The following is a 56,536-nucleotide window of genomic DNA, read 5'->3' as shown; positions in this document are numbered from 1 at the left end:
ACGTTTCTTCTTCATCGGCATATCCATGATCTTTAGTCCTCATGATATGCCCCGCCCACAAAATCCCGGATAGGCCCCTGCAATCGTAGCCCCCCCCCAACCGCACACCGACACCGCCAAGCGCGACTCAAGAACGAAAATCCACCGAACTACTCAAGCTTGATATCCGCCTTCCTGATCAACTCCCGCCACTTAACAACCTCGCCCTTCACAAACTCCCCAAATTCCCCAGCACTCCCAGGCTTAGGCTCAGCCCCGGCCGCCAACATAGCCTTCGCCGTCCCAGCGTCAGACAAGACCTTCACCAAATCGGCATTCAATTTGGAAACGATCTCCCCCGGCGTCCCCTTGGGCGCCATCAGCCCGCTCCAGGAATAAGCCTCGTACCCCGGCAGCCCCGACTCTGCAATCGTCGGCACGTCCGGCAGCATGCTTGACCGCGTCGGATTGCCGACCCCCAGCGCGCGCACCTTGCCTGTCTTCAGATGCGGCACGGCGGAAGGCCCGTCGGCGAACATCACTTGTACCTGGCCGCCCAGCAAGTCTTGCATCGCCGGTGCGCTGCCTCGGTACGGGATGTGTTGGATCTTGACGCCTGCCATCGCGTTGAACAGCTCGCCCGCCAGGTGCGTGCCGCCGCCCGTGCCCGATGAACTGAACGACAGTTTTCCCGGGTTGGCTTTCGCATAGGCGATCAGTTCGCTCACCGAATTCACCGGTAGCGATGGGTTCACCACCAGCACGATCGGGAAGACCGCCGCCATGCCGACCGGCACGAAATCGCGCGTGATGTCGTACGTCAAGTTGTCGCGCAGGCTTGGCAACACCGCATGGTGGATCGAAGCGAAGAAGAAGTTGTAGCCGTCGGGTTCGGCCTTGGCCGCGAATTGTGCGCCGACGATCCCGCCTGCGCCCGAACGGTTGTCCACGACCGTGGGCACCGACCACAGGTGACCCAGGGGTTGAGTCGTGAAGCGGGCTGTCGTGTCCACCGGGCCGCCGGCGGGAAACGGCACGATGAAAGTCACGGCGTGGCCGGGCCAGCTGGCGGCGTGGGCGAACTTGGGAAGCATGGCGGTGGCGCACGCGGCGCCCAGCCCCGCGATGACGCGGCGGCGTTGAAGATCTTGCAAGGCGGTCTCCTGAGGGTCGTTCTTGTCGGTGGCCTGGCCGCACGCTGCACCAGAACCACGCGGTGCCCTGCCGCCTGCCCGCCCCGTCTTCTGCGTTGCCGCGCGTCATGCACGGCCGGGGCTTTTTTATTATTTGCCTCCGCGCCGCTTTTGCCGCTACACATTTTCAAAAGCCCCTCTTTCGCCGGCATACCGCGTTCGGTCAGCGGACACTATCTTTGGCGTCTACTGGCCGCGCGTTGCACGTGTTCGATGAAGCACTCGGCGAAACTGGGCAGGTCGCGGCCGCGTTGGCGGCACAGCAGGCGGTCGCGCAGGGCCCAGGGGTCTTCCAGTTTCAGCACGTGCAGCGCATCGGGGCGGCTGTAGCGCGCGGCGCAGGCGCGGGGCACCACGGCGATGCCGGCGCCGGCTTCCACCATGCGGCACACGGCCTCGAAACTGCCGACGTGTACGCGCTGGCAGATGCGCTTGCCCAGGCCGCTGGCGATGTCTTCCAGGAAGGTCTGGATCGCGCTGTCGGGGTGGATGCCGACGAACTGGTAGGCGTCGACCAGGTCGGCGAAATGCGCCGATTTCTGGGCTGCCAGGGGGTGATCCAGCGCCGTGACCACCGTGAGTTCATCGCGGAACAGCGGGGTAACGTCCAGGCCCTCGACGTCGATGTTGCCCGCCACCAGCCCCAGGTCGCCAGCGCCCGCGCGGATCGCAATGACGATGTCGCCCGAGATCTTTTCCTCGAGTTCCACGTCCACGTCGGGGTTCTCCGCCAGGAAGGTGGACAGCGCATCGGCCAGGAAGGAATTGGTCGCGGTGGTGTTGGCCAACAGGCGCAGGCGCCCTTTCAGGCCGCTGGCGTAAGGCTGCAGATCGGCGTTCAGGCATTCGAGCTGGCGGAACACGGCGTTGGCGTGCTTGAGCAGCACCTCGCCCGCCGGCGTCAGCGCCACCCCGGTCGCCATGCGTACCAGCAGGCGTGCCTTGAAGGCTTCTTCCATGTGCTTGACCCGCGCGCTAGCTGCGGGTAGCGACAGAAACGTGCGTTCGGCCGCGCGCGTCAGATTCAGCGTTTCTCCCACGTTCAGGAAGAGCCGCAGGTCAGTCAGATCATGTCTCATGTTCCACCACGCAGAAGGGGGGCATTTCTAATTTTGAATTCTTCGAATGCCGTCACGAACATACCATGGGGCTACCCCGTAAACCATCGGGTTTGACGCGGAACGGTTTTCCATGCGGCGTGCGCGCCGCGGCACAGGAGTGGGCGCAATGAGCGGTATTGTTTCCGGCAAGGTAGTGGTGGTGACGGGCGCGGGCGGCGGTATCGGCCGCGGCGTTGCGCTGGCCATGGCGCAGGCGGGCGCCAAGGTGGTGGTCAACGATATCGGCGTGTCGCTCACCGGCGAAGGCGGCGGCGACGGCCCGGCGCACGCCGTGGTGCGCGAGATCGTCGCGGCAGGCGGACAGGCGGTGGCCAACACCGACAGCGTGGCGGCCTACGATAGTGCCAGCCGGATCGTGCAGACCGCCATCGACGCCTTCGGCCGCATCGATGCGGTGGTCAACAACGCCGGCAATCTGCGTGACCGCGTGTTCCACAAGATGAGCGAAGAAGAGTGGCGCCAGGTCATCGACGTGCACCTGAATGGCTCGTTCTTCATGAGCCGTGCGGCGGCGCCGTATTTTCGCGAACAGGAATCGGGCGCCTTCGTGCACATGACGTCCACCTCGGGACTGATCGGCAACTTCGGCCAGGCCAACTACGCAGCCGCCAAGCTGGGCATCGTGGCGTTGTCCAAGTCCATCGCGCTGGACATGGCGCGCTATCACGTGCGTTCGAACTGCATCGCGCCGTTTGCCTGGAGCCGCATGACCAGTTCCATTCCCGCCGAGACCGACGAGGAAAAGGCGCGCGTCGAGAAACTGAAGAAGATGGAAGCCGGCAAGGTCGCGCCCCTGGCCGTGTACCTGGCCAGCGACGCGGCCAGCGAAGTCACCGCGCAGATCTTCGCGGTGCGCGCCAACGAGATCATGCTGATGAGCCAGCCGCGCCCCGTGCGCAGCCTGCACCACAGTGATGGCTGGACGCCCGAAAGCATCGGCGAGATCGCCGTGCCCGCCATGCGCAAGCACTTCTACGCGTTGGAGCGTTCGCCCGACGTGATCGACTGGGACCCCATCTGAGACCGCCATGCCGCTGGACTACGCAACCGTGAAGCACTGGCGTTTCGATGACGTGCGCCAGCACTACGAAGACAAGGACACCATGCTGTATGCGCTGGGCATCGGCCTGGGGCAAGACCCCGAAGACAGCCGCCAGCTGCGCTACGTGTACGAGAAAGGCCTGCAATCCTTTCCGACCATGAGCGTGGTGCTGGGCTACCCCGGCTTCTGGATGAGCGATCCGCGCGCCGGCATCGACTGGGTGCGGCTGGTGCATGGCGAACAGCGCATGACGCTGCATGCGCCCCTGCCCACGGCCGGCACGGTCGTCGGCAAAAGCCGCATCACGCATGTGATCGACAAGGGCGCGGACAAGGGCGCCATCGTCGTCACCGAACGCACGCTGCATGACGAGGCCGGCACCCACCTGGCCACGCTGCAACAAAGCACGTTCTGCCGCGGCGACGGCGGCTTTGGCGAAGGCGATGCCAACCCCGAACCCTTGCCGGCCGCGCCGGTCGGCGAACCGGACCGGCGTTGCGAATTGCGCATTCCGCCTCAGGCCGCCTTGCTGTACCGGCTGAACGCGGACCGCAATCCGCTGCATGCCGATCCCGAGGTCGCGCACCAGGCCGGCTATGCGCGTCCGATCCTGCACGGCTTGTGCACCTACGGCGTGGCGGCGCACGCCATCGTCAAAACCTGGTGCGACTACGACGCCGCGCGCCTGACCCGGCTGGACGCGCGCTTCTCGGCGCCGGTCTACCCGGGCGAAACGCTGCAATGCGACATGTGGCGCCTGGCCGATGGCCAGATCCGCTTCATTGCCCGCGCGCTGGAACGCGGCACCGTCGTCCTGACCCATGGCGCCGCCGAGGTGCGGGCATGAGCCGCGCGCCCGCCCTGGACGGCATCCGCGTGCTGGACCTGTCGCGCATCCTGGCCGGTCCCTGGTGCACGCAGAACCTGGCCGATCTGGGGGCCGACGTCATCAAGATCGAACGGCCCCGCGTCGGCGACGACACCCGCGCCTGGGGGCCGCCGTTTCTCAAGGATGGCGACGGCGTCGACACCAACGAGTCCGCCTACTACCTGAGCGCCAACCGCAACAAGCGGTCGGTCGAAGCCGACATGGCCACGCCGGAAGGCGCCGCGCTGATTCGCGAGCTGGCGGCCGTCAGCGACATCCTGGTCGAGAATTTCAAGGTTGGCGGCCTGGCCAGGTATGGGCTGGACTATGCCAGCCTGCAGGCCATCAATCCGCGCCTGATCTACTGCTCGGTCACCGGCTTCGGCCAGGACGGCCCGTTCGCCCGCCGCCCCGGCTACGACTTCATGATCCAGGGCATGGGCGGACTGATGAGCATCACCGGCGAACGCGACGACCTGCCGGGCGGCGGTCCGCAAAAGGCCGGCGTGGCCGTGACCGACATCGTGACCGGCATGTACGCCACGGTGGCGATCCTGGCGGCGCTGCAAGAGCGTCACCGCAGCGGCCTGGGCCAGCACCTGGACATCGCGCTGCTGGACAGCCACGTGGCGCTGCTGGCCAACCAGAACTCGAACTACTTCAATTCCGGCGTGGCGCCCACGCGTGCCGGCAACGCGCACCAGAACGTGGTGCCCTACCAGGTGTTCGCGGCCAGCGACGGCCACCTGATCGTGGCCACGGGCAACGAATCGCAGTACCGCGCGTACTGCACGGCCATTGGCGCCGCCGAGCTGGGCGACGACCCGCGCTTTGCCACCAACCGGCTGCGCGTAACCCACCGGGACACGCTGGTGGCGCTGCTGGCCGAGATCATGCGGCAGGGCAAGCGCGATGACTGGATCGCCAAGCTGGAGGCCGTGGGCGTGCCCTGCGGGGCGATCAACGACATCGCCCAGGCCTTTGCGCATCCGCAGGTCGCGGCGCGGCAGTTGCGGCGTGACCTGCCGCATCCGTCGGGCGGCGTGGCGCCCATCACCGCCAGTCCGCTGCGGTTTTCGGCGTCGCCCGTGGTCTATCGGCGCGCGCCGCCGCTGCTGGGCCAGCACACCGAAGAAGTGCTGCGCGAGGTGCTGGGCAAGTCGCCTGAGGCGATTGCCGCATTCACGAAGGGAACTGCGGGCTAGGCGCGGGCCGGCCCGCGCGCAAGGCCAGGGATGGCGGCAATGCCTATCCCTGGCGGCGCGACGTCACGGATGCCACTGCGTGCGCACCGGGGCCGCCCGTTGCGCGCCGCCGCTCAAGGCATACGACAACTGGCTGGCCTTCTGGCTGACCAGCTTGGCAAAGCCTTGCAGCTTGGCGCGCGGCAGCCTGCCTGCCGGCCCCGACACGCTCAGGGCGCCCAGCAGGCGCCAGTTCGACCCGAACACCGGCGCCGAGACGCTGGCGATCTCGGCTTCACGCTCGCCGATCGAGATATAGAAGCCTTCGCGGCGGATGCGTTCGTACAGCGCGCCCGGCTCGCCCGAGAACGCCAGCAGCACGCGCCCCGGCGAGCCCTTTTCCAGCGGCAGCACCTCGCCCATGCGGATGTGGTGGCGGATCGCCTTGGGCCCTTCCACCCGCACCAGGCAGGTGCGGATATCGCCTTCGCGCACGAAGAACGACGAGCTCTCGCCCGTCTCGCGCGTCAACGCACGCAGGGTCGGCTCGATCTCGTTGTCCAGGTCGAACGAGGCCTGGTAGCGCGCGCCCAGCCAGCCCGTCGCGGGGCCCAGGCGCCAGGCGCCGTCTTCCTCGCGCTGCACCAGGTAGCGCGCCTGCGCCAGCGTGCGGGCGATGCGCAGCGTGGTGGTCTTGTGCATACCGGCGCGGCGGCTCAGCTCGGCCAGCGACAGGAACGCGTCGTCGACCTGGAAGGCTTCCAGCAGGCGCATCGCGCGCGCCACGGCAATAACGCCGTCGGCTTCGCGAACCTCGGGGACCACGGCGGGAACAGGTGTCTTCTTCATGGCGGGTGCGTTTCACGGCATGCGCCGCGTTTCATTCAGTGAAACAGCATTGTATGCAGCGAAACGGCTTTCTATAGTTCGACGGCCATCAAGCCCGCACACGACGGGCGGTGGCAAACGGCCCGCGGGGCCTGTGAACGCCAGAACATTTCGGAGACAAACCATGAACGTGCTTATGCGCGCGGCCGTCCTGACCGCCGGCCTGCTGTGGGGCGCCGCCAGCGTCGCCCAGACCTATCCCGACCGCCCGATCCGCCTGATCGTGCCCTTCCCGCCCGGCGGCGGCACCGACATCATCGCCCGCGAGTTGGGCGTGGCCCTGAACAAGACGTCGGGCTGGAGCCTGGTGGCGGAAAACCGGCCCGGCGCCGGGGGCAACCTGGGCGTGGAAACTGCCGCGCGCTCGGCGCCCGACGGCTACACCCTGGTGCTGGGCCAGACCAGCAACCTGGCCATCAACCCCACGCTGTACACCAAGCTGTCGTACGACCCGTCCAGGGACCTGGCGCCGGTTGCGCTGGTGGCCACCGCGCCGCTGGTGCTGGTGGTGGCCGCGAATTCCCCGTACCAGACGCTGGCCGACGTGGTGCGCGAGGCCAAGGCCCATCCTGGCGCGCTCAATTTCGCCTCGCCGGGCAACGGCACCGTCGCCCACCTGACCGCCGAACTGCTGCAGCAGTCGGCCGGCATCCAGCTGCAGCACATTCCGTACAAGGGCGCCAACCAGGCGCTCAATGACCTGTTCGGCGGCCAGGTGCAGCTGTTCATGTCGTCCATTCCCACCGCCCTGGGCCAGATCCGCACGGGCAAGCTGCGCGCGCTGGCGGTGACGTCGGGCAAGCGCGTGGCCGAGCTGCCGGACGTGCCCACTGTCAGCGAGGCCGGCTACATCGGCTTTGACGCCACCACCTGGTTCGGCCTGCTGGCCCCGGCCGGCACGCCCGAGCCGGTGATCCAGGCGCTGAACGCCGCGGCCAACAAGGCCATGGCCAGCGCCGAGTACCAGGAAAAGATCCGCGCCGAAGGCGGCGAAGTGCTGGGCGGCACGCCGCAGGCGCTTGCCCAGCGCCTGAGCCACGACCGCGAGCTGTGGGCCGCCATCGTCAAGAAATCCGGCGCAAAGATCGACTGAAGCCCGTCATCTGACCCCATCGATTGAACCCCGGTTCTCTTTTCATCCCGACATAGGAAGCAGCATCATGAACCCGACCTCCCTGCCCGCCATTCGCCGCGACATCCAGCGCGTGCGCCCCGAACTGGTCGAACGCGCCCGCGGATTCCAGGCCGCCATCCTGGCCGACGTGGGCGGACGCCGCGGCGCGCTGGGCGGCCGCATCGCGCCGCTATCGCCGCGCATGCACGTGGCCGGCCCGGCCTTCACCGTCGAGCTGCGGCCCGGCGACAACCTGATGTTCCATGCCGCGCTGGCGCTGGCACAGCCGGGCGACGTCATCGTCGTCGAAGGCAAGGGCGACCGCTCGGCCGCGCTGTGCGGCGCCATCATGGTGACGCAGGCGCGCGCCAGCGGCCTGGCCGGCTTCGTGGTCGATGCCGCCGTGCGCGATGCGGCCGAACTGGTCGAAGGCGACTTTCCGGTATTCGCCGTGGGCACCAACCCCAACGGCCCCACCAAGGGCCTGCCGGGCCGCGTGAATTGGCCGGTGACGCTGGCCGGCGTCACCGTGAATCCGGGCGACCTGGTCGTGGGCGATGCCGACGGCGTGGTGGTCGTGCCGCGCGAAAACGCCGAAGACATCCTGGCGCTGGCCCAGCAGAAAGTGGACGCCGAAGCGCGCCGCATCGCCGAGATCAAGGCCGGCCAACTGGGCGCGCCCTGGCTGCAGGACGCCTTGCGCGCGGCCGGTGCCCTGCGCGCGGGGGAAACGCTATGACATCCACCGTGTCCTCGACGGACGCAATGGCCGCATCCGCCCGCCCCATCATCCTCGTCACCGGCGCCGACCTGGCGGACGAGGCCGTGAAGACGCTGGACGGCTATGCGCTGGTCTACGCGGGTGCGCGGCCCACGGAACAGGACCTCGTGGCGCTGGTGCGCCAGCACGATCCGGTGGCGCTCGTCGTGCGCTACGGCCGCATCAGCGCCGCCGTCATCGACGCCGCGCGCTCGCTGCGCGTGATTTCCAAGCACGGCAGCGGCATCGACACCATCGACAGCGCGGCGGCCGCTGCGCGCGGCATTGCCGTCAAGGCGGCGGCCGGCGCCAATGCCGCCGCGGTGGCCGAACACGCCATCGCGCTGCTGCTGGCCTGCGCCAAGTCCATCGTGCCGCTGGACGCCCGCATGCACGCCGGCCACTGGGACAAGGCCACGCACAAGAGCATCGAACTGGCCGGCCGCACGCTGGGGCTGGTGGGCCTGGGCGCGATCGGCCGGCGCGTGGCGACGGTCGCGCACGCGCTGGACATGCGGGTGATCGGCCACGACCCTTACGCCGAGAACCTGCCGCCATGGATCGAACCGGTGGACTTGCCGCAACTGTGGGCCAAGGCCGACGCGATCTCGCTGCATTGCCCACTGACCGACGCCAATCGCGACCTCATCAGCGCGGCCACGCTGGCGCAGTGCCGCGACGGCCTGCTGCTGGTCAACACCGCGCGCGGCGGGCTGGTGAACGAAGAAGATCTGCTGGCCGCGGTGCGCAGCGGCAAGGTGGCCTGCGCCGGGCTGGACAGCTTCCAGCAGGAACCGCCGCCCGTGCCGCATCCGTTCCACGGCCAGCCCGGGCTGCTGTTGAGTCCGCATGTGGGCGGCGTCACGCGCGATGCCTATGTGAAGATGGGCGTGGGCGCGGCGCGCAATGTGCTGCAGGTGTTGCAGGCCGCCTGAGGCGCCAGGCGAGGTCACCGGCGGTCGGCCCGGGCGTGGCCAGGGCATCCGCCCCGGCCCGGTTCAGGCCGGCTCGTCCAGCATCCAGTGGCGCGTGGCGAACCAGCCGCGAAACACGCGTGCGCCCTGCTCACCCGCCTCGTGCTGCGGCAGGGTGGCGCCGCGCGCCGCCTGCTGCAAACCGCGCATGACGGGACGGAACAGCGCCTGGAACGCCGCCCCCTGCGCCGCCAGATGTGCCTGCATGGCGGCAATCGTCTCATCCCGCTCGGCCGGCGTGGCCAGCGACAGGAAGAACAGCGCCTGCCGCCAGGCCACGGCGGTATTGCGCAGCATGCGGATGCGCGCATGCCAGACATCGGTCTTCATCTGCTGGCGCGCGCAGAGCCATTCGAACGCGGCAAAGGCCAGTTGGCCGTGGCGCTCGCGCAAGGCCGGCCCCAAGCCGGCGCCGGTCACCAGCAGCGCCAGGTTGTGGGTAGTCAGGATCTGCTGCTGTTCGATCACCATGCCGTTCGCGCCGACCTGCCCGAACCCCGGCGGCACACCGGCGCGCGCGGCGCACAGGCGGACAAAGGCCGTTTCGCCGCGCGCGGGCGCCAACGCCAGGATGGCGGGCACCTCCAGCGCGTAGTAACGGGCGTACAGGCTGCCGTCCAGCAAGGCCGCCGCGCATCGCGCGGCCTGGACAAACTGGGGGCCGAACTCGCCCATGAAGATATCGGCGGCCAACTCCTCGCCCCACGGCAGGTCGCGGCCGGCCCGTTCGCTCAAGGCGCGCAGCTCTTGCAGCAGCTTGTTGGGCAGCGCGGCGTGCGGGAACGCGGTCAAGGCCAGGCCGGCGATCTCGGTCAACGCGGCGCCGGCCGCGTCGGCATCCTGTTGCGCCGGCTGGCGCGAGCTTTCGACGGCAGCAATCCACGGCAGATCGCCGAGCGCCGCCTGGCGCGCCAGATTCAGCAGCAACAGGGACCGTCGACGCCGGAATGCGCGATAGGTCGCTTCATACAGCGTACGCAGCGATGGATCGGCAAAGCCCGCGCCTTGCTGCGCGGCGGTGACCTGCGGCGTAAAGGTGGCCAGGAATTCGCTCGAGCGGATCAAACCTCGTTCGACCAATTGCGCCAGCGTACCGGTCCGGCAGCGCAGCACCCGCCGCGCCACGGGCCCCGGCACGGCCAGGCCTGCCGGCAGACCCGCGCCGCGCGCCTCGGTCTCGGCCAGCGGCGCCAGCACGGGCGCCAGGTCCTGCACGCCGGCCTGTTCAGGGTAGTCCCGCAAGCGGGCGGCGACAACGCGTGCCGCCGCTTCAAAGCCCGGTGCGGCGACGTCGCCGCGCTGCCGGGCCCGCAGGGCCTGCACCGCCTGGCCGTCCGGCTCGCCGTGCGCCGCCACGTAATCCTGCAACAGGCGGCGCACCCGCCCCACCTGCCTGCCCGTCAAGGTCTCGGCGGCCCGGACGCATTGCGCCAGCAGGTCGAACAATTCACGCTTGTGCCGGTGCCGCCGCGACAGGCCGCCCAGCGCTTGCCCAGAAGCCGCCTGCGCCGCCTCGACCTCGCCCACCAGGGCCGCCGCGCGTTCGCTCCAGCCCTCGGGGTAGCGCCGGCATGGCCAATCGTCCTGCACCGTTTCCAGAAACAGGGCCACCGCGCGGTCATGGCGCGGCAGCAGCTCGGTCACGGTCGTGCGCTGTGCTTGCAAGCGCGGTTGCGGCGCCAGCACGGCCAGCACCCCGGCAACCTCGCCCGCGGTCCTGACATGCAGGTCCGCAGCGGCCGGCTCATCGCCGGCCCAGGGCGCGGGATAGAAGCGCAGGCGGTCAAAGAACGGCGCCAGCGCCGCGACCAGGTCGCGCGCGGCTTGCGCCTGGCCGTGCCGCAACAGCCAGGCCACCGTCAGCAACGCCGCCTCTTCGGGCAGATCGATGTGATAGTCGCCATCGGCCAGGCGCGCCTGCAACTGGGCAATGCCGGCCTCGCCAAGAAAATAGGTATTCAGATCCCGCCGCTCGTGGCCCGCGCGGATGCCCGGCGTGCGGGCGGCCAGTTCGCGCTCGAAGTCCGCCAGCGGTCCGCCCGCCAGCAATTGGCCGGTGGCGAACCCGCCCGTGATGACTTCCAGCGTGACCCAGTCGGGAATGCCGGCCAGCGGCGTGCGCGATCCATAGTCGACCGTGCCGGCCAGCGTCTGTTCCAGCACCTGCCGCCAACGCGCAACCCGCTCGGCAGCGCGCTCGCGCACGGCGGGTTCGGCGTGGGTCTCGTGAGTCAGGAAGGCCTTGGCGAGCATGGCGGCCGCGTAGCCGCTGCCTACCCCGCCGGCATCCGGCGCGTCGTCGTGATGCATGGGGCACCTGGTGGGAAAAGGGATCCGGGAGCTGGAGTCGAACCAGCGCCTATCCAGACTGGAGCCGGATGTTCTACCGCTGAACTATCCCGGAACAGGGGCCAGTATAAACACAGCCCTGCCGCGCAAAAAAACGGCCGCTACGAGAGCGGCCGATTTTCTGGCTGACGAGACTTACGCCACCGCGACCGGAATCTTGCCGATCTTGGCCTGCCATTCCTTCGGACCGGTGTTGTGGACCGAGGTGCCCTGGGCGTCAACCGCCACGGTCACCGGCATGTCCTTCACGTCGAATTCGTAGATGGCTTCCATGCCCAGATCGGCAAAGCCCAGCACCTTGGCGCCGCGAATGGCCTTGGACACCAGGTAGGCCGCGCCGCCCACGGCCATCAGGTAGGCCGAGCCGTGCTTCTTGATCGCCTCGATGGCGACGGGGCCGCGTTCGGACTTGCCGATCATGGAGATCAGGCCGGTCTTCTCCAGCATCATGTCGGTGAACTTGTCCATGCGCGTCGCGGTGGTCGGGCCGGCGGGACCCACCACTTCGTCGCCCACCGGATCCACCGGGCCCACGTAATAGATGACGCGGTTGGTGAAATCCACCGGCAGCGGCTCGCCCTTTGCCAGCATGTCCTGGATGCGCTTGTGCGCGGCATCGCGGCCGGTCAGCATCTTGCCGGACAGCAGCAGGGTCTGGCCCGGCTTCCAGCTGGCGACTTCTTCGCGCGTCAGCGTGTTCAGGTCGACCTGCCTGGACTTGTTGTAGTCCGGCGCCCAGTGCACTTCCGGCCATTCGGACAGCGACGGCGGGTCCAGGCGGGCCGGGCCCGAGCCATCCAGCTCAAAGTGGGCGTGGCGGGTGGCCGCGCAGTTCGGGATCATGGCGACGGGCTTGGACGCGGCGTGCGTCGGGAAGGTGCTGATCTTGACGTCGAGCACGGTGGTCAGGCCGCCCAGGCCCTGGGCGCCGATGCCCAGCGCGTTGACCTTCTCGTACAGCTCGATGCGCAGCTCTTCCAGCTTGTTCTGCGGGCCGCGGGCCAGCAGTTCGTACATGTCGATGTCTTCCATCAGCGACTGCTTGGCCATCAGCATGGCCTTTTCAGCGGTGCCGCCGACGCCAATGCCCAGCATGCCCGGCGGGCACCAGCCGGCGCCCATGGTCGGGACCGTCTTGAGCACCCAGTCCACCAGCGAGTCGCTGGGGTTGAGCATGGCGAACTTGGATTTGTTTTCCGAACCGCCGCCCTTCGAAGCCAGCTGCACGTCGACCTTGTCACCCGGGACAAGCTCGACGTGCAGGATACAGGGCGTGTTGTCGCGGGTGTTCTTGCGGGCGAACAGCGGATCGTCCAGCACCGAGGCGCGCAGGGGATTGTCCGGGTTCAGGTAACCGCGGCGCACGCCTTCGTCGCACAGCTCCTGCAGCGTGCGCTTGGTGTCAAAACGCACTTCCATGCCGACCTTCAGGAACACGTTGACGATGCCGGTGTCCTGGCACAGCGGACGCTTGCCCTCGGCGCACATGCGCGAGTTGGTCAGGATCTGCGCCATCGCATCGCGCGCGGCCGGGCTTTCCTCGCGCTCGTAGGCGCGGGCCAGGTGGCGGATGTAGTCGACGGGATGGTAGTAGCTGATGAACTGGATGCCATCAGCGATAGACTGGATGAAGTCTTCTTCTTTGATGAGGACGGACATGGCGATATGCGGGTTACGAAGGGAACGTGAAAACGCGGCCGGCTAGCAAGCCAGCCACGCAATGAAAGAAGGATTTCTGCCGCCGGGCCGCCCCAAGGCAGAAAAGCCCCCTCGGGGGGCAGCTAGCTTGCAAAGCAAGCGCGGCGTGGGGGCAAGATTCATTTACCCTGCCAGACGGGCTTGCGCTTCTCGGCGAAAGCCGTGGCGCCTTCGTTCGCATCGGCCGACGCGAAAATATGGGCGATCAGCGGCCGCTGGCGGTTGAACATGTCGTCCTGGTTCCAGTCGCCCGACTGCGCCACGATGCTCTTGGCGGTCTGCACCGACAGCGGGCCGTTTTCGACGATGGCGCGCGCCAGTTCCAGCGCGCCGGCCAGGGCGCCGCCGGGTTCGGTCAGGCGGTTGACCAGGCCAAAGCTGTAGGCGCGCTCGGCGCTCAGCATGTCGCCCGTCAGGATCACTTCCATGGCGATGTGGTACGGCAGGCGGCGCGGCAGGCGCAGCATGCCGCCGGCGCCGGCCACCAGGCCGCGCTTGACCTCGGGCAGGCCGAACTTGGCGTTGCTGGCGGCCACGATCAGGTCGGACGCCAGGGCCATTTCGCAGCCACCGGCCAGGGCATAGCCTTCGACCGCGGCGATCAGGGGCTTCTTGGGCGGCGCTTCGTTCAGGCCGGCGAAACCGCGGCCTTCCACATAGGGGCGCTGGCCCGACTTGGCAAAGGCCTTCAGGTCCATGCCCGACGAGAACGTGCCGCCTGCGCCCGTCAGGATGCCGATGCGCACGTCGTCGCGGCTGTCCAGCTGGTCCAGCGCGGCGGCCATGGCCTGCGCGGTTTCCAGGTTGATGGCGTTCTTGGCTTCGGGGCGGTTGATCGTGATGATCTGGATGCCGTCGGCGACTTCCACCGAGATCAGGTCAGACATGCGGATGCTCCTTCCGGGGTGTTGGTGTGATGCGTTGGTTTTATATAAGACTGCGCGTCAACCCGGAATGATACGACCATTGGTTGGCCGCCGCAGGCGTGGGGCCGGCCGGTGTCCGCCAGGAGCACGCCGGCCGGGCGACCCATGCCATCCGTTCCCGGCGGGACGATCGGCGGCCTTGGCACGCCAGGAAACATGTAACGGTGGGGATATCGCCCCATTTCCGGGGCCCGGCCCCCGCCCTGCCCCGGGCCAGTTAAAATGCCCGGTTTCCCACGCCCACGGCAGACGTCGCCCGGCGACCGAATTCCAAGAATCCTATGCTCACCTTTCAGCAAATCATCCTTACGCTCCAGGAATACTGGGACAAGCAGGGTTGCGCCCTGCTGCAGCCCTACGACATGGAAGTCGGCGCCGGCACCTCGCACACGGCCACGTTCCTGCGGGCCATCGGGCCGGAACCCTGGCGCGCCGCCTACGTGCAGCCCTCGCGCCGCCCCAAGGATGGCCGCTACGGCGAAAACCCCAACCGCCTGCAACACTATTACCAGTACCAGGTGGTGCTGAAACCCGCGCCTCCGGAAATCCTGGACCTGTACATCGGTTCGCTCAAGGCGCTGGGCATCGACCCCACCCAGCACGACATCCGCTTCGTCGAAGACGACTGGGAAAACCCCACGCTGGGCGCCTGGGGCCTGGGCTGGGAAGTCTGGCTCAACGGCATGGAAGTCACCCAGTTCACCTACTTCCAGCAGGTGGGCGGCCTGGATTGCACCCCGACCACGGGCGAAATCACCTACGGCCTGGAACGCCTGGCCATGTACCTGCAGGACGTGCAAAGCGTGTACGACCTGGTCTGGACCGAAGGCGCCAACGGCAACCGCGTGCTGTACCGCGACGTGTTCCACCAGAACGAAGTCGAGCAATCCACCTATAACTTCGAGCACTCGTCGGCCGAGATGCTGTTTTCGCACTTCAACGACTACGAAGCCGAAGCCAAGCGCCTGATGGACGTGCCCCTGGCGCTGCCCGCCTACGAGGCCGCGCTCAAGGCCGCGCACACCTTCAACATGCTGGACGCGCGCGGCGCGATCAGCGTGACCGAACGCGCCGCCTACATCGGCCGCATCCGCAACCTGTCGCGCGCCGTCGCGCAGGCCTATTACGATTCCCGCGAACGACTGGGCTTTCCCATGCTGGGCCGCGACAAGGCCGCCGGGGAGGCTGCATAAATGACGACGAACATCCGCCCGCTGCTGGTCGAACTGCTGACCGAAGAACTCCCGCCCAAGGCCCTGCAGAAGCTGGGCCAGGCCTTTGCCGAAGGCGTACGCGCCACGCTGGCCCGCCACGGCCTCTTGGCCGACGGCTGCGCCGTGCAGGCGTTTTCCACGCCGCGCCGCCTGGCCGTGCACCTGTCGGCCGTGCTGGCCCAGGCGCCTGACCAGGCCTACGCCGAAAAGCTGATGCCCGTGAAGATCGGCCTGACCGAAGACGGCAAGGCGACCCCGGCGCTGCAAAAGAAGCTGGCCGCCAAGGGCCTGGACAACATCGACCTGGCCACCCTGGAACGCGAATCCGACGGCAAGCAAGACTACCTGGTCGCCCGCGGCACCGCCCCCGGCGCCCAACTGGCCGCCGGCCTGCAGGAAGGCATCGACGCGGCTATCGACGGCCTGCCGATCCCCAAGGTCATGCGCTACCAATTGGCCGACGGCGTCACCACCGTGAAGTTCGTGCGCCCGGCGCATGGCCTGGTCGCCCTGTTCGGCGCCGACGTCGTGCCCGTCACCGCGCTGGGCCTGACCGCCGGCCGCGACACCCTGGGCCACCGCTTCATGAGCAGCGGCGCCGTGTCCTTCGCCGATGCCGACGCCTACGCCGCCACCCTGGCCGAAAAGGGCCATGTGGTGGCCTCGTTCGAAGGCCGCCGCGATGCAATCCAGCGCCAGTTGCTCGACCACGCCGGCCGCCTGTCGGCCACGCTGGGCGACGACCCCGAAGTGGCCGCGCTGCTCGACGAAGTCACCGCCCTGGTCGAACATCCCACCGTCTACGTAGGCCAGTTCGAAGCGCAGTTCCTGCAAGTGCCGCAGGAATGCCTGATCCTGACCATGCGGTTGAACCAGAAATACTTCCCGCTGTTCGACCCGGCCACCGGCCGCCTGACGCACCGCTTCCTGATCGTGAGCAACATGCACACGGACAACCCGGTGAACATCGTCGAAGGCAACCAGCGCGTGGTGCGCCCGCGCCTGGCCGACGCCCAGTTCTTCTTCGAAACCGACCGCAAGACGCCGCTGGCCGCGCGCGTCGAGCAACTGGGCTCCATCGTCTACCACAACAAGCTGGGCACCCAGCTTGAACGCGTCGAACGCGTGCGCGCCATCGCCCGCGACGTGGCCGGCAAGCTGGGCAGCGACGTCACCGCCGCCGACCGCGCCGCGCTGCTGGCCAAGGCCGACCTGGGTTCGAACATGGTGGGCGAATTCCCCGAGCTGCAAGGCATCATGGGCGCCTACTACGCCGCCGGCGACGGCGAGCCGGACAGCGTCGTGCAGGCCCTGCGCAACCAGTACCGCAACCGCTACGACGCCCCCGTCACGCAAGACGGCCTGACCACCGCCGCGCTGTTCATCGCCGAGCGCGCCGAAACCCTGGTCGGCATCTGGGCCATCGGCCTGGCGCCCACCGGCGAACGCGACCCCTTCGGCCTGCGCCGCGCCGCGCTGGGCCTGATCAGCGCGTTCGAGCAACTGGCCGCGGGCGGCTGGCTCAAGCTCAACCAGGACGGCCCGCTGTCGCTGGACGGCCTGCTGGCCGCCACGGCCGCCACCTTCCCGGCCGGCAAGATCCCCGCCGAAACGCTGGCTGAAGTGCGCACCTTCATCTACGAGCGCTACCGCAATCAGCTCATCAACGACCACGACCGCAACGCGGTCGAGGCCGTCATCGCCCTGACGCCGCCGCTGCACCAGGTGGCCGAGCGCGTGCGCGCCGCCGCCGCCTTCGCGCAACTGCCCGAAGCCGCCAGCCTGGCCGCCGCCAACAAGCGCATCGGCAACCTGCTCAAGAAGGCCGAAGGCGAGATCGGCGCGGTCAACGATGCCGCCCTGGTCGAACCCGCCGAAAAAGCCCTGGCCGCCGCGATTGCCGCGCTGCGCCCGCAAGCCGAGGCGCAACGCGCTGCCGGCGACTTCGCCGCCAACCTGCGCACCCTGGCCCAGGCCCGCGAACCCGTCGACGCCTTCTTCGCCGACATCATGGTCATGGCCGACGACCCCGCCGTGCGCGCCAACCGGCTGGCACTGCTGGGCCAGTTGCACACCCTGATGAACCAGGTCGCTGACATTTCCAGGCTGGCACAGTGAAACTCATCATTCTCGACCGCGACGGCGTCATCAACCAGGACAGCGACGCATTCGTCAAGAACCCCGACGAATGGATCGCCCTGCCCGGCAGCCTGCAGGCCATCGCCCGCCTGACCCAGGCGGACTGGACCGTGGTCGTCGCCACCAACCAGTCTGGCCTGGCCCGCGGCCTGTTCGACATGGACACGCTCACCGCCATCCACACCAAGATGCGGCGTGAGCTGGCCGCGGCCGGCGGCAGCGTCGATGCCGTCTTCATGTGCCCGCATGGCCCGGACGACAACTGCACCTGCCGCAAGCCGCGCCCCGGCATGTTCGAGCAGATCGGCCACCGCTACGACGTCGATCTGGCCGGCGTGCCGGCCGTGGGCGATTCGCTGCGCGACCTGCAGGCCTCCAGTGCAGCGGGCTGCTCGCCGTGGCTGGTGCTGACCGGCAACGGCAAGAAGACGCTGGCCAAAGGCGGCCTGCCCGACAACACGCGGGTCTGCGACGACCTGTCGGCCGTGGCCGACGCCCTGCTCCAGGACAACTGATGGCCCGGCTGCGCTCGTTCCTGTATTTCCTGTTCCTGGCCATCACGGTCATCCCCTACGCCTTCGCCTGCATCCTGTGGGCGCCGCTGCCGCTGCACCTGCGCTACAAGCTCACCGTCGGCTGGCCGCGCCTGGCCATCTGGGGCGCCAAGGTGTTCTGCGGCATCCGCTGGCAGGTCAAGGGCTGGGAAAACCTGCCCGACGGCCCTGCCGTGCTGCTGTCCAAGCACCAGTCGGCCTGGGAAACCCTGTTCTTCCCCGCCTACATGCCGCGCGAAGTCTGCTTCGTCTACAAGAAAGAACTGCACATGGTGCCGTTCTTCGGCTGGGGCCTGGCGCTGCTGCGCATGATCGCCATCGACCGCTCCAAGGGCCGCGACGCCTTCGACCAGGTGGTCAAGCAGGGACAGACCCGGCTGGACGAAGGCCGCTGGCCGCTGCTGTTTCCCGAAGGCACCCGCGTGCCGCCGGGCAAGACCGCGCGCTTCAAGATGGGCGGCGCCCTGTTGGCCTCGCGCACTGGCGCGGTCGTCATCCCGGTCGCGCACAATGCCGGCGAATGCTGGCGGCGCAACGCCTTTGTCAAATATCCGGGCCTGGTTACGCTATCCATCGGTCCCGCGATAGAATCCAAGGGAATCTCCCCCGAAGAACTGAACCAGAAAGTGCAAGACTGGATCGAAGGGGAAATGCGGCGTCTCAACCCTGAAAGGTATGGCCAGCACTGATCAGCTCGAACTTCTGTTCGACGTGCACGACCACGACGCGCCCTCGGGCGCGTCGCCGCTGAACGCGCGCCCCCCGGCCCGCCCCCCGCTCCCACGCGCTGCCCCGCCTGACGTCCACCCGCAGTCTGCGCCGTTGTTTCCCGCCGCAGCGCCTGTCGCGCCCCCTGCGGCCGCTCCCTCCACCGCCAAGCCTGCCGGCGAGCCGCTGCTGACGCTGTCACCCAACGCCGCCTCGCGCGTGCCCACGCCCTGCCCCGATCCCATGCCGCCCGGCGCCCGCTGGCGCGAGGTCGACACCGACCCGCAGCCCATCGGCTTCGTGCTGCTGCGCTCGCGTCGCCGCAGCATCGGCTTTGTCATCACCGACGACGGCCTGCGCGTCACGGCGCCCAACTGGGTCACACTGGCGCAGATCGACGACGCCGTCCGCGAAAAAGCCCGCTGGATCGTCGCCAAGCTGCGCGAATGGCACACCCGCAAGCAGCAGCTGGCCATGGCGCACACGCGCTGGCAGGCCGGCGGCGAACTGCCTTACCTGGGCAAGCGCATCGTGCTGGGCGTGGGGGGCGACAGCCGCCAGACCTTCCTGTCCGGCAATGCCGATGCCCCTGCCGATGGCGACACGCTATGGCTGGCCCTGCCCGCCACGGCCGACCAGGGCCGCATCCGCGATGCCGCGCAAGCCTGGCTGCAGCAGCGGGCCGGTGCCTGGTTCGGCGCGCGGCTGGCGCACTTCCTGCAGATCAGCGGCCTGAAGATCCGCCGCTGGCGCCTGTCGTCGGCGGCCACGCGCTGGGGCTCGTGCACCAGCGACGGCAACATCATGCTGAACTGGCGCCTGGTCCACTTTGCACCGGCCATCATCGACTACGTGATCGCGCACGAGCTTGCCCACTTGCGCGAAATGAACCACAGCCAGGACTTCTGGCGCGAAGTGGGCCAGATCCTGCCCGACTTCGAAGAAGCCAAGAACGTGCTGCGGCGCCACGATCCCGCCTCGCTCCCCCAATTCTAGGACTGGCGCGAGGCGACTTTGCGACCCCCTCGGAGACACCAAAAATGCTGCTGCTGATTCCCGGCCCGGTCACGACCGATGCCCGGGTGAAGGCCGCCATGGCGCAGGATTACGCGCCCTGGGACAACGAATTCCGTGCGCTGTACCGCCAGGTCTGTGCCGGCGTGCTGCGCGTGGCCCAGGCCGACGCCGCCCACCACGAAGCGCTGGCGCTGCCCGGCTGCGGCCATTTCGCGGTGGAAGCCGCGATCCGCACCTTCGTGCCCGCGGGCGGGCGCCTGCTGGCGCCGTCCACCGGCGCCTATGCCAGCCGCCTGCAGAAGCTGGCGGCCGACGCCGGCCGCGTCGCCGTGCCGCTGGCCGTGGGCACGCGCGAACGCGTCGATCCGCAAGCCGTGGCGCGGGCGCTTGAGCAAGACCCCACGCTGACCCATGTGGCGCTGGTCTACAGCGAAACCGGCAGCGGCATCTGCCACGACGTGCCCGAACTGGCCCGGGTGGCCCACGCCCTGGGTCGCCGCGTCATCGTCGACGCCGTGTCGGCCTTCGGCGCGCTGCCGCTGGACCTGGCCGCCCTGCCGGCCATCGATGCCGTCGTGCTGACCGCCAACAAATGCCTGGAAGGCCTGCCCGGCGCCGCCTTCGTCGTGGCCCGCCGCGACCGCCTGCAAGCCGCCCAAGGCAATGCCGGCAGCTGGTCGCTGGACCTGGCCGATATCTACCAGCACACGCTGGCGCCCAACGCCGGCCCGCGCTTCACCCCGCCCGCCCCGACGCTGGCGGCGCTGGCCGTGGCGCTGGACCTGTATCATCAGGAAGGCCGCGAGGCCCGCCTGGCGCGCTACACCGCCAACATGCGCGCGCTGTACGACGGCGTGGCCGGCCTGGGCCTCACGCCCTACCTGACGCCCGACCTGCAAGGCCCCATCGTCGTCAACGTGCATGCGCCCGACGCGCCGACCTGGAACCTGCAGCTGTTCGTCGACGCGCTCAAGCAACGCGGTTTCGTGCTCAGCAATTTCACCAACACCGAACAACCCACCTTCCGGGTCGGCTGCATCGGCGCCTTCGGGCCCGACCAGATGCGGCTTGCGGTCGACGCCATGGGCGGCGCGCTGCAAGACCTGGGAATTTCCAGGGGCCATGCCGGGCACGCCCGGTTCGTCCCCCAACCCCTCATCGCTTAAGGAATTTCTCCATGCGTATGCTCCACACCATGCTGCGAGTCGGCAACCTGGACAAGTCCATCGATTTCTACACCAACGTGCTCGGCATGCGCGTCCTGCGCCGTAACGACTACCCCGACGGCAAGTTCACCCTGGCCTTCGTGGGCTACCAGGACGAGTCCGAAGGCGCCGTCATCGAGCTGACCCACAACTGGGACACCGACAAGTACGACCTGGGCACCGGCTACGGCCACATCGCCCTGGAAGTCGACAACGCCTATGAAGCCTGTGACAAGGTCAAGGCCCGCGGCGGCAAGGTCACCCGCGAAGCCGGCCCGATGAAGCACGGCACCACCGTGATCGCATTCGTCGAAGATCCGGACGGCTACAAGATCGAATTCATCCAGAAGAAGGGTCGGGTAGATTAAGGGCCCCCACGCCGCGCCCGCTTCGCAGGCTTGCTGCCCCCCGAGGGGGCGCTTTCCCCTTGGGGCGGCCCGGCGGGGAAAGAATCCTTCTGGTAGATTGATCGTTCTTTCTTGACCGTCATCATGATCCACACCATCCTCAAAATGGGCGATCCCCGGCTGCTGCGCGTCGCGCCGCCGGTCGAGCGCTTCGATACCCCCGAGCTGCACGCCCTGATCGCAGACATGTTCGAGACCATGGCGGCGGCGCAGGGCGTAGGCCTGGCCGCGCCGCAGATCGGCGTGGACCTGCAACTGGTCATCTTCGGCTTTGACCGCAACGAGCGCTATCCCGACGCGCCCGCGGTGCCGCAGACGATCCTGTGCAATCCCGTCATCACGCCGCTGTCGGACGAGATGGAAGACGGCTGGGAAGGCTGCCTGTCCGTGCCGGGCCTGCGGGGCATGGTGCCGCGCTACCGTCATATCCGCTACACCGGCAAGGACCCCTACGGCCGCGACATCGAGCGCGAAGCCGAAGGCTTCCATGCCCGCGTGGTGCAGCACGAATGCGACCACCTGATCGGCCGGCTGTACCCGTCCCGGATCCAGGATTTCACGAAGTTCGGCTTCACTGAAATCCTGTTCCCGGGCATGGACCCGAATCAGGACGACTGATCGGCAGGCGGTATCGGCGCGGGCTTGACGTCCGTGCCGGCATCGGCTTCGGTCTTGGCCGCGGACTCGTGTGCCGGCTTGGCTTCGATCTCGCGGCCCGGCTTGGCTTCGGCCTCTGCCGCCTGCGGCGACAGGTCGCGCGGCGCGAAATCATCCACCTGCAGTACCCGCGACACGATCGCCTCAGCCTCTTCCAGCTGCGCCGCCTGCGATGCCGAGATCGCGCCATGGCGATGCGCCTCGCGCCAGTCGCGCACCCCCGACTGCTTGAGCCGGTCGCGGATGGGCTGCACCGCATCCACCACCGCAAAGGCGCGCGTCAGCAGCGCCAGCGGATCATCGTCTTGCGCACTGTCGGCCGCCGCCCGTTGCAGATCGGCCGCCAGCCGCACATGGGTGGGCGACGGCTTGAGCAGCAGTTCGGCGCATTCGCGGGTCAGCGCGTCGTCCGGCCCCTTGGCCAGCCGCAGCGGCAGGATAGCCGCCCGCAAGCCCCAGGCCATCACCCGGCCGGGCAGGTTCGACAGCACCTGGTCCATGCGTTTTTCGATTTCCGCGTAGCCCTGTTGCAGGCACCAATGCACCAGCGGCAGGTCGTCATGCTTGCGGCCTTCGTCTTCCCAGCGCTTGAGCACCGCCGAAAGCAGGTACAGCTCGGACAGAATGTCGCCCAGCCGCGCCGAAATCATCTCGCGGCGCTTCAATCCGCCGCCCAGCTGGGCCAGCGTGGCATCTGCCAGCAGCGCGAAGCCGGACGCATAGCGCCCCAGCCGGCGATAGTGCCGGGCAGTCGGGCCGGACACCGGCGACGGCGCCAGGACGCCGCCCGTCCAGGCGCGGCCGATGGCACGCAGCGCATTCATGCCGGTGTGCCGCAAGTGACGCCAGAACACGTCATGGAAGACCTCCATGCCGCGCTCTTCGTCAGGGTTGCCCAGCGCCAGCATTTCCGGCATCAGGTACGGATGCGCGCGAATGGCACCCTGGCCGAAGATGATCAGGTTGCGGGTCAGGATGTTGGCGCCTTCCACCGTGATGGCGATGGGCACCGCACGGTACAGCGCGCCCAGGTAGTTGCTGGGCCCGTCGATGACCGCCCGCCCGGCATGCACGTCCATCGCGTCGTTGACCGACACCCGCATGCGTTCGGTGGCGTGGTATTTCATGATGCCCGAGACCACCGCGGGCTTCACATCCTGGTTCAGCGCCGCGCAGGTCAGTCGGCGAGCGGCTTCCACCAGGTAGGCATTGCCCGCCAGGCTGGCCAGCCTTTCCTGCACCCCTTCGAACTTGCCCACCGGGATGCCGAACTGTTCACGCACCCGCGCATACATGCCGGTGGCGTGCGCGCTCATGACGCAGGCGGCGGCCGACAGCGACGGCAGCGAAATGCCACGCCCCGCGGCCAGCGCGCTCATCAGCATCTGCCAGCCGTGGCCGGCGCGCTCGGCTCCGCCGATCAGGGCATCCAGCGGCACGAACACGTCATGGCCGCGATTGGGGCCGTTCTGGAACACCTGCATGGCGGGCAGATGGCGGCGGCCGATCTCGACACCAGGCGCGTCGGTGGGCACCAGCGCCACCGAAATGCCGATGTCGCGCGCGCCGCCCAGGATGCCGTCGGGGTCCGACATCTTGAATGCCAGCCCGAGCACCGTGGCCACCGGCCCCAGCGTGATGTAGCGCTTGTGCCAATTCAGCCGCACGCCGATCAGCTCGCGCCCATCGACCACCTGGCGGCAGACGATGCCGGTATCGACCATGGACGCGGCGTCGGACCCCGCTTCGGGGCTGGTCAGCCCGAAGCACGGTACCTCGCGGCCATCGGCCAGGCGAGGCAGCCAATAGTCGCGCTGGGCAGGCGTGCCGAACTGCAGCAGCAGTTCACCCGGCCCCAGCGAATTGGGCACCATCACAGTTACGCCGGCGGTGATGGAATAGGCGGAAATACGCCGCACCACCTCGGAATGCGCGTAAGGCGAAAAACCCAGCCCGCCGTAGCGCTTGGGAATGATCATGCCGAAAAAGCGCTGCGCCTTCAGAAACGCCCAGACCTCGGGCGGCAGGTCGCGCCGGTTCCAGGTGATGTCCCATTCGTCCAGCATGGCGCACAGCTGCGCCACGGGTCCGTCGATGAAGCGTTGTTCATCAGGTGTCAGGGTGGCCGCGGGCACGTCGAGCAGCTTGCGCCAGTCGGGGTTGCCCGTGAACAGGTCGGCGTCCCACCAGGTGTCGCCGGCCTCGATGGCTTCGCGTTCGGTGGGCGACAGCGGCGGCATGGCCTTGCGGGCCCAACGGTAAGCGGGTTCGGAGATGCGGCGCCGGCGCCATGCGTTCAAATCCATGTGCTCCCCTTCTTGTTCGATGCCACTGGGCGTATCGGGTCAAAGTACCAGAATTGGCCCGCCCGGGCCAAGCTGGACAGGGCTGACTCTGCGACAATGGGCTTCCCCTTTGCGGGAACGCAATCAACCGCTATCCAGGCACACGCCGCATGCTGAACAAACTCTGGCTGGGCTTTTTCCTGACGGCCACCGCTGCCGCCCTGTACCGCTGGCTGGCCATCGGCGACCCTGATGTCTTTCGCGCCATGGTCGCCAGCCTGTTCGACATGGCGCGAATCTCGGTCGAAGTCATGGTGCTGCTGTTCGGCACCCTGACGCTGTGGCTGGGCTTTCTGCGCATCGCCGAACGCGCGGGCCTGGTGGAAAAGCTGGCGTGGCTGCTGGGGCCGCTGTTTGCCCGGCTGATGCCGGAGGTGCCGCGCAACCATCCGGCCATCGGCCTCATCACTCTGAATTTCGCCGCCAACGGCCTGGGCCTGGACAACGCCGCCACGCCCATCGGCCTGCGCGCCATGCGCGAGCTGCAAGCGCTCAATCCCAAGCCCGACACCGCCAGCAACGCGCAGATCCTGTTCCTGGTGCTGAACGCGTCGTCATTGACGCTGCTGCCGGTGACCCTGTTCATGTTCCGCGCCCAGCAGGGCGCGCCCGACCCCACCTTGGTGTTCCTGCCGATCCTGCTGGCCACCAGCGCGTCCACGCTGGCCGGCTTCCTGGCGGTGGCGGCCTGCCAGCGCCTGCGGCTGGCCGACCCGGTCATCCTGCTGTGGCTGGGCGGTGTGGCGCTGATGCTGGGCGGCTTCATGGCGCTGCTGGCCAGCATGTCGGCCACCGCCATCGCCGCGCTGTCGTCGCTGATGGGCAACCTGGCCCTGTTCGGCATCCTGCTCGCCTTCCTGGTGGTGGGCGCCTGGAAAAAGGTGCCGGTCTACGAGGCCTTCATCGAAGGCGCCAAGGAAGGCTTCGACATCGCCAAGAGCCTGTTGCCGTACCTGGTGGCGATGCTGTGCGCGGTGGGCGTGTTGCGGGCGTCCGGGGCGCTGGACTTCCTGCTCGATGGCATTCGCTGGATCGCCGCCCACGCTGGCTGGGACACGCGCTTCGTCGACGCCCTGCCCACCGCCCTGGTCAAGCCGTTCTCGGGCAGCGCCGCCCGCGCCATGATGCTCGAGACCATGACGCACTTCGGCGTGGACAGTTTCCCGGCGCTGCTGGCGGCGGTGATGCAAGGCAGCACCGAAACCACCTTCTATGTGCTGGCCGTGTACTTCGGTTCGGCCGGCATCCTGCGCGCGCGCCATGCGGTCGGCTGCGCGCTGGTCGCCGACCTGGCCGGTGTGCTCGCGGCCATCGGCGTGTGCTACTGGTTCTTCGGCTGATCGCCAGCGGCGCCGGTCCTGGTACGGACCGACGCCGCCGCCCGATCAATCGACCAGCAGGATCTTCATGCCGTTGGTGCCGCCGCTGTCGCGGTAGAAATCGCCCTTGGTCAGGATGACCCAGTCGCCTTCCTTCACCAGGTTGCGCTTCTTCAGTTCGTCGATGGCGGCGTTGCTCAGGTCCGCCGGCTCGTAGTCGGACGGCGCGAACGGAATGGTGTAGACGCCGCGGAACATGGTGACGCGATTCTGCGTGACGCTGTGCGGGCTGTAGCAGTAGATCGGCACGCCGGAACGGATGCGCGACATGATCAGCGGCGTGTGGCCGCTTTCGGTCAGCGCGATGATCGCCTTCACGCCCGGAAAGTGGTTGGCCGCGTACATGGCCGCCAGCGCGATGGTTTCGTCGCAGCGCGTGAAGGTTTCGCCCAGGCGGTGGTGCGACTGCGTGCTGGTGGGGTGCTTTTCGGCGCCCAGGCACACCCGCGCCATGGCCTGCACGGCTTCTACCGGGTACTGCCCCGACGCGCTTTCGGCAGACAGCATCACGGCATCGGTGTAGTCCAGCACCGCGTTGGCCACGTCCGACACTTCGGCGCGCGTGGGGATGGGGCTGGAAATCATGGACTCCATCATCTGGGTCGCGGTGATCACCACCTTGTTCAGCGTGCGCGCGTGCTGGATGATGCGTTTCTGGATGCCGACCAGTTCGGCGTCGCCCACTTCCACGCCCAGGTCGCCGCGCGCCACCATCACGCCGTCGCTGGCGCGGATCAGCGCGTCCAGCGCTTCGTCGTCGGCCACGGCTTCGGCGCGTTCGATCTTGGCGATGATCCACGCGTCGCTGCCTGCCGCGCGCAGCAGTTCACGCGCCTCGTCGATGTCGCTGCCGTAGCGCGGGAACGACACGGCCACGAAGTCCAGCTGCATCTCTGCGGCCAGCTTGATGTCGACGCGATCCTTGTCGGTCAGGCTGGGGGCCGACAGGCCGCCGCCGCGCCGGTTGATACCCTTGTTGTTGGACAGCGGGCCGCCCACGGTGACGGTGGTGTGGACCTCGTCGCCTTCGACCCGGTCCACCACCAGCACCACACGGCCGTCATCGAGCAGCAACTCGTCGCCCACGCGGCAGTCCTGCACCAGCTCGGGGTAGTCGATGCCCACGATGCTGGCCGTGCCGGCATCTTTCGGATGCACGCGCGACAGCGTGAACGGCTGGCCCACCTGCAGGTGCACCAGCTTGTCGGTGAAGCGCGCGATGCGAATCTTGGGGCCCTGCAAGTCGCCCATGACGGCGACGAAGCGGCCTTGGCGCGCGGCGGTCTCGCGCACCAGGCGGGCGCGTTCGCGGTGATCGTCGGCGCTGCCGTGCGAGAAGTTCAGCCGCGCCACATCCAGGCCCGCCTTGATCATGGCGTCGATGCGTTCGGGCGTCGACGTCGACGGGCCCAGGGTGGCGACAATTTTGGTGCGGCGCAATACAGGCATGGCGATCCACTCTCACATGAACAACGAAAGCGTTATGGTACGCCGGCAGCGGATGCACGGGTATCATGGTCAACACCCTGACACCCTCTCTGTGCCGCCGACTCCGTGAAAATCGTCATCGCTCCCGACTCGTTCAAAGAAAGCGTCTCCGCACCCGACGCCGCAGCGGCCATCGCGCGCGGCGTCAAGGCCGCCTTCCCCGGCGCGCACACGGTATGCATCCCCATGGCGGACGGCGGCGAAGGCACGGTAGCGGCCGTGCTGGCCGCGGCGGGCGGCCAGGCGCGCCAACGCACCGTCAACGATGCGCTGGGCCATAAGGTCGATGCCGTCTGGGGCTTGCTCGATGACGGTACCGCCATCACCGAAATGGCCGCGGCGGCCGGCCTGGAACTGATCGCGCCGTCCAAGCGCGACCCCTTGCGCGCCAGCAGCCACGGGGTGGGCGAATTGATCCTGGCCGCGCTCGATGCGGGCGCCAGGCACATCATCCTGGGTCTGGGCGGCTCGGCCACCAATGACGCCGGCGCCGGCATGCTCACGGCGTTGGGCCTGCGCCTGCTCGACAAAGAAGGCCGCAGCCTGCCGCCGGGCGGCGGCGCGCTGGGCCAACTGGCCAGCATCGACGCGCGCGGGCTCGATGCGCGTCTGGCCGATGTCCGCATCGACATTGCGTCCGACGTCGACAACCCCCTGTGCGGCCCGCAAGGCGCGTCGCACATCTTCGGTCCGCAAAAAGGCGCGACGCCCGAACAGGTCAACGCGCTGGACGACATGCTGTCGCACTTTGCCGACGTCTGTGCGCGCCAGCTGGGCAGCGACCGCCGCGACGAAGCCGGTGCCGGCGCGGCGGGCGGCCTGGGCTTTGCGGCCAAGACCTTCCTCAACGCGCAGTTCCGTCCTGGCGTGGACATCGTTGCCGAACTCGGCGGCCTGGCCGCGGCCATGGAAGGCGCCACGCTGGCCTTCACCGGCGAAGGCCGCATGGATGCACAGACCCTGCGCGGCAAGACACCCGCCGGTGTCGCCCGCATCGCCCGCCAGGCCGGCGTGCCGGTGGTCGCCCTGGCCGGCTCGCTGGGCGAGGGCTACGAGGCCCTGCACGCCTGCGGCATCAGCGCCGCCTTCAGCCTGGCGCCCGGCCCCATCACGCTGCAGCAGGCCCTGACCGACGCCGAGCGTCTGCTGCACGATCGCGCGCGCGATGTCATGCAGCTATGGATGGCGGCGCAAAAGCGCATGCTGTAGCCCGCACGTTTTCGCTGCGCTGTTTTCACCGTGCCGTTTTCCCGGCACCGCCAATGCGACGCCGTTTTCCGGCACGAAAAAAAGCCCGCTCGACGCGGGCTTTCTTGATGGCGATGCAGTTTCAGCCGCGTTGCAAGATGCCGGCCTCGACCAGCGCATCGGACAAGCGGATGTAGCGATCCACCGAGATATCTTCGGCGCGCGCCGTGGGCGCGATGTCCAGCGCTTCCCAGGGCACTTGCGGCGCCCAGTCGGCCAGCACCCGGCGCAGCATCTTGCGACGCTGCGAAAACGCGCGGGCCACCACGGTTTCGAAGGCCCGCTCGCTGACCGGCCGCAGGCGGTCGGCCGGCAGCGGCACCATGCGCACGATGGCAGACACCACCTTGGGCGGCGGATCAAAGGCCTCGGGCGGCACGTCGAACAGCTTGTGCATGCGGTAGCGCGATTGCAGCATCACGGACAGACGGCTGAAATCGCCGCTGCCGGCCTGCGCCACCATGCGGTCGATCACTTCACGCTGCAGCATGAAATGCTGGTCGCGGATGTGATCGGCCCAGGTCATCAGGTGAAACAGCAGCGGGCTGGAGATGTTGTAGGGCAGGTTGCCCACCACCCTCAGGCCGTTGCCGAACTGCGAGAAATCCACTGTCAGGGCATCGGCCTCGACCACCGTCAGGCGGTCGGGTTCGAATTGCTTGCGCAGGCGGGCCGCCAGGTCGCGGTCGATTTCCACCGCGGTCAGGTGGTTCAGCCGTTCGAGCAGCGGCCGGGTCAGGGCCGACAAGCCGGGGCCGATCTCGACCACGGCATCGTCGCGGGCGGGTCCGACCGCCCGGACGATGGACTCGACCACGCTTTCGTCGGTCAGGAAGTTCTGGCCAAAACGCTTGCGCGCCTGGTGTGAAGACATGTAAAGCCCGGGCTGGTGATCAGCGGTTGTTCTGGTTGATACGGTCCTGCTTTTCAAGGCGGTTGTCCACGTACGCCTGGGCGCGCAGTTGATCAAGCCAATCTTCAAAAGCGGGTTGGGCGCGGCGCTCGAACAGGATCTGGCGGGCCTTCATGCGCGCCAAGTCGTCGGTGGCGTCATGCTGGCGGCGCTCTTCGACCTGGATCAGGTGCCAGCCGAACGGCGTCTGGATGGGTTGGCTGATTTCACCCGGCTTGAGCGCGTTCATGGCAGCCTCGAAGGGCGGCACGGTCTCGCCCGGGTTCAGCCAGCCCAGATCGCCGCCCTGCGGCGCGGTCGCGTCCTGCGAGTACTGGCGCGCCATGTCTTCGAACTTGGCATCGCCGGCCACCAGGCGCTGACGCACCTGTTCCAGGCGCTGACGCGCCTGCTCGTCGCTCATGACGGTCGAGGTCTTGATGAGGATGTGGCGCGCGTGCGTCTGCATCACTTCCACGGGGCCTTGCGGCGCTTGTGCCTGGGGCTGCGGACGCGGCTGCGGCGCCGGCGTGGGCGCCGGTGCGCGGGCCGTGCGGCTGGGCGCGGGCTGGGCCGTGCCGCGGTCCATGACCTTCAGGATATGGAAGCCGTTGCCGCTTTGCAGCAGCGCGCTGACCTGGCCTTTTTGCAGATTGGCAATGGCCTTGGCGAACAGGTCGGGCCAGCCGTCCAGCGGACGCACGCCCATGACCCCGCCCTGCAAGGCTTCGGGACCGTCGGAACCGGCAGCGGCCAGGCTGGCGAAGTCGTCGCCGCGCTTGGCACGCGCCAGCAGATCTTCGGCCTTCTTGCGCAAGGCAGCCACCTGGTCCGGCGACGAGCCTTCCGGCACACGCACCAGGATCTGCGCGACAGCGTAGAGCATCGGGCCCGCGGCAGCGGCAGCCTGTTCAGGCGCCGCTTCCGGCTGCGCCTGCGGCGCGGCCTGCTGGGCCGGCTGCGAAGCGGCAGCGAACGCCGGGTTGCGGCGCTGGTCTTTCAGGAAGGCGTCCACTTCGGCATCGGAGATGACGATGTTGGAATCCACCGCGCGCTGGCGCAGGCGATCCGAACGGATTTCGTCGCGCAGCGACTTGCGGTAGCTGTCCCAGGTGGTGCCGGACTTCTCGATTTCCTGGCGCAGTTGCGCGGCAGTGATCTTGTTGCGGTCGGCGATGGTCTTGATGGCCTGGTCGACCTGGGCTTCGTCGACGCGGATGCCCATGCGATCGGCTTCGTGGCGCTGCACCCGTTCCATGATGAGGCGTTGCAGCACCTGGTGCTGCAGCGTCTTGTCGTCAGGCACCTGGATGCCGCGCGCCTTGAGTTCGCCAGCGATGCGCAGCGAGGCGTCGCGCAGTTCGCGCAGGGTGATCACATCCTTGTCGACCACGGCGGCAATGCCATCGACGAACTGTTCGCCCGCAGGCTGCGGCGCGGCTTTCTGCGCGGTGGGCGCGTTCTTGCCGCCCTTGCCGGTCGGCTCCGCCGCGTGCGCGGCGGAGAAGGCGGCGCAAACGGCCAGCAACAGCGCGTTGCCGGAGAAGCGACGCAAAGAGTGCAACCTACGCATCATTCATACCTTTCAAATGTGGTCCCGGTAGGAACAGGCGGGGTGATGTTCGAATAACCGGGGATACTTCTATTCAGCAGGTTCATCGGATCGGTTCCCAGGGAACCCAGTCCGGTCAACTCAAGCTGGAAAAACAGCGCCGTATTGGCGTCGGTGGCAGACACGGCATAGCGTTGGAACACCATCCGACCCACCCAGCAGCAATTGCCCTTGTACTCGAGGCCGGCAATGGCCTGCGTGATACGCGGGGAATCGGTCGTGCCGCTCACGGTGCTGGAGGGCCCGTTGCGCAGCGAGTAGTCAACCCGGCCCACGCCATACCAGCGCTTGGTGAACGGCCACTGCACCGCCAGGCTGATCTGGTTCTGGCCTTGAGGCTGGTACTGAACACCGGTTTGCGGATCGCGCTGATAACGGTAGGCCAATGCGATCGTGGTCAGGCGCTGCGGCGACCAGCGGCCACTCAGGAGCGTGCGCGACCAGCGATTGTCGTAAGGGTTGTACTGCGCGGCCACGTCGGTGGTGAACGTGTCGGTGAGCGCAGCGCTGGCGCCGACCAGGAAATCGGAACGGACGTTTTCACGCGGCGTCTCGCCGGGCAGCGTCACTTGCTGGTCGGCAAAGTACAGACGCTGCGCCACGGCCAGCGACGCGCGCTCGAAACCGGTCGAGGCGTCGAGCCAACGGGTCGTCAACGCGGCGGTCAACTGGTTGGCATTGGAAATGCGGTCCCAGCCACCGGTATAGATGTTCTCTTCGAAGGCCTGCGAAAAGCTGAAGTCGGACAGCGACGTGTCGTAAACCGGAATCTTGGATTGGTCGCGATACGGCACGCGCAGGTAGTACAGGCGGGGTTCCAGCGTTTGCGTCGACGCCTTGCCGAACAGCGTGGTGTCACGCTCGAAGATCAGGCCGGTATCCAGCGACATGATCGGCACGGTGCGCGATTGCGAACGCGGATAGCCGACCGAGGTGCCGGCGTTGGCGGTCCCGGTATTCAGGCCAAGGTAGTCGCCGTTGTACCAACTGGTCTGGTACTGGGTGTAATTGACGCCCACCTTGGGCACCACGAACCAGCCCGGACGGACAATGGGGTAGGACACCGTCGGATACGTCTGCAGACGGTCGCCATTGGGACCGTTGCGCTTGCCCAGCAACAGCGGCTGACTGAAGCGAACGGCGGTCGAGGTCCATTCGGCGTCGAAACCGCCCCAATCGTAGCGGGCGCCGCGCAGGTAGAGCTCGGGCTCTTTGTCGTACGGCGGCGTCAGCAGGGCGTTGGGATCCTGCAAGGTCTGGTATTTGTAGACCTGGGCGTAAGCATTCCAGTAGTTCGATGCCCAACCCACCCGCGCACGCTGTGGCAGATAGGTCGTCGACGCCTGATTCAGACCCAACTGGGAAATGTCCCGGAAGTAATCATTGTCCGACACCTTGGCAACATCCCAGTCGGCGTAGAAGCCATTGGAAAAGAGTTGCTGGTGACGCCACCAGTACATCCAGCGATCGTTGCCGCTGACGTTGTCGTTGGGCAGGTAGGCGCCGTAGAGGCTGCCGCCATAACTGGAGCCGAAGTTCGACCCCAGGTAGCGGAACTCGCCACCCATCTGCAAGCCGCGCTTGGAGAAATAACGCGGCTGGATGGTCGCGTCGTAGTTCGGTGCAAGATTCAGGTAGTAAGGCAGCGAGAAATCGAAGCCGCCCTTGCTGGTGGTGCCGTACGTGGGCATCAAGAAGCCCGACTTGCGCTCTTTCTTGACCGGGAAGGTCATGTAGGGCGACGCCAGGATCGGCACATCCTTGAAGTACAGCACGCCGTTACGGGCCACGCCTTCGTTTTCGTCGAAGTCGATGTCGACCGTGTTGGCCTTGATGTACCAGGACGGCGTCTCGCAAGCGCAGCCGCTGTAGGTCACCGTGTGCAGCCGCATCTGCGACTTGCTGAAAATGTCGGCCTTGTCGGCCACGGCAAAGCCGCCAGTAGCGCCCAGCCAGAAGTTGGGCTTCTCGACTTCGCCGGAGTATTTGTCGACGTTGAACTTGGCGGTCGGACCGGTCACCAGGGTGCCATCGCGCATCATGCGCGCATTGCCCTGGACGTCGACGTCGCCCGTGTCCTTGCGATAGTTGATGCGGTCGCCCTTGATCACGCCATCGATGCGGCGCACCTGCGCCGCGCCGGTCAGGGTCAGGTCGGAGTCCGGATCACCTTCGATCGTGTCGGCCTCCATGTAGGCAGGGATGTTCCCGTCCGGCAGGCGGTGCATCCGCAGCCCGGGGGAGGTGCGCAGCTCGGGAGCCGCGGTGATCGACGTCGACGAGGGAGCCGAACCTTGGCTGCCCTGGGCCTGAGCGGCCCCGGCGACGCTGATAGCAGATAGGATCAACCACCGAACCTTGCGCACGAGTGAAAACAGCCCTTTTTTACGATGGGGGAACCAGGCACCGGCGCCCAAGAAGGGCCAATGCTAACGGAAACGAGCCGGTATTATAGAGAAGCCGCGCCAGACGCCCAGCCTTATGTGCGCGGAACCCAAATTTCAGCAATATTGCCCTTCTGACACGGATCTTCCTTGAAAAACGATCACGACCCCCGCCTCGCGCAGATCCGCGCCTGGCTGGCAGGCCTGCCCGCCCAGCTGGGCCTGGCGCTGGACACGCTGCGTCCCGCTTCCGCCGATGCCAGCTTCCGCCGCTATTTCCGCCTGGACGCCGCCGGCCGCACCTTGATTGTCATGGACGCCCCGCCCCAGCACGAAGACTGCCGCCCGTTCCTGCACGTGGGGCAACTGCTGCGCGATGCCGGCCTGAACGTGCCCGCCGTACTGGCGCAAGACCTGGACCAGGGCCTGCTGCTGCTGTCCGACCTGGGCGAACAGACCTATTACCAGCGCATCCAGGAAGGCCTGGACGACGCCCGCCTGCAGTCGCTGTACCGCGATGCCCTGGGCGCGCTGGTGCGGCTGCAGCAGGCCGCCACCACCGGCCTGGCCACTTACGACACGTCCCGGCTGGCGGACGAACTCAAGCTGTTCCCCGAGTGGTACGTGCAGAAGCACCACGGCGCCGTCATCGACGACAAGACCGCGCTGGCCCTGGAAAAGATCTTCGCCCTGCTGTCCGCCAGCAACGGCAACCAGCCCACCGTGCTGGTGCACCGCGACTTCCATTCGCCCAACCTGATGGTCTGCGACCAGCCGCAATACGGCCCCAACCCGGGCGTCATCGACTTCCAGGACGCCCTGGCCGGGCCCATCACCTACGACCTGGCGTCGCTGGTCACCGACGCCCGCACCACCTGGGAAGAACCCCAGCAACTGGACTGGGCCATCCGCTACTGGGAAATGGCGCGCGCCGCCGGCCTGCCGGTAGACGCCGACTTCGCCGAATTCCACCGCGCCTACGAATGGATGGGCTTGCAGCGCAACCTGCGCATCCTGGGCGTGTTCGCGCGCCTGAACCACCGCGACGGCAAGGCCCATTACCTGGCCCACATGCCTCGCGTGAACGGCTACGTGCGCCAGGTGGCCCAGCGCTATGGTGTCTTCACCCCCCTCCTGCGCCTGCTGGACAAGCTGGACGACCGCCAGGTCAGCGTCGGGTACACCTTCTGATGCGGGCCATGATCCTGGCCGCGGGCCGCGGCGAGCGCATGCGCCCGCTGACCGACCGCCTGCCCAAGCCCATGCTGCCGGTCGGCGGCAAGCCGCTGATCGTCTGGCACCTGGAACGCCTGGCCGCGGCCGGCATCCGCGACGTAGTGATCAACCACGCCTGGCTGGGGCACGAAATCGAACGCGCACTTGGCGACGGCGCCGACTTCGGGGTGCGCATCCGCTATTCGCCGGAACGCACTGCCCTGGAAACGGCGGGTGGCATCGCCCAGGCCTTGCCACTGCTGGGTCCGACCCCATTTCTGGTGATCAGCGGCGATATCTGGTGCGACTGGGACGTGGCCACCGCCCCCGCCCTCGCCGCCCGCCTGCCGGCGGACAGCGCCTGGCTGCTCATGGTCGACAACCCGGCGCATCACCCCACGGGCGATTTCGTGCTGGAACCCGATGGCCGGGTGCATGACCACGGCGAACCCCGTTTGACCTATTCCGGCTTCGGCGTCTACCATCCCAGCCTGTTCGCGGGCATTGCCCCCGGCACGACCGCCAAACTGGCCCCCCTGCTGCGGCAAGCCATGGAACAGGACAAGGTGCGCGGCGCACGCCATACAGGCCGATGGACAGACGTCGGCACCCCCCAACGGTTGGCCGACCTCGACGCGCAGCTCGCTGCCCGCCCGGTTTGAGTCCCGACCAATGTCCACATATTTCACAATATCAAGGTGCGCAACGAGGCTTGTCCGCGCGCCCAACGCCCCGGGTTAACCGGGTATTCTCTGACGCTTTGGCTCGCGCGCGCAGCGCACAGCCAGGCAACACACAGGAAGTTTTCTAGGAATGGGGATGTTCGGAAGATCGCAACGGGCCGTGTTCAAGCCCTCCGTATACCAACCCGGCCAACGCACGCGCCGCATGCCGCGCTGGCTGGTCCTGCTGCTGGTGGGCATCGCCCTGGGCGCAGGCGGCGTGCTCTTCCTGCAAACCAACTACGGTCCGCAACGCCTGACCGTCGAGCAATCCGAGCAATTGCACAGCGAACTCAGCGCCTCCAAGCTTGAGAACCAGCGCCTGCAAAGCCAGCTCGAAGAAGCCACGCAGCAGCGCGACGCCAACAAGTCCGGCCACGAAAAGCTCACCGCCGACCTGGCCGACGCCCGCGCCAAGCTGGAAACCCAGAACAAGGAATTGGTCCTGTTCCAGGACGCCATGCCGCCCGATCCCCGCGGCGGCAACCTGGGCATACGCTCGGCCACCTTCAAGCGCCAGCCCGGCCAGCTCGATTACCAGGTGCTGGTGATGCGCGAAGAGCGCACCGGCGCCCCCTTCAAGGGCACGCTCACCTTCTCCATCGACGGCAGCTACCCCAACGGTCGCGCGGCCACGGTCACCCCGGAAGGCCCGTCGCTCAATGTCGACCGCTACGACTACGCCCTGGGCCAACTGAAGCTGCCCGACGGCTTCACCCCCAAGGTCGTGGTGCTGCGCGTGATGGACGGCGCCCAGAAGCAGCAAGCCATGCGCATCTACTACGTGCGCAACTGAGGCCACCAGGTTTCACGAAAAACCCGCCATGCCGGCGGGTTTTTTTATGGGCACGCGAACCGGACGGCGCCTGCGTCTACGATGCCGCCTTCGGCGCGGTCGCCCCCATCTGTGCGGCAGCTTCGTCCATGAACTGCGCCATGCGCACATCCAGTTCCGTCACGCCGCCCGCATCGTGCGTCGTCAGCGTGACGTCCACCCGGTTGTAGACATTGGTCCATTCGGGGTGATGGTTCAGCTTTTCGGCAAACATGGCGACCCGCGACATGAAGCCGAAGGCCGCGTTGAAATTGGCGAAGCGAAAGCGCTTCTCGATGGCGTCGCGCATGGCGACGGCCTGCCAACCGGACAGGGCGGCCACCGCAATGTCGGTACCGATGCGGGCAGGGGGAAACATGCTCATGGTGAACTCCAGGAATAAGCGTGGGCGGGCGCCGCGGCGCGGGCTACGCGTCAGGCGCCCGGCACGCGCCGCTATTGCTTGACCGCGTACAGGTAGATCTCGACCCGGCGGTTCAGCGCGCGGCCGTCTGCGGTGGCATTGTCGCCGATCGGATCGTTAGGCCCGCGGCCTTCGATCGACAGGCGTGTTGCCGCCACGCCCTGTTTGGACAGGTAGTCCGTCACGCTGCGTGCGCGATTCACCGACAAGGTCTGGTTGTGCGCCAGCGCGCCCGTGCTGTCCGTATGGCCCACCACCTTGGCCCGCAGTTCGGGATGCTGGTTGAGCGAACGCGCCACGCTGTCCAGCACCGGCAGCAGCGCCGGCTTGAGGTCTGTCTTGTCCGTATCGAACGACACGTTGCTGGGGATATTGACCTTCAGGCTGCCATCCGGCATCTCGACCACGTCGATGCCCAGCGACGTCGCGCCCGAGCTTTGCACGTCTTCCTTGACCACTTTCCAGTTGTAGCCAACCAGGCCGCCGGCCACCGCGCCGATGCCGGCGCCGACCGCGGCGCCCGTGCCGTGGCCGATCAAGGCACCGATGCCTGCACCAATGGCGGCGCCTGCGCCCGTCCCCACCGCCGTATTGGTCTGCTGCTGGGTGGCGCAACCCGCCATCAACGCCCCTGATGCGGCAACTACAGCGATACGCTTGAGTATTGTTCTTGAGTACATGACAACCTCCACGATCCTGTCGATGCGCCGGCGGATGCCGGCAGCAAGGACCATGTTAAGTCCAGTCACGCCTCAGGTGTCAGCGGTCGGCGAGCAACATTTTGTACCCGGCCGGGATCAATGCTCCACGCTACGCGCCTGAAAGCCGGCAAGCCAGGGCAAGGCGGCCTCCAGCCGCGGCGACTGCACCTCGGGCGCCGGGGCGCCTTCCGGCAACGTCAGCCCGACCCTGTTGTGCCAATAGGTGCGCAGCCCCACCTTGCTGGTGCCGAACAGGTCGTAGCCCGACCCCGCGACGAACGCCGCCTGTGACGCAGGCGTGTCCAGGCGCGCGAGCGCCAACGCATACGGCCGCGGGTCTGGCTTGTAGAAACCTGCCTCTTCCGAGGTCACCACCACATCCCAATCCACCCCCAGCAACGCCGCCGCTCTCTGGCCCAGGCGCTGCGAACAGTTGGTCACCACGCCCAGCAGACAATGCGGCCGCAGCGCCTGCAGCAATTCACGCGCACCATCCCAGGCCGGCAGATCGTCCCAGCCCGCCTCTAGCGCCGCCGGCGCATCGACGGGCAGGCCAACGGCCCGGGCGGCCGTTTCGACCAGGTGTTCGTAGGGCTGGTAGGCCCCGCAGCCATAGGTCAGCCGCAGGTACTCGGCCCGCCAGGCACGGCCACGGGCCTCGGAACCCGCCGCGGCGTTCCAGACCGTCCAGGAATCCAGCAAGGCGGTCAACAGATCGAACAGCACCGCGCGAGGATAGGCGGCGGGCGAGGCAACAACGGACATGGCGACACTCCTGGAAATCGATGCCGTCACTATAGATAGGCCGCCGTCCGCCGTGGTTTAGCCAGGATGCAACCACCCTTAAGGCTTGGATTAATGCGCTATCTGCCTACCAGCGGTAAGTCGCCGTGGCCAGCACCGTGCGCTGATCACCATAGCGGCAATCACCGCCGCTGCAGTTGCTGAGGTAGGACTTGTTGCCCAGATTGCGCACGTTCAGCGCCAGGTTCCAGTGCGCCATCTGGTAGCCGACCATCGCGTCGAACAAGGTATAGCCGGGCAGCTTTTCCGCCGCCGATTCCAGATACCCACGGTTCGGTCCGGTATAGCGTGCACCCAGCCCGATCTTGATGCCCGACTCGAAGCGGTAGTCGGCCCACAACGCAAACTGGTTGCGCGACACCGCCTGCATCTGCTTGCCGACCTCGCTGGGCGTGCTGCTGGCCGTGATCTCGGCCTTGGGCGTGTAGGTATAAGCCGCCACCACATTCATCTGGGTCAGCGGCCGGAACGCGGCCTCCAGCTCCAGCCCGCGCACCTGGACTTCGCCTGTCTGCCTGGGCAGGAAATCCGGCGTGTAGGTGATGTAGTTGCGGCGGCGCAGATCGAATACCGCCGCGCTGTAGCGGCTGCGGCCTCCCGGCGGTTCATAGCGGATGCCCAGTTCATACTGGCGTCCGGTCTCGGGCCGCATCGGGTTGTTGGTTTCGGGGTCGATGGTCGCCGTGGGCGAGAACGATTCCGCATAGCTCACATACGGCGCCAAGCCGTTCGGATGCAGGTAGACCAACCCGGCGCGCTTGCTGAAATTGTGCTCCGAAATCTTGGTGCGCGAGCCGTCGATGTTGCTGGCCACGTCGGCAGAAGCCTTGTCGTAACGCCCGCCCAGCGTGGCCACCCAATTGCCCCATTTGACCTGGTCCTGCAAATACAGGCCGGTCTGCGCCAGGCGGGTCGTGGCGTCGAACCAGGGTGCCGCCGTTTCGACGCGGCTGCCATACACCGGAGAATAGCCGTCGATCGGATCGACCACGCCGTCGTTGTACGTGCGCTGGTAGTTGCGAGAATGCTGGTAGTCCAGCCCGAACAGGAAGGTGTGCTTCCAGTCGCCCAGGCTGACCTTGGCCTGCGCCTGGTTGTCGATGGTGAACAGCCGCGCGTTCTCCTGGCTGCCGAACGGATAGCGTTCCAGCAAGCGGAAGTTGGCCGCATCGTCCGGGTTATCCGGATTGACCGTGGCGAAGCCGCCGCGCACATAGACCTGTCGGTAGTCCACGCTGGTATAGCCGTAACGCGTGTTCTGGCGCACCGTCCAGGTGTCATTCAAGCGGTGCTCCAGCAGATAGCCGATCATCCACTGCTCCTGGTTGAAGCGATCGAAACCGGGCTCCCCCACATAGGTATTGCGCGAGAACTTGCCGTTCGGATTCGGCAATTGCGTGCCGATCTCCGGGAAACTGGCGTATGAACTGCCGTCCCGCACCCGCAGGTAGTGCGACAGCAAGGTCAGCGTCGTGTCGCTGGACGGCTTCAACGTCAACGCCGGCGCAATGAAAAATCGATCGTTGGGCAGGCCGCTGGCGGGCAGCTCGGCGTCGCGCGCCAGGCCCGTGATGCGGTAGAGCACCTTGCCATTCTCATCCAGCGGGCCCGAGAAATCACCGGCAACCTGGCGCCGGTCGTGATTGCCCATCTGCACTTCCAGCTCGCGCAGCGGCTCGTCGGTGGGCCGCTTGCTGACCACGTTGATCATGCCGCCCGCGCCGTTCTGGCCATACAGCACCGAGGTCGGGCCGCGCAGTACCTCGATGCGCTCGGCGCCGTACACCTCGGTCTGCCAGACCGCCCAACTGTTGTTGTTGCGCAGTTGCAGCCCATCCAGGTAGTAGCCCGGCGTCTGCGCGTCGAAACCGCGGATGATCGTCCAGTCAAAACGCGTATCCGCGCCCCACGGCGACGTGTTGATGCCCGGTGTGTACGCCAGGCTTTCCTTCAACCGCGAAGCGCCGCTTTCCTTGATGAAATCGGCCGTCACCACCGAGATCGATTGCGGCGTTTCCAGGATGGTGCTGTCCGTCTTGGTGCCGGTCGCGCTGCGCGTGGCGACATAGCCGTCCACCGCGCTCCAGGCGGTTTCCGCGGTGCCGGTGACCGTCACCGCCGGCAGCGTGGTCGCGCCATCGGGCTGGGCGGGCCGCAGGGAATAGGTGCCACCGTTGCCGCGCACCACACGCAAGCCCTGCCCCTGCAGCAGGCCGGCAAAGCCGTCCAGCACGGTGTAGTTGCCGGCCAGGCCCGGCGTCTGCTTGCCGCGAGTCAAGGCCGCGTCCACCGACAGCTCGACACCCGCCTCGCTGGCGTAACGGGTCAGGGCCTGATCCAGCGGCCCCGCTGGAATACGGTAATTGCGCACCCCGGCATTCACCCCCGCGGCCGACCCGCTGCCCGGGACCTGGGCCAGAGCGGGCGCCGCTGCCAGCAGGGCCGCACCCATGCCCAGGCCGATACGAAACGCCGACCGCCCGCAGGCAGCGCGCAGGCGCAGGGGGGTGGAGAGAAAATGCAAAGAAGCGTTGCGGCGGCTGGCCATCAGGTCGGTCCCAGAAAGTACGGAAGAAGTGCTACGGCTGATACGTCTTCCGGACGAACGGACGATTTCCTCAATGCCTCGCCAAAAAAAATTGTGACACGCGCCGCTAGGGCATCGCCCTCGCACTCACGGTCACCCAATAAGGGCTGCGATAGCGGATGTCCACCGGCAGGCCCAGCGCCAGGCTGCGCAATGCGCGATCGGTGTCGTGCAACGAGAACACGCCGGTCACTCGCAGGTCGGCGACGGCAGGGTCGCAGCGCAGGAAACCGCTGCGATATCGCGCCAGCTGCGCCGTGAAGTCCGCCAGGCGCATGTCTTCGGCCACCAACACCCGACGTGCCCACGCCGCATCGGCCTCGCGTGCGGCCATCGGCCCTTCGGCACGGTGGGCGTCGAAATGCGCGCGTTGGCCGCTGTGCACCCGCAGGGCCGCCTGGGTCGCGTCACCGGGATAGATATCCACGGCACCCTCGTAGACTGCCAGGACGGCCTGGCGATCATCGTCGCACAAGGTGAAGCGGGTCCCCAACGGCTGCACCCAACCTTGCCGGCTTTGCACGCGCAACGGCCTGCCCAGGGTGTCGGCGGCGGTCGACACCAGGATTTCGCCTTGCAGCAGAATGATGCGACGCTCGCGCCCGTCAAACCGCACATCGATCGCAGAGCGGCTGTCGAGCACCACGCGGGTGCCGTCGGCCAGCGCGATCTCGCGGATCTCGCCGATACCGCTGCGATAGTCCGCCGTCAGGGCATGCCATCCCCCGGCTTCGCGCAGCGTGAAGGCCGTGCCCGCAGCCATCGCGGCCAGGCCCAGCGCCTGCAATGCCTTGCGACGCGCGGCCGATACCGGCGGGCGGGCTTCCAGCAGCACCTGCCGGGCAGCGGGCTCGGACACCCCGCCCAGCTTGCCTTCCATGACTTGCAGGCGGGTCCAGGCGCGCAGGTGATCGGGATGCGCCGCCAGCCAGGCATCACAGGCGGCTTGATCCGCGGCGCTGGCCTCGCCCGACCACATGCGCGCCATCCAGGCCGACGCGCGCCGCACGATCGCCGGGTCGATCGGCCCCTGCCCCGTCACAGGCGGCACCCGCCCCAATGCATCAGTCCGCGCCATCGTAAAGCGCCTGGTAGCACGCCAGCAGCGCGGCCGCGACGTACTTTTCCACCGACGACACCGACACATGCAGCCGTTCGGCGATTTCGCGGTACGCCAGCCCGTCCAGTTTGCACAGCAACAGCGCCATGCGCGCCTTGCGCGGCAGCTTGTGCAGGATGGTGTCGATTTCGACCAACGCTTCCAGCGCCAGCGCACGCGTCTCTTCCGACGGCGCCAGCGCCTCGGGCAGCGCCGCGATGGCCTCCAGGTAAGCGGCCTCCAGGCCCCGGCGCCGATACAGGTCGATCAGCAGGCCATTGGCGATCTGGGTCAGGTAGCGGCGCGACTGTTCCGGCTGCGGCGTGGCGCCGGACGCCAGGATGCGCACATAGGTGTCATGCGCCAGATCGGCGGCATCGAACGCATTGCCCAGCCGCTTGCGCAACCAACCCCGCAGCCAGCCGTGATGGTCGCCATAGAGCACTTCGATGGGCTGGGCGGAGGTCGCGGACATGGGGGACAGGCGGGGAGTTGGCGCGGCGCTTTTCACGAAATGATTTCATGACATGAAATGCGAATTATTCTTAATAATAATTTACGCGCGGGCCAGACGGCAAGCGATCATCAACCCTGTCCACTCCGGCCCCCAGCCAAACGCCCGCCGCCGTGTCACGCGCGCCCCCGGCAATGTTGCGTTTGCAATTAAATCGTGTGGCGATACAATCCTCGCCCATACGATTGCAATTGCAATCGTATGGTGCCGGCAGGCCATAGCCCATCTCCGGCATCGTCATCGCACACGCCATTTATCCGGGTCCCCAACATGCGTCTCTTGAACATCGTCTCTTCCCCCCGCGGCGAACAATCCGCGTCCGTCGCCATCGCCGACGCATTCATTGACGCCTGCCGCCAGGCCTGTCCGTCGCTAGAGGTCGATACGCTGAATGTCTGGCAAGAAGACTTGCCCGACTTCGACAGCCAGGCCATCGGCGCCAAGTACAAGCGCGTCTCGCAAACGCCGTTGAACGATGCCGAATCCTCGGCCTGGGCCCGCATCGAAGCACTGGCCAGGCGCTTTCAGGAAGCCGACCGGATCATCGTGGGCGTGCCGATGTGGAATTTCGGCTACCCCTACAAGCTCAAGCAGTTGATCGACCTGGTCAGCCAGCGCAACCTGCTCTTCACCTTCGATGGCCAAGCCTACGGGCCGATGTTGCAGATCAAGCGGGCACTGGCGATCCACGTGCGCGGACAAAGCCACGATCAAGCCGCGAGCGCGCACAGCCCCGGGTTCTCGCACCAGGCCAACTACATCGACTTCTGGTTGAAATTCATCGGCGTGCAAGAGGTCCGCAGCCTGACGGTGGAACACACCTGGGATGCGCTGGCGCCGGAAACCCTGGAACAGGGCAAAGCCCGGGCAGTGGCGATGGCGGGGGATTTCTAAAAGGACTGAGGCGGCCCCATCGTTTCGATGGGTTCGCGCGCCGTCGAATCGGCCGGAAATGAAAAAAGCCGCTGACGATTGCATCGTCAACGGCTTTTTGAATTCTGGTGGGCTGTGAGTGGCTCGAACACTCGACCTACGGATTAAGAGTCCGCTGCTCTACCAACTGAGCTAACAGCCCTGCACATTCATTCACTTCAATCTGGTCGGGCTTGGCTTGCGCTGTTGCCGTTGCGTCTCGTTGTGTGTGAACTGCGAAGAAGCAAGATTATAGGGAGCTTTTTTTATTTGTGCAAGTCGGTCGCAGATCGACCACAAATATCACGGGCAACGACGGCGTTGCGACCTCGCCGCAGCGCTCCGCCCTGGCCCGTCACGCCGCGTAGCCGCCATCCACGGCCAGGCCCGTGCCCGTCACGTAGCGTCCGTCCGGACCAGCCAGGAATGCCACCATGCCGGCGATGTCGCGCACTTCGCCGTAGTGCGGCAACGACAGCACCGCCACCAGGTCGGCGGCATGGTCGCCGTCGGCGGGGTTCATGTCGGTGTCGATGGGGCCGGGGTGCACGACGTTGACGGTGATGCCGCGTGCGCCCAGGTCGCGCGCCAGCCCGCGGGTCATGCCCAGCAACGCCGACTTGCTGGCCGAATACAGCGTGACGCCCGCCCGCCCCGAGCGCTCGGCCAGGCAACTGCCGATGTTGATGATGCGGCCGCCGTCCGGCATCGACGCCTGCGCGGCCTGGATCGCGACGAAAGGCGCACGCACGTTGATGTTCATCGTGCGGTCGTAGTCATCCAGCGTGACCTCGTCCAGCGGACCGGCCAGGAAGATGCCGGCGTTGTTCACCAACACGTGCACCGGTCCCAGCTGTTCGATGGCCTGCTCCACCGCCTGGCGGACCTGGGCCGGATCCGCCGAGTCCGCCTGGATGGCGCGCGCGCGGCGGCCGTTGGCCTCGAGTTCGCGCGCCAGCGCCGTGGCCGCGTCTTTCGACGAGGCGCTGACATAGGTGAATGCGATATCCGCGCCATCCGCGGCCAGGCGGCGGACGATCGCCGCGCCGATGCCCCGGCTGCCGCCGGTCACGAAAGCCACCTTTCCGTTCAGAGTCTGCATGGGATCATCCTTAATTTGTAGTGATCAGTACAAATATCATCCATCGACTCGACCCGGTCGTCAACGATTTTCTTATCGATCAACACAAAATAGCGCTCGCGAGTAAAATTCGCCCCATGGCAGAACGTGGGCGCCCCCGGAACTTCGACCGAGCCCAGGCCTTGCGCAAGGCCATGGAAGTGTTCTGGTCGAAGGGATATGAAGGTGCATCGCTAACCGATCTGACGGCTGCGATGGGCATCAACTCGCCCAGCCTGTACGGCGCATTCGGCTCAAAAGAAGGACTATTTCGTGAAGCGGTGCAGCTTTATCGCGACACCGACGGCGCCGCCTCTCGGCGCGCCCTGACCGATGCCGAGACCGCCCGCGATGCGGTGCAAGGCATGTTGCTGGCCGCCGCCGACCGCTTCACGGCGCCGGGCGCGCCGCCCGGCTGTCTGATCGTTCTGGGTGCGCCCTCCGGCGCTGACAACCACGACGGGGTCGGCGCCTTTCTGGGCGACAACCGCCGTGAAATGCAAGGCCGCATCCTGGCCCGCCTGACCGCCGGCGCGGCCGCGGGCGAACTGCCCCCGGGCGCCGATCTGAAAAACCTGGCGGCGTTCTACACCACCATCCTGCACGGGATGTCCATTCAGGCGCGCGACGGCGCCAGCCGCAAGACTCTGCAAGCCGTGGCGCGCCAGGCGATGTGCGCCTGGGATGCGCTCACCGGCGGCATGCCCCCTTCCGGCCTACCCCCAGGCCGCGCCCCTTCCTGACGGGATCTCCCATGTTCCGCATCGACCTCCGGCGCCTCATCCTGTGGATCAGCCTGCTGTCGATTTTCCTGGTCCTGGCGGCGGGCCTGCATGCCAGTTATCTCGTCCAGCGCGACCTGCTGCTGCACAACGCGCTGGAAAGCAACCGCGTCTACGCGGCCAAGCTGGCCGCCACCACCGAATACTTCCTGGGCGACCTGCGCCGCCACCTGGCCTTCAGCGCCGACACGCTGGCCGACATGGAGGCCCACCCCGAACTCGCCGCATCGGAAACGCGCCGCCAGGAAGAACAACTGGGGCATTTCAATTCCAGCTTCGTGGTGGCGCCGGATGGCATGGTGCAAGCGGTGTCGCCGTCGTACCCGCAGTTGAAGGGCCAGCAGATGACCAGCGATGCGGCCAAGACCGCGCTGACCACCCGGCGCCCGTTCATCAGCGAACCCTTTCGCGCCAGCACCGGCCGCTGGTTGATCCTGTACACCCATCCGATCTTTTCCCGCGACTACCGTTACCTGGGCTATATCGCCGGCACGCTCTACCTGCACGAAGACAATGTGCTGGACCGCCTGCTGGGCCAGCATTTCAATCGCGACGATTCGCTGCTGTACGTGCTCGCGCGCGATGGCACGCTGATCTACCACCCCGACCGCAGCCGCCTGGGCCACATGTCCGCCGACAAGGCCAAGCTGGGTGCGGCGCTGCGCGGCGAAACCGGTGAGCTGCGCTTCACCGACGCGGACGGCGCCGAGATACTGGCCGGCTACGCGCCAGTGCCCAGCACGGGCTGGACCATCATCGCGCAGCGGCCAGTGGCCAGCACGTTGCTGCCGCTGAACGACCTGCTGATGGCGACCGCCCGCAACACCCTGCCGCTCCTGCTGCTGTCCATCGTGCTGCTGTGGCTGCTGTCGCGCTGGATCGCGCGTCCACTGGGAGAGCTGGCCGGCATCGCCAAGCGCATGCAGGACCCCGATTCGACCGAGCGCATCCGCAAGGTGCGGTCGTGGTATTTCGAGGCCTCGCAGCTCAAGCGCGCGCTGCTGATGGGGCTGGCGTCGATCCAGCACAAGATTCGCGACCTGCGCCGCGCCTCCACCACCGACACCCTGACCGGGCTGCTGAACCGCCGCGGCCTGGACGAGGCGATGGCGCTGCTGCAGGCGGCGGAAACGCCGCTGTCGATCGTGGCGATGGACATCGACCACTTCAAGCACATCAACGACCGCTACGGCCACGCGGCCGGCGACCGCGCCTTGCAGGCCCTGGCCACGCTCCTGACCGAAGGCTCGCGCAGCGGCGACACCGTGGCGCGCAGCGGCGGCGAGGAATTCGTGATGCTGATGCCGGGTGCGCCATTGGCGGCGGCCGTGGCCACCGCCGAACGGCTGCGACTGAAGCTGGCCCAGTTGGGCGCCGCCGCGGGCCTGCCCGCGCCGATCACCATGTCGGCGGGTGTGGCCCATTACCCGGAACACGGCGCGACGCTGGACGAAGTCATCCAGCGGGCCGACCGGGCGCTCTACTACGCGAAGAACCACGGCCGCAATGCCGTCTGCATCGCCGACAACCACGCCCCCGACGGCGCGCGGATGGCGCTGCCCCGCTAGGCGGCCACGCAGCGAGACGGCGCCAGCGCCGTCGACACTGGCCCGGCCGCATCGCCCACCCTACTTGCCCTTGGCAGGCGCCGGCGCCTTGGGCGGCACCCGCATCTGCTTGAGCAGCGTGGCGCAGGAATTGTCGTCGGTGGTGCTGGGGGCGATCAGCGCCAACAAGCCTGCCGCCGGTGTCAGGATCACGCCCAGTGCCACCATGCCCGCCCCACGCGCCGCCAGGGGCAGTACGTGCACCCCCACGTCGGGAGACCCGAACGTGCCGCGCACGTACAGCGGCGAGCGCAGCGAGAAGATCCGGAAGCCCTTGCTGTCCGGCGTGATGTCCAGGTCCAGTTTCTCGTTCTTGAAGTCGGTGGGGCCCGTGATGTTGATCAGGGCATTCTCGGTGTCGAACACGAACACGCGCGGCGTCATCACGCCGCTTTTCATTTCCAGGTCGGCCGCGCCGCAATTGATCTTGACCTCGTCGTCGCCGAACAGCTTGGACACCACGTAATTGCCCACGTTCAGGCCCGCGATTTCCATCAGGCTGCGGCTGATCACCCCATCGTTGACCAGCATCTTCACGTCGCCGGACGCCGTACCCAGCAACGCGGCCACGGAATTGCCCGTGCCTGACAAGGCCAGGTCGCCGTTCATTTCGCCCAGCGTCTTCTGCATGGACTCGGTAGCGGGAAACAGCTGCTTCAGGCGCAGGCGCCGCGCGTGCATGTCGACGCGCCCGGTCATGGGCGCCTTGGATCCGTCCAGATGCAGCGTCGCGGCCATGGTGCCGCCCGCCATGCCGAAACGCAGCGGGTCCAGCGTCAGCTGCCCGTCCTGCAACACCACGTGCACCGTCAGGTCCGACAAGGGTAGCTTGGCGTCATGCACGATGCGGCCGGCCTCGAGCGAGACGTCGGCATCCATGTCGCGCCAACGATCGGTGCGAAAGGCCTGGTCCGGCAGCACCTTGCCGCCGGCGCGCTTGGCCGGCGCGTCCTTGGGCTTGTCCTGGGCCGGCGCGGCCTTGCCCGAAGGCACCCCGACCAGCGGCCCCAGGTCGGCCATGCGCAATTGCCTGGACGACAGCTTGCCGGTCAGCTTGGGACGTGGCGCCGCCAGCGAAAACGACACATCGCCGTGCAGGTCGCTATTGCCCACCTGGCCATTGAAGTCGCGGTAGTCGAACACCGCGCCCCCCGCATTGCGCAACTTGGCCACCAGATGACCGTCGGTGGAATACGGCGGCGTGTCCGGCAAGGTCACGCCGGTCAGCGGATACAGCTGCGCCATGGACCCGCCCGACAGCTTCAGGCGCAGGTCCAGCGCCCCCAGGTTGGCCGGGTCGGTCAGCGTGCCGGTCACCGACGCCTTGGTGCCGCCGATGGCGACGTCGGCCTGCACCGGGAAGGGTTGCCTGGGGTCTTGCAGGGCCAGCATGCCGCCCACCTTGCCCTCGCCCTTGGTGGCCAGGCCCTTGTACTTGCCATCGACCTTCCAGCCGAAGACATAGTCGCGCGGCGCCAGCGCCGCGCCGTCTTGCGGCACGAAGGCCGACCCGGCCACGTCGGCGAACGGCACCGGCTTGCCCAGGGGATCGACCAGCACGGTCAGGTCGGCCTGCAGGATGGCATCGGCATAGCCCACCCGCCCCTTGTCGAAGCCGATTTCATTGATGTCCAGCACCCAGGGCGACGGCTCGCCCGATTCGGGCAACGTGAAAATCCAGTTGGCACGGCCATCGGCCAAGCGTTCCAGGTCGGCGGCGGGCTCGGTCAACTGGATGCGCCGGATCACGACGCGATGGCTCAGCAGCGGCAGTGGCGACAGGCTGAACTCGCCACGCTTCAAGGTGGCGAACTGCGGCGCCCTGGCCCAGTCCGGATTGCCGACGCTGATGTCATTGGCGACCACGTGCGGCCATGGCACCCAGGCCCGCCAGCCGCCTTCGTCGACTTCGCGCGTCCATTGCACGCTCAGGTCGCCATTGATCGCGAACGGCCGGCCAATGGCCGCGGTGACCCGCTCATTGATCATGGGCTTGGCGCGGTTCCAGTCAAACGTGGCGATCACCACTCCCAGCACCACGACCAGGAGGACCAGCCCCCCGGCAATCCCGACCGCTATTTTTGTTTTGCGCGTCATCGTTATCACCTTGCCTTTGCTGCCGGAGCGCCGATGCCCCGGCCCTAATTAGCTCAAGGGTAGCGCGCGAGGCCGGGCAGGTTAAGCTTGCCGGCCTCATAATGTGTGCGGATTTTTCAGTGTCATAGAGTGCGTGGTCGGCAAAAGTTACAAAGCAGACTGCCCACCTCCGGCTTTTTCCGCCAGCGGACGGAATAATCCCTACCGAATTTTCGACGCCACCCCTGTTCAAATGCGCGATCACCCCGATCCCGTAAACCCGACTGGGGCGGACAGCAGTACTACCTGGAGGCCCGATGCGGCATTCGAGTTTGATTTTCGTGGTGGCGGCCTTTGCGCTGCTGACACTGAGCCGCCTGGCGCTGGCCGCATGGCAATGGCAGCGCGTGCGCAACGCGGGCGGCCTGGCGCCCCTGCTGCTCGGCGGCCTGCGCATCGACGCCCATCAGATCTGCGTGCTGGCCGCCTTGCCGGCGGTGCTGTCGCCCTGGCTGGGCCACCTGCCCTTCGCCGCCACGGCCGCCGGCATCTGGTACCTGGTCGCCTTCATCCTGCTGGCGTTCCTGGAAGTGGCCACGCCGCCCTTCATCCTGGAATACGACACCCGCCCCAACCGGCTGTTCGTCGAATACCTGAAGCACCCGCGCGAGGTATCGGGCATGCTCTGGCGGGGCTACAAGGCCGCGCTGCTGGGCGGCTTTGGCGCGCTGGCGCTGATCGGCTGGGGTGCCTACACCCTGTTCGGCCACGCCTCGCCCGACCCGCAACTGGCCTGGTGGCAGATGCCGCTGGCCAGCCTGGCCATCCTGGCCGTCGTCATCCTGGCCATCCGCGGCACGCTGGGCCACCGGCCCATCAACCCATCGTCGGTGGCCTATAGCTCAGACGGCATGCTCAACACCCTGGCGCTGAACTCGCTCTATAACGTGTTCTATGCCGTCTACAGCATGAAGAACGAAAAGTCGGCCTCTGCCGTGTATGGCGGCATGGACGATGACGACATGCACCGGCGTGTGCTGACCCAGGCCGGCCTGCCCTACCCCCCCGCCAACGCAGACCACCCCAGCCTGCATCGCCAGCCCGCCACTCGCAAGACGGCGCGGCCGCTGAACCTGGTGATCATCCTGGAAGAAAGCCTGGGCGCGCAGTACAGCGCCGGCCTGGGCGGCATGAACCTCACGCCGGAACTTGATGCCCTGGCACGCGACGCCTGGACCTTCACCCGCGCCTACGCCACCGGCACGCGCTCGGTGCGCGGCCTGGAAGCCGTAGTGACCGGCTTTCTGCCCACCCCGGCCCAGGCCGTGCTGAAGCTGCCGCGCTCGCAACGCGGCTTTTTCTCGCTGGCCGATCTGCTGGGCCGCCATGGCTACCACTCGCGCTTCATCTATGGCGGCGAGTCGCACTTCGACAACATGAAGGGCTTCTTCCTGGGCAACGGCTTCAAGCAGATCGTCGATCGCGAAGACTTCGTGGACCCGGCCTTCGTGGGCACCTGGGGCGCGTCCGACGAAGACATGTTCAACCAGCTGGACCGGCTGCTGCGCGAAGATGGCGACAAGCCGACATTCACCCTGGCGTTCAGCGTGTCGAACCATTCGCCTTGGGAATACCCGGCGGGCCGTATCCAGACCGAAGGTAACCCCGCCACCGTGGAAAACACCGTGCGCTATGCCGACTGGGCGCTGGGCCGCTTCTTCGAGCGGGCCAAGGACGCGCCGTACTGGGAAAACACGGTGTTCCTGATTGCCGCCGACCACGATTCGCGCGTGTTCGGCGCCAGCCTGGTGCCGGTGCGCCACTTCCATATTCCCGCGGTGATCCTGGGCGCCGGCATCGAAGCGCGTCGCGACGACCGGCTGATCAGCCAGATCGACCTGGCGCCCACGCTGCTGTCGCTGATGGGCGTGGATACCGAACACCCCATGATCGGCCACGACCTGACCCGCAGCACGCCGGGCCGCGCCATCATGCAGTACGACAATACCTACGGTTACCTGAAGGAAAACGACCTGCTGGTGATGGCCCCCAACAAGACGCCCGTGCAGTACCGCTACACCGCGCCGGAAGACTACGCGCCGGTGCCGCTGGACCCGGACCTGGCCGCCGAAGCGCTGGCCCACGCCCTGTGGCCCAGCTGGGCCTATCGCGAAGGGCGTTATTGCATACCCGGCGCGGCGACCATCACGCCGGCCGTCTGAATGACTTGCGTGCGCGTTCGCTGAGGCTGTGGCAATAGCAGTCGGGATGGTGGTCGTTGACCATGCCGACCGACTGCATGAACGCGTAGACCGTGGTGGGGCCGACGAACTTCCAGCCCAGTTTCTTGAGCGCCTTGGACAGGGCGTCGGATTGTTCCGACGTGGACGCACCCAGTGCGGACGGCGCCCCCGCAGGCGCCTCGAAGCGCCACAGATAAGCGCCCAGCGAGCCTTCGCGTTCGATCATTTCCAGCGCGCGCTGGGCGTTGTTGATGACGGCTTCGATCTTGCCGCGATGGCGCACGATGCCGGCATCGGCCAGCAAGGCCAGCACCTGCTTCTCGCCAAAGCGCGCCACCTTGGCCGGTTCGAAATTGGCGAAACCACGGCGGAAAGCCTCGCGTTTGTTCAGGATGGTGCGCCAGCTGAGGCCGGACTGGAAACCTTCCAGGCAGAGCTGTTCGAACAGGGCGCGGTCGTCGCCTTCCGGGCGGCCCCATTCGGTGTCGTGATAGGCCATGTAGTCGGCGGAAGTGTCGACCCAGCCGCAACGGGCGCGGCCGTCGGGGAAGGCGGAATTGGCATTCATGGATAAGGTCCTGGCGGCAATCGGTTCCCGATGCTACTCCAGCCACGTCCCCGAAAAAAGTCGTAGCAGCCGCAAGCCGAATCCAGCTACTATTTCCGACCCTGATCCCGCGCCGGCCGTGTCCGCGCGCCCTTGCCGGATCTGCCAGGCGCGCGGGCGACATGCCCCGGACGCGCCCGGCCGCAGCCGGAGCCGGACAGGCTTTCGGACTTCCCACGCCATGTCCCTGCTCGAGACATCCGTCATCACGTTCGTGTCGCCCGCCACGCTGGCCGGCGACGCCAACCCGGCCGCCAATCCCTGTCTGGACTGCGGCGCCTGTTGCTCACATTTCCGGGTGTCGTTCTATTGCGGCGAACTGGCCGGTGAAAACGGCGGCCACGTGCCCATCGAGCTGGTCACGCAGATGAGCCCGTTGCGGGCCTGCATGAAGGGCACGGAAATGGGCGGCGGCCGCTGCATTTCGCTGCGCGGCGAACTGGGCAAGCCCGGCATCCATTGCGCCATCTACGAAAACCGCCCCACGCCCTGCCGCGAATTCGACATCTGGCAACCCGACGGCTCGCCCAACCCTGACTGCCAGCGCCTGCGGCTGAGCCTGGGGCTGCCCGCCGTGCCGCCGCGCCCGGACGCCGAAAACGATCCGCAAGGCCCGTCGCACCCCAACCAACCCGACCAGCCGGCTGCGGCCTGACGTCGGCCAACGCGCTAGCGGGCCACCGCCAGCAGGCTGTCCGCCGGTTGCTGCGCCGGCTGTTGCGCCGGCTGTTGCGCCGCTTGTGTGCGGCCGCGCTGAGGCTCGGCGGCGCGTCGGCGAGCCCGCACGATGCCCGGGTCCTTGCCCAGGAATTCCAGCACGTTCTGCATCACCCGTTCGCGTTCGTGGTCCACGCAGATCATGTGATAGCTGTCCTGCAGCAGCACGACCGAGGCGCCAGGAATGCGCTCGCCCAACAGCCGCGCCGAGCGCGGGCTGGTCAGTTCGTCTTCGACCGCGTGCATCACCAAGGTCGGGCAGCGCATCTGTTCCAGCCCGCGCTTGACCATGCCGCGCAGGCGATCCACCTGGCGCACGCAGGCCAGCGGCACCCATTGGTAGTGGAAACCATCGCCGCGCGCGAAACCCGCCTTGATGAAGGCCCGCACCAGTTCGCTCTTGACGCCATAAGGGTCTTCTTCCTCGACCCGGATGCGGCGCGGCACGCCTGGCACGTGGTACAGCAGATAACGCAACCCGCGATACCAGGGCGTGCTCCAGCCATCCAGGAACACCGGCGCCGACAGCGACACCAAGGCCCCGCGGGTGTGCGATTCGCGCTTGCACAGCTCGACCGCCAGCAAAGCGCCCAGGCACATGCCGATGACGTGCACCACGTCGTACCGGGCACACAGCTCGCGGTAGCGGCGAGTCACTACGTCCATCCAGTCCTCGACCCGCACGTCCAGCAGGTCCTCGGGGCGGCCGGCATGGCCCGGCAGCGTCACGCCGTGGGTTTCCACCCCCGCGCGCGCCAGTACCTTGTGCAGCGAGCCCATATCGAATTCCGTGCCGCCCAGGCCGTGGATCAGCAGCGCGCCGGTACGTTGCCCGGCCGGTTGCATGGTCGGTTGCGGGATCACGAGGCGCTCCCCGCGGCGGCCTCGAGCTGCCAGGCGCGGCGGGTGGCCGCCAGCAGACGCGCCAGGATCTGGGCGAAGGCGTTTGCCGGGGCCGGCGCCACGGCGGCGCCGGCGCTCCCGGCCGGCGAGAGAACGAGGAAAGGTTGGCAAGTCATGGAACACCCTTGATGCATGGAGGGCAGGACGAGAAGACCTGTCCTACCCTGGCGCCATGGTAGGCAAGGGGCGTGCGGGAAGATCCGCAAATCTGTCGGAAAAAAGTGAAGATCCGTAAACCGCTGAGCGCCTGCCCTGCCCTGGCCAGGTAGCGGCTGGGCGCCTATTCCCGTCCGGCCAGGTAACGTGTCGGCGTGGTACCGAACGCCGTGCGGAAACTGCCGATGAACGCGCTGGTGCTCTCATAGCCGACCGACAGCGCCGCCTCGGTCACCGACCCGCCGCTGCACAGCAATTCCAGCGCCCGCAACAGGCGCGCCTGCTGGCGCCACTGGCCCAGCGTCACGCCGGTTTCCTGACGGAAACGCCGCATCAACGTGCGCGAAGACATGTTCAGGCGCTGGGCCCATTCGTCGATGCCCGACGGGTCGTCGGGCGTGCCCAGCAGCGAATTGGCCAGGTCCTGCAGACGCGGGTCATCGGGCATGGGCAAGAGTAGCGGCGCGTGTTCGCGCTGCGCGATCTCGGCCAGCAACACATCGAACAGCTGCTCGAGATAGGCGTCGGACAGCGCGCCGACCGGCGCGGTGGTGAAACGTTCGACCAGCGCGTCGATCAGCTTGGACGACGGCCACGAACGGCAGTGCGTCGGCAACCGGGCGCAGGCGTCCTCCCGCACGTACAGGAACGACCCGCGCGCCTCGCCGAACCAGCGCGCCGCATGGCTCACCCCGGGAGGAATCCAGCCCAGGCTGCCCGGCAATACCGTCCACACCTGCGCGCCCGCCTGCACCATCACCACCCCCTCGTGCACGAGCACCAGCATGCCCTCGTTATGGACATGGTCAGGGACGAAAATGCCTTTGGATTCCCGCGGGTGACGCATGCTGAAGGGAGTCAGCAAGACATCGGGAAGGGCGTGGTGGACCACGGTCACTTGGAACATGGTTGGCAGATTTGAGCTACAGGTTGACGGATTCCCGTTAGCGGGATCATTTGAAAATGTACATCATTCTCATCATTCGGGCATCGGCCCCGGAATGGAGAATCTACATGGACCACACCCGCTTGCGCGTGGCCGGCATCAAAGCCACCTTCCCCCGCTTGAAGATCCTGGACGTCTTTCACCAGCATACGGATCAGCACATGAGCGCGGCGGACATCTATCGCAGCCTCATTTCGGAACGCAGCAGCATCGGCCTGGCGACGGTTTATCGCGTCATTACGCAACTTGAGGACGCCGGCGTGCTCAAACGTACTCAGCTCGACTCGCACTCGACCGTGTACGAGCTGAATGACAAGGGACACCACGACCACCTGGTCTGCCGGCATTGCGGCCGGATCCAGGAATCCAGCGACCCCGCCATGGCGCAATTGGTACGCAAGATCGCCAGGGACTGCGGCTTCGCGCTGGACTCCTACAGCCTGGTGCTTTACGGCGGCTGCGGCTGCCGCAAGGATGCGCCCGCCCCTTATATCGGAGAATTCGAATGAACCGCGACCAGTTTTTCTTCCACGACCTGTCCCAATTCCCTATCGTCACCGCCAAGCACGGCAGCGCCCCGGCCGGCTATTCCACCAGCTGGATCCGCGAAATGGAAATGCTGGTCAACAACCCGCAGACCTTCGTCATGGTGGTGCCCGACATGCGCCAGGAAGCCAGCCACGATGACCGCAAAGCGATGATCCAATGGCAGACCAGCAACATGGCCCGCCTGAAGGCGCGCTGCCGCGCGTTCATCGCGGTCGAGCGTGATGCCGGCGCCCTGGCCAAGATCCGCAAGCGCGCCGAAAAGATGGCGCATGCATTCGGCATGCCCTTCCTGGCCGTGGCCACGCCGCACGAAGCGGTGCAATGCGCGAGGGAATTGCTGGGCCAGACCGGCCCGGGCGGCTTCGTGGTGGACTGATCCACCGGCCCTGCTGCCGCCCGTTTTCCAGCGCGCCTTCGGGCGCGCTTTTTTTCGTGCCTGGCCCGCGCTCTCGTCGCCAGGCCCCAGCGCGGCGTCTTATTGCCGAAATTAGAATGCAATATTGATAAATTTGCGATTGTGGCAAAAGGTGTTGCTGGAATAAATTCCACCTCTGGCCCGATCGCCTGTCCCACAGGCCAGGGCTGGCATCGCAGCGCGCCGGCCTCCCCGGATGGCGCTCACGGCCTGTCCGCGGCACGACCCGCCCTCGCTTCCATGGTCCGACGCCATTGGCCGGCGCGTTCACAAGACGCCGCGGCGCGACCGCCCCAGGGGGCCGCCGCCTCCCGCGCACCCTCTTTTAGCGGTTGCCGGCCGCCCGGGCTCGACACTGAGATTTACGGCACTCATATCAATGAAGCGATTCCAATTCGACAGCACCGCGCTTCGTTACTTTCTCACCGTTGTCGACACAGGGTCCGTCAATGGCGCCGCCGCCCGGCTCAACGTCGTCAGCTCGGCCGTCAGCCGGCAGATCGCGGGGTTGGAGCAACGCCTGCACAACCAATTGTTCGAACGCCATCCCAAGGGTATGCGGGTCACCGAAGTCGGGCGTATCCTGGCCGATCACGCCCGCCGGGTGGAAGCGGACGCCGCCCGCACCTATGCCGAAATCGACGGCCAGAACGGCCGCTATACCCAGACGGTGAAGATCGCCGGCGCCCCGGGCTTTGCCGCCTGCGCCCTGCCGCGCAAGTTCGCGGCCTTCCAGGCCGAACACCCGTCCATCCGCTTCAGCCTGCATATCCTGGATGCCGGCCAGGTGTCCGAGCGCGTGCGCTCGGCCCAGGCCGACATCGGCGTCACCTATAGCCACTCGGCCGAAAAGGACATTGCCGTCATCTATTCGCATCCGGCCGAGATCGTGGCCGTGATGCGCCCCGGCCATCCGCTGGCGGCCTGCGAATCCCTGCACATCACGCAATTGCCGGCCTATCCGCTGGCGCTGCCCGAAGGCGGCAGCGCCCTGCGCCAGGTGCTCGACATGGCGTGCAGCCTGTACAACATCACCCTGTCACCAGCCTTCACGTCCAACCTGCCGGATGCGGCCTACCAATATGTATTGACGGGTGACGCCGTGACGCTGTGCGCCCGGCTCACCGCCGCCGATCACCTGGAAACGGGCCGGCTGATCTGCCGACCCATCAACGACGCCCTGCTCAACGCCGGCCAGCTCCAGTTCCAGACGCATGCCTCGCGCCCCCTGTCGGACGCCGCGCATCGCTTCCTGCGCTTCATCCGCAGCGACGCGCC

General features: G+C 67.1%; 50 protein-coding genes and 2 tRNA genes (1 of these 52 only partly in view). 27 read left to right on the top strand and 25 right to left on the bottom strand.

All coding sequences use genetic code 11. From position 1 onward, the window contains the following. Positions 1-149 precede the first annotated feature (149 nt). Together AC3WMR_RS29040 and AC3WMR_RS29035 are read right to left on the bottom strand one after the other, a co-directional pair. Positions 150-1,133, bottom strand: coding sequence for a Bug family tripartite tricarboxylate transporter substrate binding protein (locus AC3WMR_RS29040; RefSeq protein WP_492266492.1), 984 nt, complete (start codon positions 1,131-1,133; stop codon positions 150-152). Positions 1,134-1,345: 212 nt separating this feature from the next. After that, complete coding sequence (locus tag AC3WMR_RS29035) at positions 1,346-2,251, bottom strand: LysR family transcriptional regulator (protein WP_492266493.1); 906 nt, start codon at positions 2,249-2,251, stop codon at positions 1,346-1,348. Between the two features lie 148 nt (positions 2,252-2,399). Between AC3WMR_RS29035 and AC3WMR_RS29030 the strand changes: the two genes are divergently transcribed. The 3 genes from AC3WMR_RS29030 to AC3WMR_RS29020 are packed head-to-tail and all read left to right on the top strand — an operon-like array spanning position 2,400 to position 5,408. Further along, on the top strand, positions 2,400-3,314 hold the full coding sequence (locus AC3WMR_RS29030) for an SDR family NAD(P)-dependent oxidoreductase (RefSeq protein ID WP_492266494.1): 915 nt from the start codon (positions 2,400-2,402) through the stop codon (positions 3,312-3,314). A 7-nt stretch (positions 3,315-3,321) separates the two neighbouring features. Next, the gene (locus AC3WMR_RS29025; RefSeq protein WP_492266495.1) at positions 3,322-4,182 is read left to right on the top strand and encodes a MaoC/PaaZ C-terminal domain-containing protein; all 861 of its coding nucleotides are present in this window, start codon (positions 3,322-3,324) and stop codon (positions 4,180-4,182) included. Continuing rightward, a complete protein-coding gene (locus AC3WMR_RS29020; RefSeq protein WP_492266496.1) occupies positions 4,179-5,408 on the top strand; it encodes a CaiB/BaiF CoA transferase family protein in 1,230 nt (409 codons plus the stop codon). Before AC3WMR_RS29025 ends, AC3WMR_RS29020 begins: the two co-directional genes overlap by 4 nt. A 63-nt stretch (positions 5,409-5,471) precedes the next feature. Here the strand turns inward: AC3WMR_RS29020 and AC3WMR_RS29015 are convergent, their stop codons facing one another. Beyond that, positions 5,472-6,236, bottom strand: coding sequence for an IclR family transcriptional regulator (locus AC3WMR_RS29015; RefSeq protein ID WP_492266497.1), 765 nt, complete (start codon positions 6,234-6,236; stop codon positions 5,472-5,474). A 163-nt stretch (positions 6,237-6,399) separates the two neighbouring features. On the opposite strand from AC3WMR_RS29015, the gene AC3WMR_RS29010 reads away from it, so the two are divergent. The 3 genes from AC3WMR_RS29010 (at position 6,400) to AC3WMR_RS29000 (ending at position 9,084) form a co-directional block, all read left to right on the top strand. Further along, positions 6,400-7,368 carry a Bug family tripartite tricarboxylate transporter substrate binding protein gene (locus tag AC3WMR_RS29010; RefSeq protein WP_492266498.1) on the top strand — a complete coding sequence of 323 codons (969 nt, stop codon included), beginning with the start codon at positions 6,400-6,402 and terminating at the stop codon, positions 7,366-7,368. Between the two features lie 67 nt (positions 7,369-7,435). Continuing rightward, entirely contained in the window at positions 7,436-8,128 is a 693-nt protein-coding gene (locus AC3WMR_RS29005; protein ID WP_492266499.1) for an RraA family protein, read from the top strand. Then, a complete protein-coding gene (locus AC3WMR_RS29000) occupies positions 8,125-9,084 on the top strand; it encodes an NAD(P)-dependent oxidoreductase (RefSeq protein WP_492266500.1) in 960 nt (319 codons plus the stop codon). Before AC3WMR_RS29005 ends, AC3WMR_RS29000 begins: the two co-directional genes overlap by 4 nt. 63 nt (positions 9,085-9,147) lie before the next feature. Here the strand turns inward: AC3WMR_RS29000 and AC3WMR_RS28995 are convergent, their stop codons facing one another. From AC3WMR_RS28995 to AC3WMR_RS28980, 4 genes are all read right to left on the bottom strand, one after another. Beyond that, entirely contained in the window at positions 9,148-11,433 is a 2,286-nt protein-coding gene (locus AC3WMR_RS28995; RefSeq protein WP_492266501.1) for a hypothetical protein, read from the bottom strand. Between the two features lie 22 nt (positions 11,434-11,455). Beyond that, positions 11,456-11,527, bottom strand: a tRNA-Trp gene (locus tag AC3WMR_RS28990). A gap of 80 nt (positions 11,528-11,607) precedes the next feature. Beyond that, entirely contained in the window at positions 11,608-13,131 is a 1,524-nt protein-coding gene (locus AC3WMR_RS28985; protein ID WP_492266502.1) for a fumarate hydratase, read from the bottom strand. 158 nt (positions 13,132-13,289) lie between these two features. After that, complete coding sequence (locus AC3WMR_RS28980; RefSeq protein WP_492266503.1) at positions 13,290-14,057, bottom strand: crotonase/enoyl-CoA hydratase family protein; 768 nt, start codon at positions 14,055-14,057, stop codon at positions 13,290-13,292. 320 nt (positions 14,058-14,377) lie between these two features. Here AC3WMR_RS28980 and glyQ point away from each other — a divergent pair, with 320 nt between their 5' ends. The 8 genes from glyQ to def all read left to right on the top strand — a co-directional run bounded on the left by glyQ (position 14,378) and on the right by def (position 21,958). Continuing rightward, positions 14,378-15,289 carry a glycine--tRNA ligase subunit alpha gene (gene glyQ, locus AC3WMR_RS28975; RefSeq protein ID WP_025136700.1) on the top strand — a complete coding sequence of 304 codons (912 nt, stop codon included), beginning with the start codon at positions 14,378-14,380 and terminating at the stop codon, positions 15,287-15,289. Next, positions 15,290-17,428: a glycine--tRNA ligase subunit beta gene (gene glyS, locus AC3WMR_RS28970; protein ID WP_492266504.1), complete on the top strand. Its 2,139-nt coding sequence runs from the start codon at positions 15,290-15,292 to the stop codon at positions 17,426-17,428. It begins immediately after the preceding gene. Continuing rightward, the gene (gene gmhB / locus AC3WMR_RS28965) at positions 17,425-17,964 is read left to right on the top strand and encodes a D-glycero-beta-D-manno-heptose 1,7-bisphosphate 7-phosphatase (RefSeq protein WP_025136698.1); all 540 of its coding nucleotides are present in this window, start codon (positions 17,425-17,427) and stop codon (positions 17,962-17,964) included. Before glyS ends, gmhB begins: the two co-directional genes overlap by 4 nt. After that, positions 17,964-18,692, top strand: coding sequence for a lysophospholipid acyltransferase family protein (locus AC3WMR_RS28960; protein ID WP_025136697.1), 729 nt, complete (start codon positions 17,964-17,966; stop codon positions 18,690-18,692). The genes gmhB and AC3WMR_RS28960 overlap by 1 nt, the downstream gene beginning before the upstream one ends. Then, positions 18,679-19,707, top strand: a complete 1,029-nt coding sequence (locus AC3WMR_RS28955; RefSeq protein WP_492266505.1) for a M48 family metallopeptidase — start codon at positions 18,679-18,681, stop codon at positions 19,705-19,707. The genes AC3WMR_RS28960 and AC3WMR_RS28955 overlap by 14 nt, the downstream gene beginning before the upstream one ends. Positions 19,708-19,751: 44 nt before the next feature. Next, positions 19,752-20,894, top strand: coding sequence for a 2-aminoethylphosphonate--pyruvate transaminase (locus AC3WMR_RS28950; RefSeq protein ID WP_492266506.1), 1,143 nt, complete (start codon positions 19,752-19,754; stop codon positions 20,892-20,894). 11 nt (positions 20,895-20,905) lie between these two features. Further along, positions 20,906-21,301: a lactoylglutathione lyase gene (gene gloA, locus AC3WMR_RS28945; protein WP_025136694.1), complete on the top strand. Its 396-nt coding sequence runs from the start codon at positions 20,906-20,908 to the stop codon at positions 21,299-21,301. A 123-nt stretch (positions 21,302-21,424) separates the two neighbouring features. Then, a complete protein-coding gene (def, locus tag AC3WMR_RS28940; protein WP_492266507.1) occupies positions 21,425-21,958 on the top strand; it encodes a peptide deformylase in 534 nt (177 codons plus the stop codon). On the opposite strand, the gene AC3WMR_RS28935 is transcribed toward def, so the two are convergent. Then, positions 21,946-24,303 (bottom strand): acyl-CoA dehydrogenase, encoded by a 2,358-nt coding sequence (locus AC3WMR_RS28935; RefSeq protein ID WP_492266508.1) that lies wholly within the window; start codon positions 24,301-24,303, stop codon positions 21,946-21,948. The two genes, def and AC3WMR_RS28935, sit on opposite strands and share 13 nt — an antisense overlap. A gap of 149 nt (positions 24,304-24,452) precedes the next feature. Here AC3WMR_RS28935 and AC3WMR_RS28930 point away from each other — a divergent pair, with 149 nt between their 5' ends. After that, on the top strand, positions 24,453-25,682 hold the full coding sequence (locus AC3WMR_RS28930; protein WP_492266509.1) for a nucleoside recognition domain-containing protein: 1,230 nt from the start codon (positions 24,453-24,455) through the stop codon (positions 25,680-25,682). A 45-nt stretch (positions 25,683-25,727) separates the two neighbouring features. Here the strand turns inward: AC3WMR_RS28930 and pyk are convergent, their stop codons facing one another. Beyond that, positions 25,728-27,170, bottom strand: coding sequence for a pyruvate kinase (pyk, locus tag AC3WMR_RS28925; RefSeq protein WP_492266510.1), 1,443 nt, complete (start codon positions 27,168-27,170; stop codon positions 25,728-25,730). A gap of 105 nt (positions 27,171-27,275) precedes the next feature. Between pyk and AC3WMR_RS28920 the strand changes: the two genes are divergently transcribed. Further along, positions 27,276-28,418, top strand: a complete 1,143-nt coding sequence (locus AC3WMR_RS28920) for a glycerate kinase (protein WP_492266511.1) — start codon at positions 27,276-27,278, stop codon at positions 28,416-28,418. 121 nt (positions 28,419-28,539) lie between these two features. Here AC3WMR_RS28920 and rsmA read toward each other — a convergent pair whose 3' ends face one another. The 3 genes from rsmA to AC3WMR_RS28905 are packed head-to-tail and all read right to left on the bottom strand — an operon-like array spanning position 28,540 to position 33,327. Next, on the bottom strand, positions 28,540-29,331 hold the full coding sequence (gene rsmA, locus AC3WMR_RS28915; RefSeq protein WP_025136688.1) for a 16S rRNA (adenine(1518)-N(6)/adenine(1519)-N(6))-dimethyltransferase RsmA: 792 nt from the start codon (positions 29,329-29,331) through the stop codon (positions 28,540-28,542). A gap of 19 nt (positions 29,332-29,350) precedes the next feature. Then, positions 29,351-30,925 (bottom strand): peptidylprolyl isomerase, encoded by a 1,575-nt coding sequence (locus AC3WMR_RS28910; protein ID WP_492266512.1) that lies wholly within the window; start codon positions 30,923-30,925, stop codon positions 29,351-29,353. Further along, positions 30,922-33,327 (bottom strand): LPS-assembly protein LptD, encoded by a 2,406-nt coding sequence (locus tag AC3WMR_RS28905; RefSeq protein ID WP_492266513.1) that lies wholly within the window; start codon positions 33,325-33,327, stop codon positions 30,922-30,924. Before AC3WMR_RS28905 ends, AC3WMR_RS28910 begins: the two co-directional genes overlap by 4 nt. Before the next feature lie 168 nt (positions 33,328-33,495). Here AC3WMR_RS28905 and AC3WMR_RS28900 point away from each other — a divergent pair, with 168 nt between their 5' ends. The 3 genes from AC3WMR_RS28900 to AC3WMR_RS28890 all read left to right on the top strand — a co-directional run bounded on the left by AC3WMR_RS28900 (position 33,496) and on the right by AC3WMR_RS28890 (position 36,078). Next, the gene (locus AC3WMR_RS28900; protein ID WP_492266514.1) at positions 33,496-34,536 is read left to right on the top strand and encodes an aminoglycoside phosphotransferase family protein; all 1,041 of its coding nucleotides are present in this window, start codon (positions 33,496-33,498) and stop codon (positions 34,534-34,536) included. Then, the gene (gene murU, locus AC3WMR_RS28895) at positions 34,536-35,222 is read left to right on the top strand and encodes an N-acetylmuramate alpha-1-phosphate uridylyltransferase MurU (RefSeq protein ID WP_492266515.1); all 687 of its coding nucleotides are present in this window, start codon (positions 34,536-34,538) and stop codon (positions 35,220-35,222) included. The genes AC3WMR_RS28900 and murU overlap by 1 nt, the downstream gene beginning before the upstream one ends. Positions 35,223-35,379: 157 nt before the next feature. Beyond that, complete coding sequence (locus AC3WMR_RS28890) at positions 35,380-36,078, top strand: DUF6776 family protein (RefSeq protein WP_025136683.1); 699 nt, start codon at positions 35,380-35,382, stop codon at positions 36,076-36,078. Between the two features lie 76 nt (positions 36,079-36,154). On the opposite strand, the gene AC3WMR_RS28885 is transcribed toward AC3WMR_RS28890, so the two are convergent. From AC3WMR_RS28885 to AC3WMR_RS28860, 6 genes are all read right to left on the bottom strand, one after another. After that, on the bottom strand, positions 36,155-36,481 hold the full coding sequence (locus AC3WMR_RS28885) for a 4a-hydroxytetrahydrobiopterin dehydratase (RefSeq protein WP_492266516.1): 327 nt from the start codon (positions 36,479-36,481) through the stop codon (positions 36,155-36,157). A gap of 71 nt (positions 36,482-36,552) precedes the next feature. Next, positions 36,553-37,200, bottom strand: coding sequence for a YiaD family glycine zipper/OmpA-like lipoprotein (locus tag AC3WMR_RS28880; RefSeq protein ID WP_492266563.1), 648 nt, complete (start codon positions 37,198-37,200; stop codon positions 36,553-36,555). A 117-nt stretch (positions 37,201-37,317) separates the two neighbouring features. After that, positions 37,318-37,986 carry an HAD family hydrolase gene (locus AC3WMR_RS28875; RefSeq protein ID WP_492266517.1) on the bottom strand — a complete coding sequence of 223 codons (669 nt, stop codon included), beginning with the start codon at positions 37,984-37,986 and terminating at the stop codon, positions 37,318-37,320. Positions 37,987-38,092: 106 nt separating this feature from the next. Then, a complete protein-coding gene (locus tag AC3WMR_RS28870; protein WP_492266518.1) occupies positions 38,093-40,549 on the bottom strand; it encodes a TonB-dependent siderophore receptor in 2,457 nt (818 codons plus the stop codon). 130 nt (positions 40,550-40,679) lie between these two features. Further along, on the bottom strand, positions 40,680-41,690 hold the full coding sequence (locus AC3WMR_RS28865; protein ID WP_492266519.1) for a FecR domain-containing protein: 1,011 nt from the start codon (positions 41,688-41,690) through the stop codon (positions 40,680-40,682). Next, on the bottom strand, positions 41,677-42,186 hold the full coding sequence (locus AC3WMR_RS28860) for a sigma-70 family RNA polymerase sigma factor (protein WP_492266520.1): 510 nt from the start codon (positions 42,184-42,186) through the stop codon (positions 41,677-41,679). Before AC3WMR_RS28860 ends, AC3WMR_RS28865 begins: the two co-directional genes overlap by 14 nt. A 309-nt stretch (positions 42,187-42,495) precedes the next feature. Here AC3WMR_RS28860 and AC3WMR_RS28855 point away from each other — a divergent pair, with 309 nt between their 5' ends. Next, on the top strand, positions 42,496-43,119 hold the full coding sequence (locus tag AC3WMR_RS28855; protein ID WP_492266521.1) for an FMN-dependent NADH-azoreductase: 624 nt from the start codon (positions 42,496-42,498) through the stop codon (positions 43,117-43,119). A 105-nt stretch (positions 43,120-43,224) separates the two neighbouring features. On the opposite strand, the gene AC3WMR_RS28850 is transcribed toward AC3WMR_RS28855, so the two are convergent. Further along, positions 43,225-43,300, bottom strand: a tRNA-Lys gene (locus AC3WMR_RS28850). 192 nt (positions 43,301-43,492) lie between these two features. After that, complete coding sequence (locus AC3WMR_RS28845) at positions 43,493-44,239, bottom strand: SDR family NAD(P)-dependent oxidoreductase (RefSeq protein WP_492266522.1); 747 nt, start codon at positions 44,237-44,239, stop codon at positions 43,493-43,495. A 116-nt stretch (positions 44,240-44,355) separates the two neighbouring features. Between AC3WMR_RS28845 and AC3WMR_RS28840 the strand changes: the two genes are divergently transcribed. Beyond that, positions 44,356-45,000: a TetR/AcrR family transcriptional regulator gene (locus AC3WMR_RS28840; RefSeq protein WP_492266564.1), complete on the top strand. Its 645-nt coding sequence runs from the start codon at positions 44,356-44,358 to the stop codon at positions 44,998-45,000. Between the two features lie 11 nt (positions 45,001-45,011). Further along, entirely contained in the window at positions 45,012-46,607 is a 1,596-nt protein-coding gene (locus AC3WMR_RS28835) for a diguanylate cyclase (RefSeq protein ID WP_492266523.1), read from the top strand. Between the two features lie 60 nt (positions 46,608-46,667). Here AC3WMR_RS28835 and AC3WMR_RS28830 read toward each other — a convergent pair whose 3' ends face one another. Further along, positions 46,668-48,743, bottom strand: a complete 2,076-nt coding sequence (locus tag AC3WMR_RS28830; RefSeq protein WP_492266524.1) for an AsmA family protein — start codon at positions 48,741-48,743, stop codon at positions 46,668-46,670. 296 nt (positions 48,744-49,039) lie between these two features. On the opposite strand from AC3WMR_RS28830, the gene AC3WMR_RS28825 reads away from it, so the two are divergent. Next, a complete protein-coding gene (locus tag AC3WMR_RS28825; protein WP_492266525.1) occupies positions 49,040-50,944 on the top strand; it encodes an LTA synthase family protein in 1,905 nt (634 codons plus the stop codon). Here the strand turns inward: AC3WMR_RS28825 and AC3WMR_RS28820 are convergent. Next, complete coding sequence (locus AC3WMR_RS28820; RefSeq protein ID WP_492266526.1) at positions 50,928-51,533, bottom strand: DNA-3-methyladenine glycosylase I; 606 nt, start codon at positions 51,531-51,533, stop codon at positions 50,928-50,930. The genes AC3WMR_RS28825 and AC3WMR_RS28820 overlap by 17 nt on opposite strands. A gap of 220 nt (positions 51,534-51,753) precedes the next feature. Here AC3WMR_RS28820 and AC3WMR_RS28815 point away from each other — a divergent pair, with 220 nt between their 5' ends. Beyond that, on the top strand, positions 51,754-52,227 hold the full coding sequence (locus tag AC3WMR_RS28815; protein WP_025136667.1) for a YkgJ family cysteine cluster protein: 474 nt from the start codon (positions 51,754-51,756) through the stop codon (positions 52,225-52,227). A gap of 14 nt (positions 52,228-52,241) precedes the next feature. Here the strand turns inward: AC3WMR_RS28815 and AC3WMR_RS28810 are convergent, their stop codons facing one another. From AC3WMR_RS28810 to AC3WMR_RS28800, 3 genes are all read right to left on the bottom strand, one after another. After that, complete coding sequence (locus AC3WMR_RS28810) at positions 52,242-53,153, bottom strand: alpha/beta hydrolase (protein ID WP_492266527.1); 912 nt, start codon at positions 53,151-53,153, stop codon at positions 52,242-52,244. Then, entirely contained in the window at positions 53,150-53,308 is a 159-nt protein-coding gene (locus tag AC3WMR_RS28805; protein ID WP_492266528.1) for a hypothetical protein, read from the bottom strand. Before AC3WMR_RS28805 ends, AC3WMR_RS28810 begins: the two co-directional genes overlap by 4 nt. Before the next feature lie 164 nt (positions 53,309-53,472). Next, on the bottom strand, positions 53,473-54,255 hold the full coding sequence (locus tag AC3WMR_RS28800; protein ID WP_492266529.1) for a helix-turn-helix domain-containing protein: 783 nt from the start codon (positions 54,253-54,255) through the stop codon (positions 53,473-53,475). Positions 54,256-54,362: 107 nt separating this feature from the next. On the opposite strand from AC3WMR_RS28800, the gene AC3WMR_RS28795 reads away from it, so the two are divergent. The 3 genes from AC3WMR_RS28795 to AC3WMR_RS28785 form a co-directional block, all read left to right on the top strand. Next, positions 54,363-54,803 carry a ferric uptake regulation protein gene (locus AC3WMR_RS28795; protein ID WP_025136664.1) on the top strand — a complete coding sequence of 147 codons (441 nt, stop codon included), beginning with the start codon at positions 54,363-54,365 and terminating at the stop codon, positions 54,801-54,803. Next, the gene (locus tag AC3WMR_RS28790; protein WP_492266530.1) at positions 54,800-55,219 is read left to right on the top strand and encodes a hypothetical protein; all 420 of its coding nucleotides are present in this window, start codon (positions 54,800-54,802) and stop codon (positions 55,217-55,219) included. Before AC3WMR_RS28795 ends, AC3WMR_RS28790 begins: the two co-directional genes overlap by 4 nt. Positions 55,220-55,637: 418 nt before the next feature. Then, positions 55,638-56,536: the 5' portion of a LysR family transcriptional regulator gene (locus AC3WMR_RS28785; protein ID WP_492266531.1), read on the top strand. It continues 13 nt past the right edge of the window; only the first 899 of its 912 coding nucleotides appear in the window; its start codon is at positions 55,638-55,640; its stop codon lies off the right edge, out of view.

The organism is Achromobacter sp. FW305-C-28 (assembly GCF_058783235.1).
This window is presented reverse-complemented; position numbering and strand designations above follow the sequence as displayed.

Excerpts from the sequence above, each read along its gene's own strand:
- AC3WMR_RS29035 (WP_492266493.1), bottom strand. The coding sequence starts at position 2,251 with ATGAGACATGATCTGACTGACCTGCGGCTCTTCCTGAACGTGGGAGAA.
- AC3WMR_RS29030 (WP_492266494.1), top strand. The coding sequence starts at position 2,400 with ATGAGCGGTATTGTTTCCGGCAAGGTAGTGGTGGTGACGGGCGCGGGC.
- AC3WMR_RS29025 (WP_492266495.1), top strand. The coding sequence starts at position 3,322 with ATGCCGCTGGACTACGCAACCGTGAAGCACTGGCGTTTCGATGACGTG.
- AC3WMR_RS29020 (WP_492266496.1), top strand. The coding sequence starts at position 4,179 with ATGAGCCGCGCGCCCGCCCTGGACGGCATCCGCGTGCTGGACCTGTCG.
- AC3WMR_RS29015 (WP_492266497.1), bottom strand. The coding sequence starts at position 6,236 with ATGAAGAAGACACCTGTTCCCGCCGTGGTCCCCGAGGTTCGCGAAGCC.
- AC3WMR_RS29010 (WP_492266498.1), top strand. The coding sequence starts at position 6,400 with ATGAACGTGCTTATGCGCGCGGCCGTCCTGACCGCCGGCCTGCTGTGG.
- AC3WMR_RS29005 (WP_492266499.1), top strand. The coding sequence starts at position 7,436 with ATGAACCCGACCTCCCTGCCCGCCATTCGCCGCGACATCCAGCGCGTG.
- AC3WMR_RS29000 (WP_492266500.1), top strand. The coding sequence starts at position 8,125 with ATGACATCCACCGTGTCCTCGACGGACGCAATGGCCGCATCCGCCCGC.
- AC3WMR_RS28995 (WP_492266501.1), bottom strand. The coding sequence starts at position 11,433 with ATGCATCACGACGACGCGCCGGATGCCGGCGGGGTAGGCAGCGGCTAC.
- AC3WMR_RS28985 (WP_492266502.1), bottom strand. The coding sequence starts at position 13,131 with ATGTCCGTCCTCATCAAAGAAGAAGACTTCATCCAGTCTATCGCTGAT.
- AC3WMR_RS28980 (WP_492266503.1), bottom strand. The coding sequence starts at position 14,057 with ATGTCTGACCTGATCTCGGTGGAAGTCGCCGACGGCATCCAGATCATC.
- glyQ (WP_025136700.1), top strand. The coding sequence starts at position 14,378 with ATGCTCACCTTTCAGCAAATCATCCTTACGCTCCAGGAATACTGGGAC.
- glyS (WP_492266504.1), top strand. The coding sequence starts at position 15,290 with ATGACGACGAACATCCGCCCGCTGCTGGTCGAACTGCTGACCGAAGAA.
- AC3WMR_RS28960 (WP_025136697.1), top strand. The coding sequence starts at position 17,964 with ATGGCCCGGCTGCGCTCGTTCCTGTATTTCCTGTTCCTGGCCATCACG.
- AC3WMR_RS28955 (WP_492266505.1), top strand. The coding sequence starts at position 18,679 with ATGGCCAGCACTGATCAGCTCGAACTTCTGTTCGACGTGCACGACCAC.
- AC3WMR_RS28950 (WP_492266506.1), top strand. The coding sequence starts at position 19,752 with ATGCTGCTGCTGATTCCCGGCCCGGTCACGACCGATGCCCGGGTGAAG.
- gloA (WP_025136694.1), top strand. The coding sequence starts at position 20,906 with ATGCGTATGCTCCACACCATGCTGCGAGTCGGCAACCTGGACAAGTCC.
- def (WP_492266507.1), top strand. The coding sequence starts at position 21,425 with ATGATCCACACCATCCTCAAAATGGGCGATCCCCGGCTGCTGCGCGTC.
- AC3WMR_RS28935 (WP_492266508.1), bottom strand. The coding sequence starts at position 24,303 with ATGGATTTGAACGCATGGCGCCGGCGCCGCATCTCCGAACCCGCTTAC.
- AC3WMR_RS28930 (WP_492266509.1), top strand. The coding sequence starts at position 24,453 with ATGCTGAACAAACTCTGGCTGGGCTTTTTCCTGACGGCCACCGCTGCC.
- pyk (WP_492266510.1), bottom strand. The coding sequence starts at position 27,170 with ATGCCTGTATTGCGCCGCACCAAAATTGTCGCCACCCTGGGCCCGTCG.
- rsmA (WP_025136688.1), bottom strand. The coding sequence starts at position 29,331 with ATGTCTTCACACCAGGCGCGCAAGCGTTTTGGCCAGAACTTCCTGACC.
- AC3WMR_RS28910 (WP_492266512.1), bottom strand. The coding sequence starts at position 30,925 with ATGATGCGTAGGTTGCACTCTTTGCGTCGCTTCTCCGGCAACGCGCTG.
- murU (WP_492266515.1), top strand. The coding sequence starts at position 34,536 with ATGCGGGCCATGATCCTGGCCGCGGGCCGCGGCGAGCGCATGCGCCCG.
- AC3WMR_RS28890 (WP_025136683.1), top strand. The coding sequence starts at position 35,380 with ATGTTCGGAAGATCGCAACGGGCCGTGTTCAAGCCCTCCGTATACCAA.
- AC3WMR_RS28885 (WP_492266516.1), bottom strand. The coding sequence starts at position 36,481 with ATGAGCATGTTTCCCCCTGCCCGCATCGGTACCGACATTGCGGTGGCC.
- AC3WMR_RS28880 (WP_492266563.1), bottom strand. The coding sequence starts at position 37,200 with ATGTACTCAAGAACAATACTCAAGCGTATCGCTGTAGTTGCCGCATCA.
- AC3WMR_RS28875 (WP_492266517.1), bottom strand. The coding sequence starts at position 37,986 with ATGTCCGTTGTTGCCTCGCCCGCCGCCTATCCTCGCGCGGTGCTGTTC.
- AC3WMR_RS28865 (WP_492266519.1), bottom strand. The coding sequence starts at position 41,690 with ATGGCGCGGACTGATGCATTGGGGCGGGTGCCGCCTGTGACGGGGCAG.
- AC3WMR_RS28860 (WP_492266520.1), bottom strand. The coding sequence starts at position 42,186 with ATGTCCGCGACCTCCGCCCAGCCCATCGAAGTGCTCTATGGCGACCAT.
- AC3WMR_RS28855 (WP_492266521.1), top strand. The coding sequence starts at position 42,496 with ATGCGTCTCTTGAACATCGTCTCTTCCCCCCGCGGCGAACAATCCGCG.
- AC3WMR_RS28845 (WP_492266522.1), bottom strand. The coding sequence starts at position 44,239 with ATGCAGACTCTGAACGGAAAGGTGGCTTTCGTGACCGGCGGCAGCCGG.
- AC3WMR_RS28840 (WP_492266564.1), top strand. The coding sequence starts at position 44,356 with ATGGCAGAACGTGGGCGCCCCCGGAACTTCGACCGAGCCCAGGCCTTG.
- AC3WMR_RS28835 (WP_492266523.1), top strand. The coding sequence starts at position 45,012 with ATGTTCCGCATCGACCTCCGGCGCCTCATCCTGTGGATCAGCCTGCTG.
- AC3WMR_RS28830 (WP_492266524.1), bottom strand. The coding sequence starts at position 48,743 with ATGACGCGCAAAACAAAAATAGCGGTCGGGATTGCCGGGGGGCTGGTC.
- AC3WMR_RS28825 (WP_492266525.1), top strand. The coding sequence starts at position 49,040 with ATGCGGCATTCGAGTTTGATTTTCGTGGTGGCGGCCTTTGCGCTGCTG.
- AC3WMR_RS28820 (WP_492266526.1), bottom strand. The coding sequence starts at position 51,533 with ATGAATGCCAATTCCGCCTTCCCCGACGGCCGCGCCCGTTGCGGCTGG.
- AC3WMR_RS28815 (WP_025136667.1), top strand. The coding sequence starts at position 51,754 with ATGTCCCTGCTCGAGACATCCGTCATCACGTTCGTGTCGCCCGCCACG.
- AC3WMR_RS28805 (WP_492266528.1), bottom strand. The coding sequence starts at position 53,308 with ATGACTTGCCAACCTTTCCTCGTTCTCTCGCCGGCCGGGAGCGCCGGC.
- AC3WMR_RS28800 (WP_492266529.1), bottom strand. The coding sequence starts at position 54,255 with ATGTTCCAAGTGACCGTGGTCCACCACGCCCTTCCCGATGTCTTGCTG.
- AC3WMR_RS28795 (WP_025136664.1), top strand. The coding sequence starts at position 54,363 with ATGGACCACACCCGCTTGCGCGTGGCCGGCATCAAAGCCACCTTCCCC.
- AC3WMR_RS28790 (WP_492266530.1), top strand. The coding sequence starts at position 54,800 with ATGAACCGCGACCAGTTTTTCTTCCACGACCTGTCCCAATTCCCTATC.